Source organism: Streptomyces sp. NPDC045846, assembly GCF_056431605.1.
In genome coordinates this window covers 533,990-591,184 of the sequence record NZ_JBWKKJ010000003.1, presented here as the reverse complement: position 1 = coordinate 591,184, position 57,195 = coordinate 533,990, and the positions used below count along the sequence as shown (strand labels likewise).

General features: G+C 71.9%; 48 protein-coding genes and 1 pseudogene (1 of these 49 running past the window's edge). 19 read left to right on the top strand and 30 right to left on the bottom strand.

Annotated features, from left to right (window positions below; all coding sequences use genetic code 11):
• The 5 genes from AC07F3_RS11685 to AC07F3_RS11665 form a co-directional block, all read right to left on the bottom strand.
• A protein-coding gene (locus AC07F3_RS11685; protein WP_479112862.1) for an APC family permease crosses the window boundary here: on the bottom strand, positions 1-349 show its 5' portion. Its footprint begins 1,016 nt before the window's first position; only the first 349 of its 1,365 coding nucleotides appear in the window; it begins with the start codon at positions 347-349; the stop codon falls past the left edge of the window.
• Positions 289-1,281 (bottom strand): HalD/BesD family halogenase, encoded by a 993-nt coding sequence (locus AC07F3_RS11680; RefSeq protein ID WP_479112860.1) that lies wholly within the window; start codon positions 1,279-1,281, stop codon positions 289-291. Before AC07F3_RS11680 ends, AC07F3_RS11685 begins: the two co-directional genes overlap by 61 nt.
• Positions 1,282-1,765: 484 nt before the next feature.
• Entirely contained in the window at positions 1,766-2,422 is a 657-nt protein-coding gene (locus tag AC07F3_RS11675; RefSeq protein WP_479112858.1) for a maleylpyruvate isomerase N-terminal domain-containing protein, read from the bottom strand.
• A gap of 137 nt (positions 2,423-2,559) precedes the next feature.
• The gene (locus AC07F3_RS11670) at positions 2,560-3,039 is read right to left on the bottom strand and encodes a diadenosine tetraphosphate hydrolase (protein ID WP_479112856.1); all 480 of its coding nucleotides are present in this window, start codon (positions 3,037-3,039) and stop codon (positions 2,560-2,562) included.
• Positions 3,040-3,052: 13 nt separating this feature from the next.
• A complete protein-coding gene (locus AC07F3_RS11665) occupies positions 3,053-3,445 on the bottom strand; it encodes an N-acetyltransferase family protein (protein ID WP_479113105.1) in 393 nt (130 codons plus the stop codon).
• Between the two features lie 291 nt (positions 3,446-3,736).
• Here AC07F3_RS11665 and AC07F3_RS11660 point away from each other — a divergent pair.
• Positions 3,737-4,212 (top strand): annotated as a pseudogene (locus tag AC07F3_RS11660) (MFS transporter); the annotation flags it as partial.
• A 127-nt stretch (positions 4,213-4,339) separates the two neighbouring features.
• Here the strand turns inward: AC07F3_RS11660 and AC07F3_RS11655 are convergent.
• Entirely contained in the window at positions 4,340-4,846 is a 507-nt protein-coding gene (locus AC07F3_RS11655; protein WP_479112854.1) for a carboxymuconolactone decarboxylase family protein, read from the bottom strand.
• Between the two features lie 203 nt (positions 4,847-5,049).
• Between AC07F3_RS11655 and AC07F3_RS11650 the strand changes: the two genes are divergently transcribed.
• From AC07F3_RS11650 to AC07F3_RS11625, 6 genes are all read left to right on the top strand, one after another.
• On the top strand, positions 5,050-5,289 hold the full coding sequence (locus AC07F3_RS11650; protein ID WP_114034649.1) for a hypothetical protein: 240 nt from the start codon (positions 5,050-5,052) through the stop codon (positions 5,287-5,289).
• Positions 5,289-5,663, top strand: a complete 375-nt coding sequence (locus AC07F3_RS11645) for a toxin Doc (RefSeq protein WP_114034648.1) — start codon at positions 5,289-5,291, stop codon at positions 5,661-5,663. Before AC07F3_RS11650 ends, AC07F3_RS11645 begins: the two co-directional genes overlap by 1 nt.
• A 371-nt stretch (positions 5,664-6,034) precedes the next feature.
• Positions 6,035-7,603 (top strand): oleate hydratase, encoded by a 1,569-nt coding sequence (locus AC07F3_RS11640; RefSeq protein WP_479112853.1) that lies wholly within the window; start codon positions 6,035-6,037, stop codon positions 7,601-7,603.
• A gap of 113 nt (positions 7,604-7,716) precedes the next feature.
• Positions 7,717-8,577: an aldo/keto reductase gene (locus tag AC07F3_RS11635; RefSeq protein WP_479112852.1), complete on the top strand. Its 861-nt coding sequence runs from the start codon at positions 7,717-7,719 to the stop codon at positions 8,575-8,577.
• 159 nt (positions 8,578-8,736) lie between these two features.
• On the top strand, positions 8,737-9,372 hold the full coding sequence (locus AC07F3_RS11630) for a TetR family transcriptional regulator (RefSeq protein WP_479112851.1): 636 nt from the start codon (positions 8,737-8,739) through the stop codon (positions 9,370-9,372).
• Positions 9,373-9,466: 94 nt separating this feature from the next.
• Positions 9,467-11,515: a HelD family protein gene (locus AC07F3_RS11625; RefSeq protein ID WP_479112849.1), complete on the top strand. Its 2,049-nt coding sequence runs from the start codon at positions 9,467-9,469 to the stop codon at positions 11,513-11,515.
• Positions 11,516-11,572: 57 nt separating this feature from the next.
• Here AC07F3_RS11625 and AC07F3_RS11620 read toward each other — a convergent pair whose 3' ends face one another.
• Both AC07F3_RS11620 and AC07F3_RS11615 read right to left on the bottom strand, forming a co-directional pair.
• On the bottom strand, positions 11,573-12,313 hold the full coding sequence (locus AC07F3_RS11620) for a response regulator (protein WP_479112847.1): 741 nt from the start codon (positions 12,311-12,313) through the stop codon (positions 11,573-11,575).
• Positions 12,310-13,506 (bottom strand): sensor histidine kinase, encoded by a 1,197-nt coding sequence (locus tag AC07F3_RS11615; RefSeq protein ID WP_479112845.1) that lies wholly within the window; start codon positions 13,504-13,506, stop codon positions 12,310-12,312. The genes AC07F3_RS11620 and AC07F3_RS11615 overlap by 4 nt, the downstream gene beginning before the upstream one ends.
• Before the next feature lie 181 nt (positions 13,507-13,687).
• Here AC07F3_RS11615 and AC07F3_RS11610 point away from each other — a divergent pair, with 181 nt between their 5' ends.
• Entirely contained in the window at positions 13,688-15,304 is a 1,617-nt protein-coding gene (locus AC07F3_RS11610; RefSeq protein ID WP_479112843.1) for an apolipoprotein N-acyltransferase, read from the top strand.
• Here AC07F3_RS11610 and AC07F3_RS11605 read toward each other — a convergent pair.
• Positions 15,225-16,436, bottom strand: a complete 1,212-nt coding sequence (locus AC07F3_RS11605; protein WP_479113103.1) for an MFS transporter — start codon at positions 16,434-16,436, stop codon at positions 15,225-15,227. The genes AC07F3_RS11610 and AC07F3_RS11605 overlap by 80 nt on opposite strands.
• 225 nt (positions 16,437-16,661) lie before the next feature.
• Here AC07F3_RS11605 and AC07F3_RS11600 point away from each other — a divergent pair, with 225 nt between their 5' ends.
• Positions 16,662-17,339 carry a hypothetical protein gene (locus tag AC07F3_RS11600; RefSeq protein ID WP_479112841.1) on the top strand — a complete coding sequence of 226 codons (678 nt, stop codon included), beginning with the start codon at positions 16,662-16,664 and terminating at the stop codon, positions 17,337-17,339.
• An 85-nt stretch (positions 17,340-17,424) separates the two neighbouring features.
• Here AC07F3_RS11600 and AC07F3_RS11595 read toward each other — a convergent pair whose 3' ends face one another.
• The 8 genes from AC07F3_RS11595 to AC07F3_RS11560 form a co-directional block, all read right to left on the bottom strand.
• The gene (locus AC07F3_RS11595; RefSeq protein ID WP_479112839.1) at positions 17,425-18,312 is read right to left on the bottom strand and encodes a geranyl diphosphate 2-C-methyltransferase; all 888 of its coding nucleotides are present in this window, start codon (positions 18,310-18,312) and stop codon (positions 17,425-17,427) included.
• Positions 18,313-18,329: 17 nt separating this feature from the next.
• Positions 18,330-19,613, bottom strand: coding sequence for a family 2 encapsulin nanocompartment cargo protein terpene cyclase (locus tag AC07F3_RS11590; RefSeq protein ID WP_479112837.1), 1,284 nt, complete (start codon positions 19,611-19,613; stop codon positions 18,330-18,332).
• A 107-nt stretch (positions 19,614-19,720) separates the two neighbouring features.
• Complete coding sequence (locus AC07F3_RS11585; protein WP_479112835.1) at positions 19,721-21,133, bottom strand: family 2B encapsulin nanocompartment shell protein; 1,413 nt, start codon at positions 21,131-21,133, stop codon at positions 19,721-19,723.
• 563 nt (positions 21,134-21,696) lie between these two features.
• Complete coding sequence (locus AC07F3_RS11580) at positions 21,697-22,404, bottom strand: DUF899 domain-containing protein (protein ID WP_479112833.1); 708 nt, start codon at positions 22,402-22,404, stop codon at positions 21,697-21,699.
• Between the two features lie 97 nt (positions 22,405-22,501).
• Complete coding sequence (locus AC07F3_RS11575) at positions 22,502-23,056, bottom strand: CGNR zinc finger domain-containing protein (RefSeq protein ID WP_479112831.1); 555 nt, start codon at positions 23,054-23,056, stop codon at positions 22,502-22,504.
• A 161-nt stretch (positions 23,057-23,217) separates the two neighbouring features.
• Complete coding sequence (gene abc-f / locus AC07F3_RS11570; protein ID WP_479112829.1) at positions 23,218-24,852, bottom strand: ribosomal protection-like ABC-F family protein; 1,635 nt, start codon at positions 24,850-24,852, stop codon at positions 23,218-23,220.
• A 545-nt stretch (positions 24,853-25,397) separates the two neighbouring features.
• Positions 25,398-25,886 carry a TetR/AcrR family transcriptional regulator gene (locus tag AC07F3_RS11565; protein WP_479113101.1) on the bottom strand — a complete coding sequence of 163 codons (489 nt, stop codon included), beginning with the start codon at positions 25,884-25,886 and terminating at the stop codon, positions 25,398-25,400.
• Positions 25,887-26,142: 256 nt separating this feature from the next.
• Positions 26,143-27,210: an alpha/beta fold hydrolase gene (locus tag AC07F3_RS11560; RefSeq protein ID WP_479112827.1), complete on the bottom strand. Its 1,068-nt coding sequence runs from the start codon at positions 27,208-27,210 to the stop codon at positions 26,143-26,145.
• 345 nt (positions 27,211-27,555) lie between these two features.
• Here AC07F3_RS11560 and AC07F3_RS11555 point away from each other — a divergent pair, with 345 nt between their 5' ends.
• The 3 genes from AC07F3_RS11555 (at position 27,556) to AC07F3_RS11545 (ending at position 30,437) form a co-directional block, all read left to right on the top strand.
• Positions 27,556-28,998 (top strand): aldehyde dehydrogenase, encoded by a 1,443-nt coding sequence (locus tag AC07F3_RS11555; RefSeq protein WP_479112825.1) that lies wholly within the window; start codon positions 27,556-27,558, stop codon positions 28,996-28,998.
• Positions 28,999-29,267: 269 nt separating this feature from the next.
• Positions 29,268-29,462 (top strand): hypothetical protein, encoded by a 195-nt coding sequence (locus AC07F3_RS11550; protein WP_479112823.1) that lies wholly within the window; start codon positions 29,268-29,270, stop codon positions 29,460-29,462.
• A 417-nt stretch (positions 29,463-29,879) separates the two neighbouring features.
• On the top strand, positions 29,880-30,437 hold the full coding sequence (locus AC07F3_RS11545; RefSeq protein WP_479112821.1) for a GNAT family N-acetyltransferase: 558 nt from the start codon (positions 29,880-29,882) through the stop codon (positions 30,435-30,437).
• Here the strand turns inward: AC07F3_RS11545 and AC07F3_RS11540 are convergent.
• Genes AC07F3_RS11540 through AC07F3_RS11525 form a run of 4 tightly spaced genes read right to left on the bottom strand, consistent with a single transcriptional unit; the run spans position 30,413 to position 34,407 of the window.
• Positions 30,413-31,162, bottom strand: coding sequence for a nucleoside 2-deoxyribosyltransferase domain-containing protein (locus AC07F3_RS11540; protein WP_479112819.1), 750 nt, complete (start codon positions 31,160-31,162; stop codon positions 30,413-30,415). The genes AC07F3_RS11545 and AC07F3_RS11540 overlap by 25 nt on opposite strands.
• Entirely contained in the window at positions 31,152-31,964 is an 813-nt protein-coding gene (locus tag AC07F3_RS11535; protein ID WP_479112818.1) for an alpha/beta fold hydrolase, read from the bottom strand. The genes AC07F3_RS11540 and AC07F3_RS11535 overlap by 11 nt, the downstream gene beginning before the upstream one ends.
• Complete coding sequence (locus tag AC07F3_RS11530) at positions 31,961-32,899, bottom strand: macrolide 2'-phosphotransferase (protein WP_479112816.1); 939 nt, start codon at positions 32,897-32,899, stop codon at positions 31,961-31,963. Before AC07F3_RS11530 ends, AC07F3_RS11535 begins: the two co-directional genes overlap by 4 nt.
• The gene (locus AC07F3_RS11525; RefSeq protein WP_479112814.1) at positions 32,896-34,407 is read right to left on the bottom strand and encodes an AMP-binding protein; all 1,512 of its coding nucleotides are present in this window, start codon (positions 34,405-34,407) and stop codon (positions 32,896-32,898) included. The genes AC07F3_RS11530 and AC07F3_RS11525 overlap by 4 nt, the downstream gene beginning before the upstream one ends.
• Positions 34,408-34,441: 34 nt before the next feature.
• Here AC07F3_RS11525 and AC07F3_RS11520 point away from each other — a divergent pair, with 34 nt between their 5' ends.
• Positions 34,442-36,115 carry a CocE/NonD family hydrolase gene (locus AC07F3_RS11520; protein WP_479112812.1) on the top strand — a complete coding sequence of 558 codons (1,674 nt, stop codon included), beginning with the start codon at positions 34,442-34,444 and terminating at the stop codon, positions 36,113-36,115.
• On the opposite strand, the gene AC07F3_RS11515 is transcribed toward AC07F3_RS11520, so the two are convergent.
• From AC07F3_RS11515 to AC07F3_RS11475, 9 genes are all read right to left on the bottom strand, one after another.
• Positions 36,080-37,198: a glycosyltransferase family 2 protein gene (locus tag AC07F3_RS11515; RefSeq protein WP_479112810.1), complete on the bottom strand. Its 1,119-nt coding sequence runs from the start codon at positions 37,196-37,198 to the stop codon at positions 36,080-36,082. The genes AC07F3_RS11520 and AC07F3_RS11515 overlap by 36 nt on opposite strands.
• Positions 37,195-38,427, bottom strand: a complete 1,233-nt coding sequence (locus AC07F3_RS11510; RefSeq protein WP_479112808.1) for an ATP-grasp domain-containing protein — start codon at positions 38,425-38,427, stop codon at positions 37,195-37,197. The genes AC07F3_RS11515 and AC07F3_RS11510 overlap by 4 nt, the downstream gene beginning before the upstream one ends.
• Positions 38,424-39,176, bottom strand: a complete 753-nt coding sequence (locus AC07F3_RS11505; RefSeq protein WP_479112806.1) for a PIG-L deacetylase family protein — start codon at positions 39,174-39,176, stop codon at positions 38,424-38,426. Before AC07F3_RS11505 ends, AC07F3_RS11510 begins: the two co-directional genes overlap by 4 nt.
• A complete protein-coding gene (locus AC07F3_RS11500) occupies positions 39,173-41,206 on the bottom strand; it encodes an NAD-dependent epimerase/dehydratase family protein (RefSeq protein WP_479112804.1) in 2,034 nt (677 codons plus the stop codon). Before AC07F3_RS11500 ends, AC07F3_RS11505 begins: the two co-directional genes overlap by 4 nt.
• A gap of 71 nt (positions 41,207-41,277) precedes the next feature.
• Entirely contained in the window at positions 41,278-42,012 is a 735-nt protein-coding gene (locus tag AC07F3_RS11495) for a GNAT family N-acetyltransferase (protein ID WP_479112802.1), read from the bottom strand.
• A gap of 6 nt (positions 42,013-42,018) precedes the next feature.
• Positions 42,019-43,041 carry an arginine beta-hydroxylase, Fe(II)/alpha-ketoglutarate-dependent gene (vioC, locus tag AC07F3_RS11490; protein ID WP_479112800.1) on the bottom strand — a complete coding sequence of 341 codons (1,023 nt, stop codon included), beginning with the start codon at positions 43,039-43,041 and terminating at the stop codon, positions 42,019-42,021.
• A gap of 83 nt (positions 43,042-43,124) precedes the next feature.
• On the bottom strand, positions 43,125-44,960 hold the full coding sequence (locus AC07F3_RS11485) for a non-ribosomal peptide synthetase (RefSeq protein ID WP_479112799.1): 1,836 nt from the start codon (positions 44,958-44,960) through the stop codon (positions 43,125-43,127).
• A complete protein-coding gene (vioD, locus tag AC07F3_RS11480; RefSeq protein WP_479112797.1) occupies positions 44,957-46,117 on the bottom strand; it encodes a capreomycidine synthase in 1,161 nt (386 codons plus the stop codon). Before vioD ends, AC07F3_RS11485 begins: the two co-directional genes overlap by 4 nt.
• 19 nt (positions 46,118-46,136) lie before the next feature.
• Positions 46,137-47,486 (bottom strand): KamA family radical SAM protein, encoded by a 1,350-nt coding sequence (locus AC07F3_RS11475; RefSeq protein WP_479112795.1) that lies wholly within the window; start codon positions 47,484-47,486, stop codon positions 46,137-46,139.
• 475 nt (positions 47,487-47,961) lie between these two features.
• Between AC07F3_RS11475 and AC07F3_RS11470 the strand changes: the two genes are divergently transcribed.
• From AC07F3_RS11470 to AC07F3_RS11445, 6 genes are all read left to right on the top strand, one after another.
• On the top strand, positions 47,962-48,528 hold the full coding sequence (locus AC07F3_RS11470) for a helix-turn-helix domain-containing protein (protein ID WP_479112793.1): 567 nt from the start codon (positions 47,962-47,964) through the stop codon (positions 48,526-48,528).
• 89 nt (positions 48,529-48,617) lie between these two features.
• Positions 48,618-50,351 carry a carbamoyltransferase family protein gene (locus tag AC07F3_RS11465; RefSeq protein WP_479112791.1) on the top strand — a complete coding sequence of 578 codons (1,734 nt, stop codon included), beginning with the start codon at positions 48,618-48,620 and terminating at the stop codon, positions 50,349-50,351.
• Positions 50,348-52,000, top strand: coding sequence for a condensation domain-containing protein (locus AC07F3_RS11460; RefSeq protein WP_479112790.1), 1,653 nt, complete (start codon positions 50,348-50,350; stop codon positions 51,998-52,000). Before AC07F3_RS11465 ends, AC07F3_RS11460 begins: the two co-directional genes overlap by 4 nt.
• A 31-nt stretch (positions 52,001-52,031) precedes the next feature.
• Positions 52,032-53,549: an AMP-binding protein gene (locus AC07F3_RS11455; RefSeq protein WP_479112788.1), complete on the top strand. Its 1,518-nt coding sequence runs from the start codon at positions 52,032-52,034 to the stop codon at positions 53,547-53,549.
• Positions 53,550-53,604: 55 nt separating this feature from the next.
• On the top strand, positions 53,605-55,287 hold the full coding sequence (locus tag AC07F3_RS11450) for an ABC transporter transmembrane domain-containing protein (RefSeq protein WP_479112787.1): 1,683 nt from the start codon (positions 53,605-53,607) through the stop codon (positions 55,285-55,287).
• Positions 55,284-57,080 (top strand): ABC transporter ATP-binding protein, encoded by a 1,797-nt coding sequence (locus AC07F3_RS11445; protein WP_479112785.1) that lies wholly within the window; start codon positions 55,284-55,286, stop codon positions 57,078-57,080. The genes AC07F3_RS11450 and AC07F3_RS11445 overlap by 4 nt, the downstream gene beginning before the upstream one ends.
• The last annotated feature ends 115 nt before the right edge of the window (positions 57,081-57,195 follow it).

Sequence of the window (57,195 nt, the reverse complement as noted above, 5' to 3'; positions counted from 1 at the left end):
GCGCGGCCAGCAGATAGCGCCCGGCGATCAGACCCAGTACGGGATTGGCCGCGAGCAGGGTCATCAGCAGGTAGAGCGCGGCGACCCGGCCCGCACGTCGGCCGAACGCCACCTCGACGAACTGTGCGACGCCCTTGCTCGTGGGATGCAGGGTGGAGAGCTTCGCGAAGACCAGTGCGAAGGGGTAGCTGTACAGGATCAGGAGCCCCCAGGCCACCAGCGACAGCGGCCCCGCCGTCGTCCAGGCGAGCACCGGAATGACGAGGAGACCTACGCCGAGAACCGAGGTCAGGTAGTGGACGACGAGCCCGGGGACTCCGATGTGCCGCCGCAGGACGTTGGCCGCCACGGGGAACTCTCCTGTTCCGTGTCGCGGGAGGCTGTGTCCCGAGCCGTCAGGTCGCAAGGCATGGGGGCGGACCTTGTGGTGCCGGAGCCTGTGGTGTCGGAAGCCATGGTGCTGGAACCTGTGGTGCTGGAACCCGTGGGGTCGGACCACAGGGCATCCATGGTTTCGTGGGACAGGGACTTGGCCAGGTCGCGGCGTGCGGCGTACCCCATGTTCACGATGAGGCGCCTGCCGCCGGTCACCGGATACACCCGGTGCAGCGTGGTGTCGGACCGCAGGAAATAGAGGTCGCCGGGCCGGAGTTCGACGGAGTGGATCGGCCGCGACACGAAGTGGCGGTGCAGCTGGGGATTTTCCTTGTCCCATTCCGTACGGGGCACGCACTGGACGAAGCCGCCCCGCTCCAGCGGCGGACAGTCGATCACCCAGACGAGGGCGAAACTGTAATCGTCCCAATGCCAGCCGTGGGTGTCGCCGCTCTGCGTGAGCTCGGTAATGACGAATTGCTCAGGCGGGTAGGGGCATTGCAGAACTTCCTCTCCCGCAACGACGCCCAGGGCTTCCCTGAGGACGGAGGAGGAATACAGATGAGGCAGGATCCGGCCGTGCTCGGCGATCTCGGCACGGCGTACGTTGTGCATCCGGCGCGGTGTGCCGCCGGTCTCGGCGAACGCGCCGTCACGCCGGACGGCATGACGGCTGATCAGTGCTTCCGTCTCCTCCGCGACGAGCTTCTTGACGTCGTACGGAGCGAGGAACCCGGTCTTCACGAAACCCTGGGTCAGGAATTCGCGCCGGGCCCGTTGCAGCCGGAGCGGAGGCACGTCGTGGACAAGATGGTGTTCCAGCGCGTCGACGACGCTGTCGGCGCGTGCCGCACTTTCTTCGATCATGACAATTCCGTTCCCCGATCTTCCCGGCGCCGCCGCCATCAGGTTCCGGCCCGAAGGCTCGCATGCTTCCGGGGCCAGTGGTCATTGACCAGTGAACATGGCCTTAACCGTGACATGAGGGAGGCAGGCGGTATTCACGCCAGGCGGGGATGGCTCGGATTCTTCCCGGCCCGGCCGTGAACACAGAGATCGGCCCCGCTCCCCATGGACAATCGCATCATTTCTGTCGGGAAATCCCGGGCGGATAAGGTGAATTGGGCTCCAAGGCGTCGGCCATCCACCTACCATGAGCAACCCGAACGGGACCGGGGCCCGGCCAGGCGATCACCCTCATGGAGGGGGAACATCCCGGCCGCGACCGCCGCCGCGTACTTGGCGCAGTGTGGTCACCTCGCGGCCCTGGCGGAGCAGAGCGGCCCCCATGCGCGCTCAGACAACCCCGGGCCCCGACGCGGCGGACCCGGGCCCACGGACCTGACAACGCCAACGCCGATGTACAGGGGGCACACCACCCGAGGTTGCGTCAGCCGACGACGAACGGCAACTCGGCGGCCAGTGAGCCGAGTTCGGCCCGCTCCGCGTCGCTCGGTGCCCGGCGTCCGGTGCCGATGAGCAGAACGTCGGTGTCGGTGAAGGAGGCCGGGAAGGCGGCGCCTGCGATGGATTCCAGCGTCGCGCGGGACCGGGCCAGGCCTTCGGCGGGCGGACCGGGAACCTCGGGGAGACAGGCGACCAGGTCGAGGTGGTGCAGCGTCCATTCCAGGACGTACGCGGTGAGGAAGTCGCCGACCGTGAGCACCTGGTCCTGGGTGCTGACCCGGGCCGCGGGGTCGGCGAGTTCGGCGGCCCGCCCGGCGGCGGAACCGACGTCGTCCAAGTGGAACTTCAGCAGCCGCGGTTCCTCGTACGCGGCGGCCAGCCGGACGATCAGCGCGTCGAGCGGGTCGTCGCCGGACGGCGGTTGGTGCGAGACGTTCCAGTAGGTCACCGCGTCCACGGTGGGTTCCGCATGGGTGGGCGTGACCAGGGTGATCAGTACGTCCTGCGCGTCGATGACGAGATGGCACACGAGGTCCCGCACGAGCCAGCCCGCACACCCGGAGGGCTGCTGGAAGTCCTGGTCCGGCAGCTCGGCGACCGCGGTGCGCAACGCGGCCCAGGCACGTGAGAAGAGTTCCACCTCGGCACGGTAGTGCGGCCCGGGACCGGCGGACAAACTGGTTCCGGCGGCGGGGGCGCGGGCGGCCCCGCTCGTTCACACGCCCGCGGATGCCGGGGCACGCCGCGGGCGTGCCGGCGCCCGGGGGCCGGATGCCGTCAGGCCTGTGCGGTCAGCTGGTCCAGTTCCGCGGCGATCTCCCGCCGGAGCGGGTCGTGGCGTGGTGCCAGGGCATGACGCTCGTCCGTCCAGTGGTCGCGGGGGTAGAGCCAGACCGGCAGGCGCACCAGGTCGTCCGGCTCCCATGCGAAGCGCGGCCACACATGCGCGTGCAGGAACCCGTCGGTGTTGCCCAGGATCTCCAGGTTCACCCGGCGGAACGCCGGATCGAGCCGACGGCAGGCCCGCTCGACGGCCTCGCCGAGCACGTCCATGTCGGACAGGAAGGCCAGCCGTTTGGTGCGGGGGAGGTCGGACAGCCGCTCCACCCGGGGATCGTCCACCAGCAGAACGGAGTAGCCGGGCAGGAACTGCACGTCCCCGATCGCGGCGAACCCCGCCGCCAACCGCCGCAATACGGTGGGGTTCTCCCCGCGCAGGGCACTTCCGATCCGGTCCGTCCGCCAATCACTGATCATGACGGAGACCCACTCACGTTCCGAGGGTGCTCGCGCCCGGCTGTCGCACCATGAAGACGTCGACGGGGTCCTCGCCCTCGACGGTGAAGCCGTGCCGCGCGTAAAGCCGTTGGGCGGCGCTGCCCTGGAGGACGTTCAGGCGGACGACCGCGCCGTCGGCATCGGTCCGGGCCAGGACCGTACGCAGCACGGCCGAGCCGAGTCCGCGCCCGTGCAGGCCGGGAGCGAGGTAGAAGTGCTCCAGCCACCGTCCGTCCTCGGCCGGGCGTACGGCGATGGAGCCCGCGAAGGCACCCTCGGCCTCGACGATCCACGTGTGCTGCGGGACGAAGGCGTCCCGCAGCCGCTGGCGGACCCGGTCCTCGTCGAACCGCCCCAGCCGCTCCAGATCCGGGCGCATCACCATGGCCCGCAGCTCCACGAGCGGCTCGACGTCCGCCGGCTCCGCGGGACGCAGCGACCAGGCCAAGGAACGGCCGCCCCCAGACACCGCCGGGTCGACCCGTATGCCGCCGCCCGCGCTCGTACTCGTATGCATGCGCCGGAGTATCTCAAGGGCCCCTCGCGCCTCTGTGAGCAGGTGGTTCACCGTGGAGCCGCGAGGCCGACGAGCACCGGAGGATCCTGGGCCGCGCCCTGATGGACGCGGGGCCGGAGCCTCCCTCGGGCAGGCGCTCGGCGGCGTACTCACCGCGCTCTCCGGCTGCTCGCCCGCGTCCCCGTATACGCCGACTACGTCAGGGACCTCCTGCCGGTGACGCTGCTCGCGGCCGGCTTCGGTCTCGCCCCGCCCGCGCTGACCACGCTCAGCATGTCCGGCGAGGACTCGGGCTCGCCTCGGGCGTCTTCAACACGACCCGGCAGATCGGCATGGCCCTGGGGGTGGCGATGCTGTCCACGCCGGCCGCGTCCCGCACCAACACCCCGCTCGTTCATGGAAGGAGCCGGGCCGAGGCGCTGACCGGCGGCTGCCACCTCGCCTTCGCCGTCGGCGCCGGGCTCCTCACGGTGGCCTTCGCCGTGGCGGCCGTCCTGTTGCGCAAGCCCGACCGGCGGTCCGGCACGACCACGGCGCAGGCACGCGACACCGCCCCGGACGCCACCACCCTCACGGCCGTCCGACCGTCTCGCGCCCGCACGCGCCCCTGGCCCCCTCATGGCAGCACGCCATGAGGGGGCCAGGGCCATCCGCTCGGGCTAGGCCCGGCGCGGTCACCGCTTCTGTCTCGGGCAGACCGTCCCCCGGGAGCGCCGATGTGCCGACGAGCGCTCCCGGGCGACAACGTCGGCCTGCCAGGCGTCAGTTCCAGGGATCGGTGAAGGACCGGCCGGGCACCGGCTTGGCGATGAGGGCCACGGCGATGAAGAAGTTGACCTGTCCGATCGCGAACATCAAGGTGGCCAGCGCCTTGGGCTCGTAGTGCTCGGCCGCCTGGGCGTAGAGCTCGTCCGGGACCCGCTCGCCCTGGTCGGCGGGCTTGAGCACCGCCTCCACGAGTGCCAGCGCCGCGCGTTCGGCCGCGGTGAAGTAGGGCGAGTCCTGCCAGGACGCCACCGAGGTGATCCGCTCCTGCGACTCCCCGGCCTTGCGCAGGAATCCCGTGTGGAGAACCGTCAGATAGGTGCTGCCCACCATCTGTCCCGCACGCAGCTGGACCAGACTGATGGTGGAACGGGGCACCGAGCCGTTGCCGGTGACCTTGAACAGGGCCGCCGACACCTGGGCCAGCTCGGGGACGAGCTGTGCGGGGTCCTCGGACATGCGCGGCTCCATCGGTACCTCCGCGGTGATCGAGCGAGTTTCCATGACCATCTCCTCAGTGGTTCGCATCGTGCTTCCACCGCCTTGACGGATCGCGCCGCGCGGATGTGACAGACCGGCGAGGACCAGGCACGCCCCGCTGGGTCATCCGGGCCTGCCAGGGCCGCCGCGTACGCCTCTGACCTGCGAGAACAGGCACTTCATCCGGGCCCGTAGCCGAGCAGGTACCAACTAGGTACCATCGAGTCATGCCGTCCTTGAACATCACCTTCACCGACGAGGAGCTGGAAGCGGTCCGGGCCGCCGCGGCCGCCGACGGAAAATCCCTCAAGCAGTACGTCCACGACCTGCCCCTGCGCGAGCAACAGCGCCTGCAGTTCGTCCGCTACGCGCTCTCCTGGGGAGAACAGCAGCGCGCCGAGTTCGACGAGGCCTTCCCCGACGAGGCGCCGCCAAGTGCGCGCAGTGAGGGGGTGGACGCGGCCTGATGGTCCTCTACATCGACGTCCCGTGGCTCCTGGACGTCCAGGAGCAGGCTGTCCCGGAAGACGTGAGCGTCGCCGACTACTCGGCCCTGGTCGCCGCCGTCGCCCGCCACAAGACCCGCATCCCCCGCCCCGCCACCGCCGACCCGGAACCCTCCTGGCGCGCGGCGGCCCTGCTGCACACCCTGGTGCGCCTGCAACCGCTGCCGCACCGCAACAGCCTTTACGCGTGCCAGGTGACGGCTGCCTACATGTACGCGTCCGGCGAAGGCATCGACCCGCCGTACGGCGCGATGGTGGACCTCGTACGCGACATTCAGGCGGGGAAGGTGAGCGTCTATCAGGCCGCCGACCGTATCCGTGCCTGGCGCATCTGACGGGGCAGGCCGACCGCGCGGGGCCGTGACGGTGGGGGCGGCGCTGACATCGCCGGGACATCCCCGTGCTCCCGCGCGGCGGCGGAGGCGGCAGCAGGCCCGACGGATGATCGTCGGGCAGCGCGCCGGTGCGTGGGTCCGACCCGGCATGGCTCTCCGACGCACCGGCCGACGGGCTCGGACCCGCGGGCGGCGGCCCACGCCCCGACACCAAAGGGCGCATTACGCGCATACCACTTATCGTCGGGAGCCGGGAGCGGTCTCGGGAGCCGGGGTCGACACCGCGCCTCCCCGGCCGGTCGGGGTCGGAACCGGCGCCCTGGGGCCGGAGCGGAGACCAGGGTTCGAAGCCCTGACGAAGGAGAGCGATCGTGGCGAAGGCGTACCTGGTGGGGAGTGGCATCGCGGCGCTGTCGGCTGCGGCGTTCCTGATGCGGGACGGCGGGTTCGCCGGATCGGACATCGTCCTCCTGGAAGAGCAGGACCGGGAGGGCGGAAGCCTGGATGCGGCCGGTTCGCCGGAGACCGGCTACACCATGCGCGGGGGCCGCATGTTCGAGATCCACTTCGACTGCACCTACGACCTGCTGAGCTCGATCCCCTCCCTGGACGATCCGTCGAAGTCCGTCACGGAGGACACCTTCGCCTTCCACGACGACTTCGCGTGGGACGACCATGCCCGGCTCGTCGACGCGACGGGCAAGGTGGTCGCCTCGCACTCCATGGGCTTCTCCGAGCGGGACCGCCTGGAACTGGTGAAGTGCGTGGCCACGCCGGAGCGCCAACTGGACGGCAAGCGCATCACGGACTGCTTCAGCCCGGAGTTCTTCACCACCAACTTCTGGTGGATGTGGTGCACCACGTTCGCCTTCGAGCCCTGGCACAGCGCGATCGAGTTCCGCCGCTATCTGAACCGCTTCGTGCATCTCTTCAAGACGTTCGACAGCATGTCGGGGATCTACCGCACCCGGTTCAACCAGTTCGACTCGATCGTGCGCCCGCTGCTGGAGTGGCTGACCGACCAGGGCGTGACGCTCCAGCTCGGCACCCGGGTCACCGATGTGCGGCTGGCCGACGGGGACGGACTCACCGCAACCTCCCTCACCTGGACCAGGGACGGCCGGAGTGAGGACGTCGCGGTGGGCCCGGACGACCTGGTCATGGTCACCAACGGATCGATGACGGCGAACTCCACCCTGGGGTCCACCGACACCGCCCCCGTCCTGGACACCTCCCGCTCCTCCGGCTCCTGGAAGCTGTGGGAGACCCTCGCCGCCAAGCGGCCCGGCCGGCTGGGCAACCCGGCGGTGTTCGACACCTTCGTCAAGGACTCCACCTGGGAGTCGTTCACCGTCACCACCAAGGACCCCACCTTCTTCAAGCTGATGCAGGAGTTCAGCGGCAGCGAGGCGGGCAAGGGCGGCCTGATCACGTTCAAGGACTCCAGCTGGCTCCTGACGATCGTCCTCAACCACCAGCCGCACTTCCGCGACCAGCCCGAGGACACCTTCGTCTGGTGGGGCTACGCCCTGTTCCCCGACAAGGAGGGCGACTTCGTCAAGAAGACCATGGCGCAGTGCACCGGCGCGGAGATCCTGGACGAGGTGCTCCAGCACCTGCGCTTCGAGCAGGGCCCGCAGATCCTGGAGAACTCGATCGTCATCCCGGCGTTGATGCCGTACATCACCAGCCAGTTCCTCGTACGCGGCCATGGCGACCGGCCCCCGGTCGTGCCCGCGGGGTCGACCAACCTCGCCTTCATCGGCCAGTACGCGGAGGTCCCCGACGACGTGGTGTTCACGGTCGAGTACTCGGTACGCACCGCCTGGACCGCCGTGGCCGGACTCTTGAACCTGGACAAGCAGCCGCCGCCCGTCTACAAGGGGCAGCACAACCCCCGGGTCCTCGTGGAAGCACTCGAAACCCTTCATCGGCGCTGAGCGGGACGCGCTACTGCCGCGGTAAGTGCCTCAAGTCCCGTCAACAGCAGTCGAATTGAGCCCGACGGCGTAGAGTCGCGGGCGTCGCACCGAGCCACCCCAGGGGGTAGGACATGCACAGTCGCCGCATCGGAACCGTGAGCGTCGGTGCCATCGGACTGGGCGGGATGCCGTTGTCCATCGAGGGGCGACCGGACGAGGAGCGTGCCGTCGCGACGGTGCATGCCGCCCTCGACGCCGGGATCTCGTTCCTCGACACGGCGATGGCGTACTGCCTGAACGCCTCCGAGACCGGACACAACGAGTCCCTGATCGCCCGCGCGCTCGCCTCGTACGGGGGTGACACCTCCGGGGTGCTGGTCGGCACGAAGGGCGGGGCGGCGCGTGCGGCGGACGGAGCGTGGTTCTACAAGGGCGATCCCGCGACGTTGCGCCAGGCCTGCGAGGGCTCGCTCCAGCGGCTGGGCGGCGACTCCATCGGCCTGTACCAACTGCACACCCCGGACCCGGCCGTGCCGTACGCCGAGTCGGTGGGCGCGCTGCGCGACCTTTACGACGAGGGCAGGATCCGTGCGGTCGGCATCTCGAACGTGAGCGTCGACCAGTTGCGCGAGGCACATGCGGTCCTGGGCGAGCGGCTGGTGTCCGTGCAGAACAACTTCTCCCCGGCCGTACGCGACAGTGAGCCGCAGCTGCGGCTGTGCACGGAACTGGGCATCGCCTTCCTGGCGTACAGCCCCCTGGGCGGAATCTCCCGTGCGGGCGCCCTGGGTTCCTCCCACCCGGCCTTCGCCCGTGTCGCGACCGAGCGCAAAGCGAGCCCCCAACAGGTCGCCCTCGCCTGGGAGTTGGCCCAGTCGCCGCAGGTCATCCCGATCCCGGGTTCGACCCGCCCGGAGACCGCCCGCGACTCGGCGGCGGCGGCCGACCTGGAGCTGACGAAGGAGGAGCTCGCGGAACTCGACGCGGCCTGAGCCGAACGACCGAGGCCCGGCCGGTGCCGGACCCACCGGGGGCGGTCCTGGGCCCGTCGCCGAAGGGGTCGGCGGTGAGGAGTGCTCGGCGCGACGCCGCGGGCCGGGCGGCCTTGGCGGTGGGGGTGCCGTGCGGGAAGGGCCACGTAGGCTCGTGCCATGGGTAGCGAGATGGGTTTGCGGGAGCGCAAGAGGCAGCAGACGTACCAGGCGGTGTCGGAGACGGCGATCGCGCTGTTCCTGGAGCGCGGTTTCGACAAGGTCTCCGTCGCGGAGGTCGCGGCGGCCGCCGGGATCTCCAAGCCGACCCTGTTCCGGTACTTCCCCGCCAAGGAGGACCTCGTCCTGCACAGGTTCGCCGACCACGAGGACGAGGCCGCCCGCGTCGTCGCCGAGGGCCGGGCCGAGGGGGTGGCGCCGCTGCCCGCCCTGCACGCGCACTTCCGGGCGGGCCTGGAGCGCCGCGACCCGGTGACCGGGCTCTGCGACAACCCCCACGTGCGCGCCTACTACGGCCTCCTCTACGGCACGCCCAGCCTGGTGGCGCGGCTGTACGGGTACCAGGAGCGCTCCGAGGAGGCGCTGGCCGCCGAGCTCGGTGGCGGCCTCGGCGCGCGGATCGCGGCGGGGCAGATCATCGCGGTCCGCCGGATCCTGGCGGAGGAGAACTGGCGCCGGATCGAGGCGGGGGAGAGCGAGCGGGCGCTGTACGGGGAGTCGGTGGAGGCGGCGGACCAGGCGTTCGCGCAGCTGGCGGAGGGCCTCGGCGCCATATATGGGGGAGGGCGGCGCTGAGCCGTCTCCGCGGTCGATGAGGAGCGGGTGCGGCACAGCCACGCCAATCGTTACCGAGTTAAAAATGTAACCGAGTTGCGTTATCCTGGTCGTCATGAAGTCACTCGACCGCGCGCTGGATCAGGAGCGGACCTATCACGACGCCTGCCGGGCGGCCCTGGCCGCGATGACGGAAGGCGCCGGGCACCGCGTCGTCATCGGCGAGAACGCCTTCGCCTCCGGCGCCGACGCCGAGGTGCTCGGTTATCAACTCCGCAGCTGGGCCAAGGAGTTGCGGGAGATGCCGGAGGGCCCGCTGTTCTTCGGTCGGCTGGACTTCGACGCGTTGGCCGACGGCGACCACGCCGGCCAGAGCTATCACATCGGCCGCCGCCGCATCTCCGAACACCCCTCCGCCCCGCCGCTCGTGGTCGACTGGCGGGCCCCGGTCTCGCGCCGCTTCTACCAGGCAAGTGCCCGCGACCCGCAGGGCGTCGAGGTCCGGCGCCGGTTCGGCTGGGCACAGGGCAGCGCGGGAGCCGCCGAGGACCTGACCGGCCTGGAGGACGAGCGCCTGACGGCGGGGGAGGCGAGCGGCGTCGGCGCGATTCTCACCGGCGAGATCGAGCGGCCCCGCGTCGGGCCCATGCGCGACATCGCGGCCACCATCCAGCCCGACCAGGACGACCTCGTACGGTCCGAACTGGCCGAGTCCCTGTGCGTCCAGGGCGCCCCCGGCACCGGCAAGACCGCCATCGGCCTGCACCGTGCGGCGTACCTCCTCTACACCTATCCGCAGCGCGTCCAGCGCCGCGGCCTGCTGGTGCTCGGCCCCAACCGCACCTTCCTCTCCTACGTCTGCGAAGTCCTCCCCGCGCTCGGCGAGAGCGACATCCGCCAGACGACCGTCGACGAGGAGATCGTGCGAGGCACCCGCGGCCGCGAGGTGCGGGCCGTCGACGAACCGGCGGCGGCGGCCGTCAAGCACGACGTGCGGATGGCGCAGGTGCTGCGCCGGGCCCTGTACGGCCGCGTCGCACCACCCGTCAACTCGATCGCCCTGCGCGAGGGTTCGTACACCTGGCGCGTCTCCCGCGCGGAGCTAGCGTCGATCGTCGCGGCGGTGCGGGCCGAGGCGCCGCCGTACGCCATCGGGAGGGAGCGGGTGCGCAGCCGGGCGGTCCGGGCGATCCAGCTCCAGGCAGAACGGCGGGCCGGCCCGATGAACAACACCTGGCTCCAGAAGATCACCCGGACGCGGCCGGTGACGGAGTTCGTCGACGCGGTCTGGCCGAAGGTGAAGCCGGAAGAGGTGCTGGCCGAGCTGTTCACCGACCCCGCCGCGCTGGCCGCCGCGGCCGAGGGCCGTCTCGACGCTGATGAGCAGAAGGCGCTCGTGTGGGCCAAGCCTCCGCGCTCGTGGAAGTCCTCGAAGTGGTCGTCGGCCGACCTGGTGCTGCTGGACGAGGTGGCGGGCCTGATCGAGCACCCCGAGGGATACGGGCACATCGTCGTCGACGAGGCGCAGGACCTGTCCCCGATGCAGTGCCGGGCGATCGCCCGGCGCGCGGCGTTCGGCTCCCTGACGGTGCTCGGTGATCTGGCCCAGGGCACGACGCCGTGGGCGGCCCGGGAATGGCCCGCGCAACTCGCCCATCTGGGCAAGCCGCACGCCGAGGTCGTCCCGCTCACGACGGGGTTCCGGGTGCCCGCCGCGATCGTGGAACTCGCCAACCGGCTGCTCCCCGCCCTCGACGTGGACGTGCCGTCGGGTCAATCCCTGCGCCGGGACGGGCAGTTGACCTACCGCCGGGCGCCCGGACCGCAGGAGCTCGCCGGTGCGGCGATCGACGCGGTGCGGTCGGCGCTGGACCGGGAGGGATCGGTCGGCGTGATCGCCGCCGACCGCGACGTGCCCGCACTGAGCGCCGCCCTCGCCGCGGCGGACCTCGGCCCCGCCGCCGGGGCGCGGCTCACGGTGCTGCCCGCCACGCTCGCCAAGGGCCTCGAATACGACCACGTGGTGGCCGTCGAACCGGCCGCGATCGCGGCAGCCGAGGAGCGCGGCCTGCACCGGCTGTACGTGGTGCTGACCCGGGCGGTGTCCGGCCTGGACATCGTCCACAGCCGACCGCTGCCGCCCGAGCTGGAGGCGACCGGCTGAACCGCCGCGGCGCGCCCATGTCCTCGGGCGGCCCCGCGAGAGGCGGCCCGTGTCCCGTCAGGACCGGCCGGGCCCGTGCCGCTCGGCATCGGTGAGGCGCGGCATCCGCACGGTCGTGGCCAGCCCCTCCTGGTGGGCGAGCAGCGCCGCCTGCACCCGGTTCTCCAGGCCGAGGCGGGTGAGGATGCGGTTGACGCGGCTCTTCACGTTCCCCTCGGTGAGGGCGAGGGCCGCGGCGATCTGCCCGTTGGACAGCCCCCGCGCGACCAGCACCAGCACCTGGAGTTCGCGCTCCGTCAGCACCTGCGCGAGCTCGCCCTCGCGCAGGACGGGGGCCGGCGCGTGGGGCAGGAGCGCGGGCGGCAGCGCGGTGACCGTGTCGATGAGGCGGCGCGTCACGCTCGGAGCGAGCATCGCCTCCCCCTCGGCCGTCGCGCGGATGGCCCGGGCGAGCTGGTCGGGCGGGCTGTTCTTGAGGAGGAACCCCACGGCCCCGGCCCGCAGCGCGGCATGGACGTACTCGTCCAGGTCGAACGTGGTGAGCACGAGGACCCGCGGCGCGGGACCCTGGCCGGGCCAGCAGTGGGTGATGCGGCGGGTGGCCTCCACCCCCGTCACGCCGGGCATGCGGACGTCCATGAGCACGACGTCGGGCCGGAGTTCGACGGCGTGGGCCACGGCCTGCTCCCCGTCGGCGGCCTCCCCGACGACCGACAGACCGTCGCGGCGGTCGATGATCAGGCGGAGCCCGGTGCGCACCATCTCCTGGTCGTCGACGACCAGTACCCGAACGTTCACGCGCCCGCCTCCACCGGTCGACGGGCCCTCGCGTGGAGGACGGCCCGCAGCCGCCAGCCGCCGTCCTCGCGCGGCCCGGCCTCCAGCTCACCGTCGAAGGCCGCCACGCGCTCGCGCATGCCGACGAGCCCGCGCCCCGACCCGGGAACGCGCACGTGGCCCGGCGGCGCCGGGTCGTTCTCCACCACGATCGTGAGGCGGGACGCGTCGCCGTCCACCGTGACCCGCACGGCCACGGGCCCGGCGTGCTTGATCACATTGGTCAGCGCTTCCTGGACGAGCCGGTAGGCCGAGATCCGCATCCCGGCGGGCGGCGCGGTCCGTGCCCCGGCCTCCGACACATAGGTGACCCGGCATCCGGCCGTCGTCGCGGCGCCGATGAGGGGTTCCAGGTGGTCGAGGGACGGCTCGGGCGCCAGCTCCCCGTCCGGGAAGGAGAGCAGTCCGAGGACGCGGCGCATCTCGACGAGCGCGGTGTCGGCGGTCCGCGCGATGAGCCCGACGCACTCCTTGGCCCGCACGGCGCAGAAGGATCCGGTCCCGGCCCTGGCGTCCGCCATCAGGTCCTCGGCGGCCCGTGCCTGCACGGCGATGGCGCTCACGTGGTGGGCCACCACATCGTGCAGATCACGGGCGATGCGGGCGCGCTCGGTGACCACCGCCTGCCGGGCGTTGAGTTCCTGCTCGGCCCAAAGACTCCGGTTGAGGTCCCGCAGCCGTTCGGCGTCGGCGCCGATCCTGCGCCTGCCGCATCCCAGCAGCCAGGCGAGTGCGAAGAAGAAAACGAAGGTCGTGGTGCTGATCGGCTCCAGCGACCCGAGGTGCGGAGGCTCCCAGTGCCCGGTGAGGGCATCGGTCACGGTGACCGACACGAGGCACAGCAGGGTCGCCGCCACGCCGGTGCGCACCGGCGCGTAGCGGGCCACCGCGTACACGCCGATCATGAGCAGGAACGGGCCCGGTATGCGGCCCTGGATCGGACTGAGCAGCTGGAAGGCCCCATAGAGACAGGTCATCGCCGCGAGCACGGCGCGTGGACGCGTCCGCCGCCACAGCAGCGGAACCGTCTGCGCTCCCCACAGGGCCACCCCCGGCGCGCCCGGCTGAGGAGTGCGGCCCACCACGGTGATCACGTCGAACAGCGTGAGACCACCGCCCAGCGCGACATCCGTCAGACGCGGCCGGTCGGTCATCCATCGCCGCGCGGCTCTTGGCACGGCTTTCCTGTCGTCGACCATCTCGATCGTCAGGCTAGACGAACGGCGGAGACCGCCGGATCGTCCGCGGGGCGCGCATCGATAGTTGCGCGGCCCGGCGCGGGATCACCGCGCGGACGGACGTGCCCCGTTGATGCACCCGCCTAGCGTCCTTCCCATGACGAAAATCCCCCTGCCACCACCGCCCACCGAGCGGCCCGGCCCGTTGGAGCAACCCTCCGGCGCCGAGCATGCGGAGGAGACCTCCCCTGCGCATCACGGAAGTTCAAGGCCGGCGGCCCGCTGGGTGTTCCTCGCGCTCGGCACGGTCACCATGCTGTTCGCGGTGGGCGGCCGGTGGGACATCGCGGCAGCCGCCTGGATCTTCCCGGTCCTCCTGCTGCGCTTCTCCCGCCTCAGCCGGGTGTGGCCCGGCACGCTGTGGATCTGGCTGGCGCACATCGTCGCGGCCGTCTTCTGGGTCCAGGAGTCGGCGCTCGGCTTCAACCCCGTCGCCGTCGGGGGCGCCATCGGTCTCGCGGCCCTGCAGACCCTGCCGTTCCTGGCCGACCGGCTGCTCGTCACCCGGCTGCGCCCCGCGTGGGCGGCCCTCGGCTTCCCCGCCGCTCTCGCCGCGAGCGAGTTCCTGATCGCGACGGTGACCCCGCTCGGCACGGCGTACGGGTGTCTGGCCGTGACCCAGTACGGCGACCTCCCGCTGCTCCAGCTCGTCTCGGTCACGGGCCCCTGGGGGATCGGCTTCCTGATCGCCTACTGCGCCGGCACCGTCAACCGGATCTGGGAGCGGCCCTCGTGGCGCGGCGTGCTGGTCCCCGGCGCGGTCCTGCTGAGCGTCCTGCTGGCCGGCGGAGCCCGGCTCGCCCTCGGCCCCGCCGGAGGCGAGACCGTGCGGATCGCCGGAGTGAGCCCCAGCCGGGCCGTGACCGCCTCCCTCCAGTCCGCGCTCGGGCGTATCGACGGCGGCCCGGCGGACATCGCCGCTGCACCGGCCTCGGCGGTGGAGCCCGCGATGACCGCCGTGGAGAACGACCTGCTGGCCGCCACCGAGCGCGAGGCCGCGGCCGGAGCGAAGATCGTGGTCTGGCCCGAAGAGGCCGTCAGGGTCCAGGAGTCCCACGCGCCCCAAGCCCTCGCGGCCGCCCAGGACCGGGCCCGCCGGTCGGGCGTCTACCTGGAGATCGGAGTCCGCGTCTACAGCACCACGGCGCCCGCCTACGGCCGGGACGAGGCGATCCTCATCGACCCGCGGGGCAAGGTGCTGTGGACCTACCAGAAGGCCCACCCCATCCCCGGCTCGGAGAAGTACAGCCCCGGCGACGGCCGGGTGCCCGTCGCCGACACCCCGTACGGCCGGATCGCCAACGTCATCTGCTACGACGCCGACTTCCCCGCCCTGATGCGGACCCGGGCCGACATCATGCTCGTGCCGTCGGCCGACTGGAAGGAGTACGGCGGCGCGCACACCGCGAAGGCGAGCCTGCGCGCCATCGAGGGCGGCTACTCACTGGTGCGCCAGGACGCGCGGGGTGTCTCGACCGCGTACGACCACCAGGGCCGTGTCCTCGCCACCGCCGACTACTTCACCACCCCCCGCCAGACCATGGTGGCCTTCGTGCCCACGCACGGGGTGACCACCGTCTACGACCGCGTGGGCGACACGTTCGCCTGGCTGTGCGCGGCGGGACTGGTCGCGCTCAGCGCAGTGGCCGTGGCCCGGTCGCGGCGTCCCCGCGCGCGGCCGGAGAAGTCCCTGAGGCGAGGAGCTCCTCAGTGACGGGGCGGCTGGTCCGCATCCGGGTGTACGCGTACACGCACCCGGCGAGCGCGAGGTCGGACAGGAGCATGAAGCCGATCGAGTACGAGTCCTTCGCGCTGTAGATGGCGCCCATGACCAGCGGCGGTACGAAGCCGCCGAGGCCGCCCATCGCTCCCACGATGCCGGTCACGCTGCCCACTTGGGGCTGCGGCGTCACCTGGGAGACGAGGGCGAAGACGCTGCCGCTGGCCGTTCCCAGACCGGCGCCCATGCACAGCAGGGCGATGGTGCCGCCGGGATACAGCGCGGGGTCGAAGGCCTGCACAATGGCGAGCAGCGCGACCAGGCCGAGTGCGCCGGCCGTGACCAGCGCCGGGTGGATCCGGTCCGAGAGCCAGCCGCCGATCGGCCGGAAGACCACGGTGGCCAGGGCGAAACCCGCCGCTTTGGAACCCGCGTCGGTGGGAGACAGCTGGTACCAGGTCTTGAGGTATGTGGGCAGGTACACGCCGAACGCGACGATCCCGCCGAACCCGATCGCGTACAGCGCGGACAGTTCCCAGGTCACCCGCAGGCGGCCCGCCTGCCCCAGCCGTGAACCCAGCGACGCGGTCGGGACGGGCCGGTCCGGCCGGTCCGTGATCAGCAGCACGGCCAGCACCGCGTACACGGCGAGGGCCACCGCCACGACCAGGAAGGGGAGGTGGTAGCCGTGTTTGGCGATCCGCGGGGTGAGATACCCGGACAGCGCCACCCCGCCCATGCCCATCCCGAACACGCCGAGCGCGAAGCCCCGTTTGCTGGGCGGGAACCAGGAGTTGACCAGCGGAATGCCGATCGCGAAGGTGGTGCCGCCCAGGCCCAGGAAGAAGCCGACCACGAGCATCAGGCCGTAGCTGTCGCGCGCGGGGATCAGCAGGAGCACCGGCACGATGGTGAGGGCGGACATCAGCGGGAACATCAGCTTCGCGCCGTACCGGTCGGTGAGGGCGCCCACCGGGATCCGGCCGACCGACCCGACGAGCACCGGGACCGCCACGAGCAGGGACTGCTGGAACGAACTGAGATGCAGCCGGTCCTTGTAGTCACCGGCCAGGGGCGCGATCAGGTCCCACGCCCAGAACGTGAGCGTGAACCCGACCGTGGCCATGACCAGGTTGCGGTACGCGGCCGCGGAGGGCTTCGCGGGGGTGTCCCCAGGTGTCGTATGGGTGTCCACGCCCCCAGTCAAGGTGTCCGGATCTGCCGGGGCGCGCCGGGCTGAGCCGTACGGGGGACCTTCGCGGGCCCCGGCCGGCGGGCCGAACCGGGGCGCGGCCCCACTAGGCTCGGCCGGGTACATGGCGACACCTTCCCACGGGGGTATGGAATGACGATGCACCGTCCGGGTCTGCCCGGCGATCTGCCGAGGCCGGAGATCCTCTGGGCGCGGTGGGGCCTGCTGGCGGTCCTGGAGGCGACGGCGGAGGGCGAGGAGACGCCCTCGGTGCACCGCACGGGGTGCTGGATCGACGAGGGCGGCCTCCATCTCGACGACTGCGGCTGTACGTGGTGGACGCTGTCCCGCATGGGAGAGGGCCGGTTCGTGCTCTACGGCGAGGACGAGTCGAGCGCCGTCAAGTGGCACAAGCCGCCCATCGACATGCTGGCCGGAGCCCCCGACTGGCTGCCGTACGCCAAGCTCCGCGATCTGCTCGCAGGGTATGAACTCGGCTGCGTGTACTGGTACGAGGACGGCGCCTGGTCGCGCGCCCCCTACCCGGAGGGCCTCGACGACGACGGTCTGGACTGCGGCATGAGCCGCTTCGTCGACCGGGACGACGTCGTGCGGTCCCTGGGGCTGGGCCAGGGCGACTGGGGCGGAGACGCCGTCCTGGCCCGGGCGGAACGCCGTGAGCTGACCCCGCGGGCGCTGGAGTCGCTGGTCGCCGCCTCCGAGGACGACCTGTGGGAACTGCCGCCCATGCTGCGTGCTCTTGACCTCACGGGCTTGGCGGGGGACGGCGATGCACCTGACGCGGCGTCAAACAATCTGGAAAGCCAGGTCAGTTGAGCTGATGCAGCGGCTGAAAGCCGTCTCCGTGCCCGTGGTTCCAGGCGCCGAGGCGGCTTTCAGGGACGGGCCGAGGGCCGTGCGGTCAGACTCGGTCGGCCGCGATGAGGACGTACTGGAACGAACCGTCGCGGTAGGAGTTGATGAACGCCTCCTCGATGCCCGTGACGAGCGACGATGTGGCCCGCAACTCCCAGTACGGCAGGGTGTCGGGAGTGAGGTCGATGACGGCCTGCGGCACCAGGCGGTTGTCGGCCATGGCCCGCAGGTACTCGCGACGCGAGTGGATGTTGCACTCGAAGTGCGCGTTGATCTGCGAGACCCACTTCGAGGGCTGCCCGTACCGGGGGTTCCAGCAGCCGGTGATGGTCACGTAGCGGCCACCCACCCTGAGGATGCGGGAGTGTTCGGCGAACAGGTCGTGCAGGTCGACGTACATGCTCGACTCGTTGTTCCAGGAGGCCGCGGCCTGCCCGGTGTCGAAGGGCGTCGAGAGCATGTTGCAGACGCGGGCGCGGACGTGGTCCTGGATGCGGAGTTCGGTGGCGCGCCGGTTGGCGAAGTCGGCCTGCTTGGCCGACAGGGTGACACCTTCCACCTTGCACCCGAAGCGCTGGTGCGCCATCACCATCGAGCCGCCGCGGCCGCAGCCCGCGTCCACCAGGGTGTCGTCCGGCGCGATGTCACCGAGGTGCCCCAGAAGGAGCTCGGCCTGTGCCGACTCCAGCCGGTGCAGCTCGCTGATCAGCTTCTTCTCGCTCTCGCTGTCATCGGCGTCGCCGAGCGCGGCGTGGTCGACCTCACCGATGCCGTAGTGGTGGTGGTAGAGACCGTCGACATCGCCGAGACGCAGGTTCACGGGCCTGGCCTCCCCGTCCCAGTAGCGCGCGATGTCTCCCTGGTAGGGCGTCGCCGGGTTGGGGATGAAGAGGGAGGTGCCGTTGGGCGTGGCGGTGAGTTCGGTGCTGGTCACAGATGAGTCCATTCTTCCTACCAGAAGTCCGGCAGGCTGTAGCGATAGGTGTTGGTGCGGTGCCAGTGGTGGTTGCCGTCGACCCACGCGGCCACGCCGCGCAGGAAACGCTGCACACTGGGGACGGGACACTCGGCGGCCAGGGCGGCCGCCTCGGTCTCGAAGTCGTGCATGAGGTCGTTGTGGACCTCGACCGCCTTCAGGTAGGCCTCCCGGTCGGAGAGGCCCTCCCGTTCGGCGATCACCACGGGCAGGTTCAAGTGCCGCCCGGGAGCGTCGAGTTCCTTGGTGTACGAGTAGAGGTCGTTCACGATGGTCGTCGCGTTGCCCGCGAGGGCGATGACCCGCTGCATGGCGGGTTGCGCGTGCAGGTCCGCGGGCAGTTCGTAGCCGCCCACGGTGTCGGTGATGGTGGGGCAGGGACGGAAGTTGTTGAACTGGCGCATCGCCAGGTACTCCCACACCTCCGGCACGCGGTCCAGCTGGGCCCAGGCGGCTTCGGCGAGGTACCCCATGTGGAGCCGGGCCATGTCGTGCCGGAACCGGTCGGTCTGCGAGGCGGTCGCCGCCTGGGTGAAGTACTCCATGGCGGAGCGGTACGCCCGCCGGGGGGCGTCCGAGTGGAGCGACTCGGCCCACTGCGGCTGGTACTCCCGCGTCGTGTGCAGGGGATCGAGGGCGGTGTGGGCGAGCAGCAGTCGTTCGCCGAGGCCGACGGGCGAGCCGCCGTGGTCCTCGCAGTAGCAGTCGTCCACCGCGTTCTCGGCCACCATCAGCCGGGTGGCGAGCATCAGATGGTCGACGGTGGGGGCGTCCGGATGGCAGCCGACCATGTACCGCCCCACCGAGAACCCGTCGAACTGCTCCTCCCAGTCCTCGGGGTAGAGGGAGACCTCGTCCAGCGCCCAGGCCTTGATCCTGCGGCTGACCTCCTCGACCCGCACCGGGTCGGGCTCGGGCACCGGGTGGTGGTAGAGGCCCGGGATCGGTACGCCTTCCGGGGGCGACGGCTCGGGAGGCGCGGGCGGCTCCTCCTCCCTCAGGACCAGGCGCAGGCCCGCCGTGCCCAGTCCGCTGGGTCCCCGCAGAACGCGGTCGAGGCCCGGACGAGGGGCCGGCACATCCACCGCGGGGGCCTCGGGACGGGGCGGTGCGGGCAGGGTCGCAGTACTCGGCGGGCCGCCGGTGGCGGCCGTGATGTCACGGGCGCGGGCCACGGCGTCGGCGAGGACGTGCGCCCCGAAGTGGGACGCGGCCTCGGGCAGGCTCGACTGCGGAGGCGTCAGCTCAGGGGCGGGCATCCAGAACTCCTTGGTGGGGTGGGCGGGTGGCCCAGGGTGGTTCGGGCACGCGCGAGGAACCCCGGAGGCCACGGGGCGTCACGCGATGCGGCGGCGGGGCGGGCGAACTACCGCGGCCAGCGGGCGATCTGCACGTTCTCCAGCACACCGCAGGCGTCCGGCACGAGGATGGCGGCGGAGTAGTAGGTGCTGACGAGGTAGGAGGTCATCGCCTGCTCGTTGATGCCCATGAAGCGCACCGACAGGCCCGGTTCGTACTCGTCCGGCAGCCCGGTCTGGCGCAGTCCGATGACGCCCTGGTCGTCCTCGCCGGTGCGCATGATGAGGATCGAGCTGGTCTTCTCCGGGGTGATCGGAATCTTGTCGCAGGGCAGGATCGGGACCCCGCGCCACGCCTGGACCAGCTCGCCGCAGCGCTCGACCTGGGCGGGACGCAGACCGCGCGCGTTGAACTCCCGCCCGATCGCCGCGATCGTCCGGGGGTGCGCCAGGTAGAACTTGGCCCCGCGCCGACGGCAGAGGAGCTCGTCCATGTCGTCCGGGGTCGGCGGGCCGGAGCGCGGCTGGATGCGCTGCTTGAAGTCGGCGTTGTGGAGCAGGCCGAACTCGCGGTTGTTGATGAGCTCGTACTCCTGGCGCTCGCGCAACGCCTCGATGGTGAGCCTGAGTTGCTCCTTGGTCTGGTTCATCGGCCCGTTGTAGAGGTCGGCCACCCTCGTGTGGACCCGCAGAATGGTCTGCGCGGCGGAGAGTTCGTACTCGCGCGGCTTGAGCTCGTAGTCGACGAACGCGCCGGGCAGTGCGTGCTCGCCGGTGTGGCCGGCCGACATCGCGATCTCGGCCTCGCCCCGGTGGTTCTGCCGCTGCCGGGGGAGCGACCTGAACGTTTCGACATGGTCGCGCAGGCTCGGCGCCGTGGCGGCCACGGCCGCGAAGTCGGCGCGGGACAGGGTGAGCAGCGTGCCCGAGGTCTCGGCGGTGGCGGTGTGCTCCCACCGGGCGTCCTCGTCCAGGAGGGCCTGCTCCCCGAACCTGTCGCCGTCGGCGAGCACGTCCAGGGCGAGCTCGTCACCGTAGGCGCCGACGGTGGTCTGGCCGACGCGGCCGTGGGCGATCAGGTGGAGCCGGTCCGCGGGGGCGCCGCGCTCGACCAGCGTCTCACCGCTGCGGAAGTCTCGCTGGACACACCGACTTGCGAGGGCGGTCAGCACCTCGACGTCGTCGAAGCCGCGCAGCAGGGCCAGTTCACCGAAGGCGCGCGGGATCACGCGCACATCGGCGCCGTCCTGCACGAAGTCCACCTTCCCGTCGCCGACGGTGTAGGTGAGGCGGCGGTTCACCCGGTAGACGCCGCCCGTGGTCTCCACCCAGGGGAGCATCCGCAGCAGCCAGCGAGAGGTGATCTCCTGCATCTGCGGTGCGGACTTGGCCGTGGTGGCGAGGTTGCGCGCGGCCGCCGTGCTCAGGCTGGATTGTCGTGGTGGTTCGAGTCGAGCTTCGGGGCTCGAGTCAACAGTCATCGGGCGAGCGCTCCTTGGTCGGTGCGGTGGCCGGCGTGGGTGGACGCCACCGGCAGGAGGAGGAATGGGGTATACGAAGCGGAATCCGTCCAGAGCCAGAAGGACACTAACGGCCGGTTCGCCCCCCGGACCAAGAAAAGCCGGAGACATTAGCTCGATACGATGATCGCGCCCGTGCGATGTTTGCGGGGGAACCGAACGAATCCAGTCATGACCGACACCGGCCCCGGGCGTGCGGGCGGGCCCGCTTCGGCCGCTGTGGCGACCCTCCCTGGGAGCGTCGACATCCGCTGAGACCCAGGCCGCGGCGGTCGAGCGCGCCGAGCGGAGCTCGCCCGCCGCCGTCACCGGCCACTGGCGCGGGTCCCGACGCGGAAGCGCGGGCGTCAACATTGCGACACAACTCGGCCGGGGCGCCTACCAGTTCGGGCGTAGGGCTGGGCGACGGCTGTTCGAGACCGCGTCGGAGCGCGCCACCGGCCGGTCGTGCGGAAGTCGGCGAGCGTTGAAGGCGCCCGACGGGACACCGCACCGTCGGGCGCCTTCCCTTCTGCCGGGAAAACTCAGTTCTCGCGCGCGTCCGGTTCCCCGTCCGGCCCGTAGAGCGCGGCGATCTCTTCGGAGCCGGTCCACCGGCTGTAGGTGGGCGACTGCGGCCAGCCCTCGGGGGAGTCCTGCCATGCCTCCTGGCGACCGTAGGGCAGCAGGTCGATCAGGGGGAAGGTGTGGCTGAGCTGCTCGGTGCCCCGGCCGGTGGTGTGCCAGGTGCGGTAGACGGTGTCGCTGTCACGCAGGAACACGTTGACCGCGAATCCTTCGCCGGGCCCCGCGCCCACGTCGGCGCCGAACGGGCTGTTCGCGGTGGAGTACCAGGTCATCTTGTTGCCGACCCGCCGCTTGTACGCGAGGGCCTCGTCGATCGGGCCCTGGGTGACGATGACGAACCGGGCGTCGTAGGCGGCCAGGAACTCCAGGCGCGTGAACTGGGAGGTATACCCCGTACAGCCCGGGCACTGCCACTTCTCGCCCGGGAACCACATGTGGTTGTAGACGATCAGCTGGGTCTTGTCGCCGAAGACCTCGGCCAGCCGGACCGGTCCGTCCTCGCCTTCGAGCGTGTAGTCCGGCATCTCGACCATCGGCAGCCTGCGGCGCTCGGCGGCGACGGCGTCGAGCTGCCGGGTGACGGCCTTCTCCTTCGCGCGCAGCTCATCGAGCTCCCGCTGCCAGGTCTTGGCGTCGACGACGGGCGGCAGTGCCTGGGGGGTCATGGGTTCCTCCGAGGTTCACGACGGACGGCTCGTAGGAGGTAGACCGTGCCCGGCCGCCGAACTCATCGCTCGCCCGTGCCTGACAACCGGGCGCCGGTCACGCGGTGGCCGCGGTCTTCTTCCGTGCGCGGTAGGCCGCCGCCTTGATCTTGTTGCCGCAGGACTCCATGCCGCACCACTGGCGGCGCATGCCGCGCGAACGATCGATGTAGATCCGGGTGCACTCCGGGTTGTCGCACTCCTTCAGGAGCGGGGCGTCCGCGCCGCTGAGCAGGTCGACGGCCTGTCGCGCGACGGTGGCCAGGGCCTGTCCCGGCGTCGCCTCGTTGTGCCGCCCGGCCACGGTGAGCTGCGGCGTCACCGGTGTCTTGCGGGCGGCGGCGTTGACCACGGCGAGTGCCTCGCGGTCGAATTCCTCACCGAGACGCCGGTTGGTGATCAGCCGGTAGAGGGCCTCGCGCAGGGTTTGCGCCTCCCGTACGTCCTGTTCGTCGGCGGGTGTGATCGCGTCCACGAGCCCCGACTTGAGGTACCAGGCGTTGAGCCGTTCCGGCGTCACGAACATCTCGAACCGTGTCGAGCGGCGCGCCCGGAGGGTGGCCGCGAAGTCGAGGGCCGGGTGCCCGCACACGAAGACATGGTCGAGGTTCACATCACCATCCTGGCAGGTGACTCTCACGCAATGCAAGAATTGCCCCGCCCCCCGGACCAGGCGACCCGTGGGGCGGGGTGCGGGCCTCGGAGGGCGGGGCGGATCACGCTCCGCACGGCATGCGCGACCCGACGGCCGAGACCACGGCCGTCACCCGCCGCTCATACCTCCGGCGCCCCTGTCTCCGTGAGCGTTCCGTCGGCCAGCCGCAGCCACCGGTTCACTTCGATCTCGGCGAGGAACCGTTCGTCGTGACTGACCACCATGAACGCGCCCTGGTAGGAGTTGAGGGCACTCTCCAGCTGACCCGCGCTGACCAGGTCCAGGTTGTTGGTCGGCTCGTCGAGCAGCAGCAGGTGCGGTGCCGGTTCGGCGCACAGCACGCAGGCCAGGGTGGCGCGCAGCCGTTCGCCGCCGGAGAGCACCCCGACCGGCAGATGTGCCCGCGCGCCGCGGAACAGGAAGCGGGCGAGCAGGTTCATCCGTTCCGCCTCGGGGCGCTCCGGGGCGAACGAGGCGAAGTTCTCGGCCACCGTGCGGTTCAGGTCCAGCAGGTCGAGGCGCTGGGACAGGTAGGCGATGCGTCCGTCGCTCCGCTTGATCTCCCCGCTGTCCGGGGCGAGTTCGCCGGTGACGAGACGCATCAGGGTGGACTTGCCCGCGCCGTTGGGCCCGGTGAGCGCGATGCGCTCGGGGCCCCGCACGCTCAGGTCGACGCCGCCCGGCGCGAACACGCTCCGGCCGCCGAGGCGGGCCTGCATTCCCGCGCCGAGGAAGAGGTTGCGCCCGGCGGGCACCTGGGTTTCGGGCAGGTCCAGGGTGATGCGCTGGTCGTCGCGCAGGGCCCGACCGGCCTCGTCGAGGCGGGCCTTGGCCTCGGTGAGGCGGGACGCGTGCATCTGTCCGGCCCGGCCCGCGGACTCCTGCGCGCCGCGCTTCATGTTCCCGGCGAAGATGCGGGGCAGACCGGCGCTCTTGAGGTTGCGGGCGGCGTTGCTCGCGCGCCGGTCGGCCCGCTCCCGGGCCTGCTGCAATTCCCGCTTCTCCCGCTTCAGCTCCTGTTCGGCGTTGCGGATGTTCTTCTCGGCGACCTCCTGCTCGGCGCGTACGGATTCTTCGTACGCGGTGAAGTTGCCTCCGTACAGCCGCAGTTCGCCGCCGTTCAGCTCGGCAATGCGTTCCATGTGGTCGAGCAGCGCCCGGTCGTGGCTGACCAGGAGCAGGCAGCCGGTGTAGTCCGTCAGCACGTCGTAGAGCTTGCGCCGGGCCGGGAGGTCGAGGTTGTTGGTCGGCTCGTCGAGCAGGAGCACGTCGGGACGCCGGAGCAGCTGGGCGGCCAGGCCCAGCGAGACGATCTGTCCGCCGCTGAGCGTGCTCAGGCTGCGGTCCAGGGCGAGATCGGTGAGGCCCAGTCGTTCGAGCTGGGCGCGGGTGCGCTCCTCGACGTCCCAGTCGTCACCGATGGTGGTGAAGTGCTCCTCACTCACGTCGCCGGACTCGACGGCGTCGAGGGCGCGGATCACGTCGGCGACGCCGAGCACCTCGCCGACCGTGAGGTCGCCGGTCAGGGGCAGGCTCTGCGGAAGGTAGCCGACGGTCCCGTCGACCTGCACGGAGCCGGTGGCGGGCTTGAGCTCACCCGCGATCAGCTTGAGCAGTGTGCTCTTGCCCGAGCCGTTGGGGGCGACGAGTCCGGTGCGGCCGGCGGCCACGGTGAAGGACAGATCGGTGAAGACGGGGGTGTCGTCGGGCCAGGCGAAGGAGAGGCTGGAGCAGACGATGGCGGCGTCGGACATGGCGGAGACCTCGAAGAGTTGAGGGCGGACAGACGTCTGCCCTGGGCAGAGTGGGGAATGAGGGGTACGACGAACTGGCCACTCCGGCAGGGCACTTGAGCGCTGTCCGGTGGCCGGTCAGATCCGGGTCTCACCCGGAGATGTCGTCTTCACCCACCACGTCTGTGACTCCTCGATCACACGGCTTCAGATCGCAAGCAGCGTAGCAGCCGTGTTCACGCTGCACAGATGCGTAGGCCGGGCGCTGTGTGACGCGACGACCAGGGGGATGCGCACCCGGTGCTCCGTGAAGCGCCACTGCGCGTCCATCCCGAGCCATGGAGGGGATCATGCCCCCAGCCTTCCGCTGGCCCACGCGGGTCGCTGCCACGATCGGTTCGAGCGCCGGTCTGCGGGGCACGCGCCGCGCGCCTGCCGCACAGGAAGGTATGTGAACCCGGTTGCGGGGCAGGCGAGTTGTCCTCGCCAGCAAGGTGCCCGCACCGGGGTCCGGTGAGTCCGCGGCATGGTGAGACCGAGCGTGTGCACCGTGGGTGGGCGACGAGTCAGGACGCCCCGAGACCGTGCAGGAACGTGTCCACCACCATGTCCGCCGCCTGCCCGGCACTCAGGTCGGGCATCTGCCGTGACACCAGATGCATCAACTGGGGCAGCAGGGCGCCTGCCCACCCGTGCGGCAGCCCGGGCCGCAGGAGTCCTTCCTCCGTGGCACGCTCAAGGAAAGCGTCGACCTCGCGAACGGACGCGTCCCTGCGGTGGCGGACGGCCTCGTCGGCGAGTATCTGGGCAAGGTCGACGGGCCACGTCCGGTTGACCGTGATGATGTTCTCGGCGTACCGGTGCAGAGCGACGGCCACGGGCGCTTCCCGCAGGCGGGCGTCTGCGATGGCCTCCTCGATGGCCGTGAGGCGCGCTTCGTAGATGGCGGCCAGGAGGTCCTCCCGAGAGGCGAAGCGCCGGTAGACAGTACGCCGGTCCACACCTGCCTCGGTGGCGATGCTGGCCACGCTGGCGCCGGGGTCGGCGGCGAGCATGCGGGCTCCGGTGGTCAGGACTGCTTCCAGATTGCGTGCTGCGTCGGCTCTCACCACGCCGAGTCTAGCCAGGGACTGGGGCGCCTGGGACACGTAAGGCCGCCCTGGCGTAGACCTAGCTGCTCCAACTGCCACGGCATGGGGGCAGATGGAGAGAGATGCGGCCGTCTCGGCGGTCGGGGGGTTCGGCCCCCGGCGACAAGGGGGACGAGCGAAGGTTCATCACCGGTCAATGCGGTGATGGGCCCTTCTGGGCTCAGAGATGATCGGCGTCGACGACGGCCTGGGCGAAGGCGCTCGGCGCCTCCTGCGGAAGGTTGTGGCCGACGTCCGCGATGGTGCGGTGCTCGTAGGGCCCGGTGAAGTGGTGGCGATAGCCGGAACCGTCGCCGGGAGCCGTGAAGGGGTCGAGGGCGGCGTCGAGCGTGAGTGTGGGTACGTGGACGGGAGGCTGCGCCGCCAGCAGCCGCTCGTAGCGGTCGTAGCGGGGCTCGCCCTCGATGAGGCCGATGCGCCAGCGGTAGTTGTACAGGACGATCGCGGCGTAGTCGGGGTTGTCGAAGGCCTGCGCGGTGCGCGCGAAGGTGGCGTCGTCGAAGTGCCAGTTGGGGGAGACGAGGGTCCAGACGTACCGGCACAGGGCGACGCGCGACTCGCGGTTCTCCATGGCCTTCTTGCCGCGCTCGCCGGCGAAGTACCACTGGTACCACCAGGTGTGCTCCGTGGCCGCGGCGGCGGGCTCCAGCTGCGCCTTGACGTTGGTGATGAGGTAACCGCCCGTGGAGACAAGGGCCTTGACGCGCTCGGGCCACAGGGCGGCGATGATGTCGGCGGTGCGAGAACCCCAGTCGAAGCCCGCGAGGACCGCCTTGTGGATCTTCAGGGCGTCCATCAGGGCGATGATGTCGAGGGCGACGGCGGACTGCTCCGCCGTGCGGCGCGTACGGGGTGAGAGGAAGCGGGTCCCGCCGTGCCCCCGCAGGTAGGGGACGATGACGCGGTACCCCAGGTCGGCGAGGAGCGGGGCCACGTCCACGAAGCTGTGGATGTCGTACGGCCAGCCGTGCAGACAGAGGACCACCGGGCCGTGGGCCGGGCCGAGTTCGGCGTAGGCGATGTCCAGGACGCCCGCGCGGACGTGCTTCAGCTCCGGGAACCCGGTGTGGGTGCCGGGGGTGATCTCGGACGCGGTGGGCGCGGTGTCGCCGCCCGGCCGGGGTGCGGCGGACGCGGCGGTGGCCTGGGCCTGAAGGCCGGTCACGGAGACGGCCGCCGCCCCGGCGCCCATGCCCATGACCTTGCTGAAAGTGCGCCTGTTGATCATCTGAGCCCTCCGTCGTGCGTCGTGCGGTGACCGGTCCGTCGCCGATCTCATGCCGGTGACGGGTGGTCCTCCGGCTTGGCGACGTGACCCTCGCACAACCGGCATCACCGGTCAAGCAGGTGACTTGAATACGTCTCATGCCTAGTGGCGGGAGGTTCGGCCCCTGGGGGACGGATGAGCCCGACGTTCGGGCTCGCTCGCGTGCCAGTCGGTCCGTCAAAGTCACGCATGAGAGGAGCGTGTAAATATAACTGCTACATTGCTGAGGCAGTTAGTCGTCCCGTGCGGGCGCCGCACGCTCGGCATGTCGCCACGAGGCAAACACCAGGGAAAAGGGGAAAGCGCATGATCATCTACGATCGGCTCTTCGTCGGAGGCTCTTGGGTCGCGCCCAGCGACGAGCAGTTGCTCGACATCGCCTCGCCCCACGACCAGTCGGTGATCGGGCGGGCCGCGCAGGCGCGGCCCGCGGACATCGACCGGGCGGTGGCCGCGGCTCGGGCGTCCTTCGAGGCGGGCGTGTGGAGTCGCACCCCACCGGCCCAACGCATCGCCGTGCTGCGGCAGTTCAACGCGCTGCGCGAGGCGAACGCCGAGGAGATCGCGCGCCTGATCTCCCTGGAGAACGGCTCGGCCCGATGGTTCACGCGCGCCGGACAGCCCGGCCTGACCCGGCAGGCGAACGCCTACCTGAAGGCCGCGGCCGACTTCGGCTGGGAGGAGACGCTCGTCCCTTCCGACCCCGCGTCCCCGGTGCGCAGCGTGGTGCGCCGTGAAGCGGTCGGGGTCGTGGCCGCCGTGATCCCATGGAACTCGCCGTTCTCCTCGGCCACTTCGAAGATCATCCCGGCGCTTCTCGCGGGCAACTCGGTGGTCCTGAAGGTGTCCCCGGAGAACTCATTGAGCATGGGGTTCCTGGCCGAACTCCTGGAGCGGGTGGGGCTGCCCGAGGGCGTGGTCAGCGTCCTGCCCGCGGACCGTGAGACCAGTGAGTACCTCGTGTCGCACGAGGGTGTCGACAAGATCGCCTTCACGGGCTCCACCCGGGCCGGCCGCCGGATCGCCGCGATCGCCGGAGAGCGGCTCAAGCGGGTCAGCCTGGAGCTGGGCGGCAAGTCGGCCGCCGTCATCCTCCCCGACGCCGACCTGGAAAAGGCCGTGGCGGGCGTGAAGTTCGGCTCCCTCCTCAACAACGGGGAGTCGTGCATCGCCCAGACCAGGATCCTGGCGCCGCGCAGCCGGTACGAAGAAGTGGTGGCCGCGCTGAAGGAACTGGTCGAGTCGTTGAAGGTCGGCGATCCGAACGACCCCGACACCTTCATCGGACCCATGATCCGACCGGACCAGCAGCAGAAGGTGCGTGACTACATCCAACTCGGCATCGAGGAGGGTGCCCGTCTCGTCACCGGCGGCCCGGAGATTCCGGAGGGCCTGGAAAAGGGCAACTACGTCACCCCGACCCTGTTCGCCGACGTGGAGAACTCCATGCGGATCGCGCAGGAGGAGATCTTCGGGCCCGTCCTGGTCGTCATCGGCTATGACGACGAGGACGACGCCGTACGCATCGCGAACGACAGCGAGTACGGCCTGTCCGGCGGTGTCTGGTCCGCCGACGAGGAGCACGCCCTGACGGTCGCCCGCCGCCTGCGCACCGGAACCGTCACCGTCAACGGCGCCTCCATCGGGTTCGACGGGCCGTTCGGCGGGTTCAAGGCGAGCGGGATCGGCCGCGAATACGGCGCGGTCGGGCTCGGCACGTACACGGAATACAAGACGATCACTGTGTAGGGCGAGGCGGGGGAGTGGACCGAAACCGGCGCACGCGGTCGTCGCGAGGCTCCCTGCGCCCGGGCACAGCAGGGTCAAGGGGCCCGACTCCTTGGCTGGGGCGCCCCGAAGCGTTCGCCGCCGGGTAGAGGTCGCTTCCCTGGGGTGACCCGGGGCCGCCTCACGATGATGGCGTCACCGTCTTGACCGGTGACGCGCAAAGGGGCAGGCTGTCATCGTCGCCGCTTGCAGTGGTGCGCCGGGCTAGGCGTACGGAGGGGAGAGCGATCATGAACGAGGAACTCGCGACCGATGGCGCGGAATCCGCGCGGCACGCACGCTACGGCAGGCTGCCCGAGCGCATCCGCTTCGAGGACATGACCGAGGAGGCGGAAGCGACGCGGAGCGGGGGGCGGATCGCCGCGTACAACGCCGAAGACTCTTGGACGTTCTACTCGTGCCTGGCGCTCGACCTGGGGTTGTAGGCGCCTCGGGCACCCCCGGCTGTGGGCCGTGAGGAAGCGGTGTGGCGCCCCGGGGTGGCGGCGTCCGCCGTGGCCGGGCCTGTCCACCACCCTCGGCCGCTCGCGTGACGCCTGCGTGGCGACCCCGGACGCAGTGGTGCCGGGCACACGGCCTCGTGGCAGTGAGAGCTGGTTCTGGCCGGGGGCACCACGGGGGTGGGAGCGGTGGCCACGGATTCCTGGGCGGTCGTGCAGGGCGGCATCGCGAGGCTGTTCCGCCGTCGCGGGGAGGACCGGCAGGCGGACATCGAGGCCCAACTGGCCCCGGGGCAACCGCTTGACGGTTGATGCACCGTATGCCGAGGTGACCTTGCGCGCTCCGCCCCCGACTCGGCCGAAACTCGCCAATGCCGATCAGACCGGTCGTACGGTCGTGTCATGACTGTTGACGACGCGCCCCTTGTGTACCGGTTGGCCCGCCCCGAGGACGCCAAGGCCATGGAGACCCTCGACGGTTCCTTCACGACGCACTCCGTGTTCCAGGTGACCGTGACCGAGGACGGGTTCGGCATTCGCGAGGTTCCGGTCGACCCACCGATCCACAAGGTCTTCCCCGAGGAGGAGTCCTCGGATGACGGGGACGACGCGGAAGACGCGAACGCCCGGACCTGGGTCGCGCTGGACGGCGGCGAGCTGGTCGGCTTCGCCGCCGTCTCCTACGACCCGTGGAACCGGCGGCTGACCATCGAGGACATCGAGGTCTCGCCCACCCACCGCGGCCAGGGTGTCGGCCGCACCCTGATGGAGCACGCCGTCGGCTTCGCGCAGGAACGCGGCGCCGGGCACGTCTGGCTGGAGGTCACCAACATCAACGCCCCCGCCGTTCGCGCCTACCGGCGGATGGGCTTCGCCTTCTGCGGGCTGGACACGGCCCTGTACGAGGGCACGCCCTCGGCCGGTGAGCAGGCCCTCTACATGAGCATGCCCTGCGCCTGAGTCGCCAGCAGCCGGGTTACGACGGGGGCCGACCCGTCGGCGGGAGCGACCGTCACGGTCAGCAGCCAGTCGGCCGGGTGCGCCCCCGTCGCCGGGCCGTACCACTCGACATGTGCGTCCAGCAGCCGCTCCCCGGCTGCCGTGCGGACGGCGTACCACCGCTGGAACGGTTCGGTCCGCCATACCGGCAGCGGTATGGCCCGCTCCCCGGCCAGGCGCGGGGCGCCCGGCCCCACCTGGTCCAGGGAAGTCCGTACGGTGTCTTCGACAGTCCGTGCCACCGGCACCGCCAGGTGCTTGGCGAAGTGCAGCAGGTACTCCATCCGTTCGGCCTGCGGCGGTGCGCCGAGGACCGCCCGGCCCGACCGGCACCAGGCCCCCCACTTGATGTTCGAGACGAGTCCGGGCAGGCGGGCCATGTCGCGGGGGATCCAGAAGAGGATCACGTCGGAGAGCCGCATCGCCTCCTCCTCCCAGGCGACCTGGTCCGCGTATGCCGGGTAGTCGCCCCCTGGCGACGGCTCGGGGACGAACACCACGAGGGTGCCCTCGCCCGACCATTCGGCGCGCAGAGCGGCGACCGCGGTCGGCCGCCAGGAGGGGAGGCCGCCCTCATTGGGCGTAGGCCCGCAGAGATAGACGGCGGCGGACCATGAGGCGGGCGGTTCCTCGTCGACGTGGACGACGCGCACCCGGTCGAGGGGAGCGGCGGGGTCAGCGGGCACGGGGGCCTCCAGGGGTGGTGTCGGTGAGGAAGTCCAGGACGGCTCGGTTGAAGGCGGCGGGCCGCTCCAGGAAGCCGAGATGGCCACAGTCGGGCAGCTCCAGATAGCGGCCGCCGGGAACCGCCTCGGCGACCTCCCGGCCCAGCCGGGCGGGCGCCAGCAGATCGTCGGCAAACCCCACCACCAGCACCGGTGTGGTGATCGCCGCGTAATCCGCCAGCCGGTTGCGGGTCAGTGCCCGCGCGTGGTGGACGGCGCCGCCGCCCGAGAGCGCGGAGAGTTCGAACAGGTCCAGCCATTCCGTGGTCGTGCCCTCGTCGGCCAGGGTCCTGGGGGAGAGGTTCTGGGTGAGCCTGACGAACGCCTCGTACGCGGCGGGCAACCGCAACTCCGGGGTGGCCAGCTCCTGTTCGGCCCGGGCCAGCGCTTCGCCCACCGGGTCGGGTCGGCCCCGTGTCGCGGCCAGGACCGCCCGGGTGACCATGGCCGGATCAGCGACCAGCAGTTCCTGCACGGCGAGGGCGCCGAGCGAGTGTCCGACGAGCGGCACGGGTGACAGGTCGAGTGAGGTCGCCAACTCCCGTACTTCCGCGGCGAGTTCCTCAGCGGCCGGCCCGGCCGCCGGGATCCGGTGGTCGAAGGTGATCACTTGGTGGCCGGCGGCGGTGAGCGCCGGCACCTGGTGGTGCTCCCAGATCGCGCCGGATCCGCCGCTGCCCGCGACCAGCACCACCGGCGCTCCCACGCCGTGCACCGCGTACCGGATACCGCTGGGCGTCCGGCCGGTGGTCGCCGCCTTCATGCGGCGAGCCGGGTCATGGCGGTGCGCACCCACGCCGGGCGGCCGGTGTCCAGGCCGCGCAGCGCCACGTGCACCCACAGGAACGAGGCGCGGGCGAGGATGTGGGCGCGCAGGTTGGGCCCGGCCTCGCCGCCCGCCGCCCGGTATTCCTCCAGCAGCCGGTCGAGTACCGGCGGCCCGCCCGCGTACAGCAGGTCGACGAAGTCGGCTGCCGGGTCTCCGAGGCCCGCGTTGGCCCAGTCGAGCAGCCCGGACAGGCGGGGCGGTCCGGCCGCCGGACGGGTGACGAGGGTGTGCCCGGGGTGGACGTCACCGTGGACCAGGACCAGCCGGTCGGGCCACAGGGCGTCGTCGTCCAGCCATGCCTGCCAGCGCCGGATCCGCGCCCGGGGCAGCCGCAGTTCGGCGCAAGCCCGTGCCAGTCTGGCCGCCACCGCCGCGCGTATGCCGTCGGGGGTCGTGGCCGCCGTGTCCTCAAGCCGGTCCAGCGCTCCGGTCGGCGTGGCGTGCACGGCGACCAGCGTCTCGGCCAGCGGCGCGAGGTACTTCTCCGGGTGCGCCAGCGGGTCGATGGCCCACTCGTAGACCAGGGTGTTCTGGTCCTCGGTGCCGGCGGGCGCCCCGGGCAGCCGCGGGTAGGCGACGAGCCGGGGCGTGCTCAGCCGCCAGTCGGGCACCGGCACCGGCACCCGGCCCCGTACGGCCGTCAGCACCTCGCCTTCCACGGCCAGTTGCCGTACGGCCTCCGGGCGGCGGGGGCGCCGCAGGATCCAGGGGGCGCCCCGCGTGTCGAGGATGTGCGTCACCTGGAAGTCCCAGCCGGACTCGTCCAGGCGGGCGGAAGTGGGGTCCAGCCGGACGCCCAGCAGCTCCGAGGCGTACGCGGCCAGCTCGGCCGGATCGGCTCCCGGATCGGCGGTCGGGTCCGCGGTCACGGTGCCGTCACCCCCGTGCCGAGGTGGCGGTCCCGGGTGGCGTTCCGGTCGACCTTGCCGGTGTGGGTCTGCTCAAGGGCGCTGACCGCGACGATCCGGCTCGGCACCATGTGGCTTGGTGCGGTCCGCGTCAGCTGTCCCCGGATCCGGGCCGCCACCTCGTCCGGTAGCTGTTGCGGCGCCGGCACGAAGAAGGCCGCGAGGGAGCTGTGCGTGCGGCCCTCGACCCGGGCCGCCGCGACGGCGGCGACCCCCTCGCAGCGCCCGATCAGCGCCTCCACGTCCAGCAGGTCCACCCGGTGGCCGCGGATCTTCACCTGGTGGTCGGAGCGTCCACGGAAGACCAGTTCCCCACCGGGCGCGGTGCTCACCAGGTCCCCGGTCCGGTACCAGCGAGTGCCGTCGCCGCTGTCCGTGAACCGGGCGGCCGTCGCCTCGGGACGGTCGTGGTAGCCGAGCGCCAGGCTCGGGCCGGACACGTGCAACTCGCCCGTGTCGTCGACGCGCTGCCCCACATGCGGCAGCGGGAACCCGATCGGCAGATCCTCGCCGGTCGGCGCCGGCGGGGCAGCGCCCGGCCCGGCCAGCACGATCGCGTGCGTGACCAGCGCGGTCTCCGTGGAGCCGTACGTGTTCAGCAGCCGGATGCCGCCGGTGTCCAGGAGGTGCCAGCGCTCCAGCATGTCCGCGCGGACCGCCTCGCCGCCGATCACCAGGGTCCTCAAGCAGCCGGGGAGTTGGGCGCCCTGGTGCAGCAGGTCTCCCACCAGGCTGTTCCAGAAGCCCGTCGGGAGCACCGCGACCGAGACCTCCTGATCCGCGACCACGTGAGTGAACCGCTCCCGCGCGGCGTCGTCGATGACCAGGGTGGCCCCGGCCGTCAGGGTCGGCAGGATCTCCTCCAGGCTGGTGTCGCCGCCCGCCCCGTGGAAGTGCAGGGTCACCGAGTCCGCGTCGATGCCGTACAGCGCGCGCAGCTCCGGCACGACGGCAGCCAGCGCCCGGTGAGGCACCACGACCCCCTTGGGATCCCCCGTCGAGCCCGAGGTGAAGAGCACATACGCCGGATCCGCGGCCCTGGCCGACGGGAGCCGGTCCGGTCCGGTGCCGTCCGGACCGGCTGTCGTCCAGCGCGGCCGGATCACCCGCTCCACCGGCGGCTGGTAGCCGCCCTCGGCGGTGGCCACCGCCTCCCGGCAGCCCACCCGCTCCAGGGTGGCGGTCAAGTGCGCCGCCGGATACTCCGCCTCCAGCGGCACGTACGACCGCCCCGCGGCCAGCACACCGAGCACAGCCGCGACATCGCGGGCGCAGTGGTGCACAACGATCCCCACGGGCGGCTGCGGGCCGTCCGTGCGGGGCTCGACGGCTTGGGCGACGGACCGCGCCCAGCGGGCCAGCGTGCCGTAGCCGACCGCCAGTCCGTTGTCGACCACGGCAGGCCGACCGGGATCGGCGCGGGCGAGCGCGAAGAAGGGTTCCAGAAAATCGATTTCGGCGGAGCGCATTGTCAAATTCCTTGTTCTATTGGAATATTGGCGGGTGCGTATCATTGTTGAACACGACCTGGAAATACCCATGCGGGACGGCGTCTTATTGGGTGCGGACCTCTACCGTCCGGACACTTCCGTACCCGTTCCCGTACTCATCCGGCGAACTCCCTACGGAAAATCAGGAAATCCCGGCGGGGCCTCCGTCGACGGCCTGCGGCTGGTGCGCGCCGGATATGCCCTGCTGGTGCAGGACGTGCGCGGGCGGTTCGGCTCCGGCGGCCGCTTCGAGCCGTACTGGAACGAGGCCGAGGACGGCGCGGACACCGTGGCCTGGGCGGCCGGACAGCCCTGGTGCGACGGGTCGGCGGGCCTGTTCGGCAGGTCCTACGAAGGCATGGCGGCGCTGCTCGCGGCCGCCGAGAGTCCGCCCGGCCTGGGAGCGGTGGCACCTCAGGTGGCCGGTTCCGGCTTCGACGAGGGCTGGACATACCAGGGCGGCGCCTTCCAACTCGGCTTCATCCTCTACTGGGTGCTCTACGATCTGCTGCTCACCGGCGCCGGCCTCGACCCCGCGGTGGAACGCGAAGTGGCCGAGGCCGTCGACCGGATCGACGAGCTCTACCGTGACCCCGCCCGCGCCACCGGCCTCCTGGACCGGCTCGCACCCTATTACCGTGAATGGCTCGGCAAGGCGACCGGTGACGCGTATTGGCGGCGGTCCGCGCCCCGCGGGTCCTATCCCGCGATCAAGGCACCGGCGCTCAACATCACCGGCTGGTACGACATTTTCCTGTCGGGCGCTCTGGAGAATTTCCGCGGAATCCGGGCCGAGGGCGGCGCGGCGCACCTGGTGGTCGGTCCCTGGTCCCATTGCGTTACGGACGGGATTTTCCCGCAGCGCCGTTACGGAATTGCCGCCGACGAACAGCACTTGGACGTGACCGGACTCCACCTGGCCCATTTCGACCGGCACCTGCGCCACGGCTCGGCCGCCTCCGACGAACCCCCGGTGCGGCTCTTCCTCACCGGCGCCGACCAGTGGTGCGGCTTTCCGGACTGGCCCGTCCCCGGCACCGAGCCCTACGTCCTGCACCTGGCCGGTCGCACGCTCACCGAAGCCGCCCCCGGAGCTCCGGGCTGCGACGTGCTCCGGCACGACCCGGCCGATCCCGTTCCCACCACCGGCGGGGCCACCGCCCTGCCCGGGCAGTACGTCGGGGGCGACTGCGGCCCGCTGGACCAGCGCGAGGTGGAACAGCGCCCGGATGTGCGCTGCTTCACGACCCCGCGGCTCGCCGACCCGCTCACCGTGATCGGAGAGGTCGAGCTGACGGCGTTCGTCACACCCGACGCCGCGGGTGCCGATGTGACCGCCAAACTGGTGGACGTGGCCCCGGACGGCCGGGCGGAGATCCTCTGCGACGGCATCCGGCGGATGGAGCCCCGAGCCGTGCGGACAGAGGCGGGTGCGGACGAGACGGCCGCGGCCGTCGCCGCCCCGGGAGCGGGCAAGGAGCCCGCCCACGGGCCGGTCGTCGAGGTCACCGTCCGGCTCGGTGCGGTCGGCCATGTCTTCCGCCGGGGCCACCGCGTCCGGCTGGAGATCGCCGGCAGCAACACGCCTCGCTTCGACGTGCACCCGCGGGTGGTGGCGCACCACACCCTCCACCATGGCGGCGACCACCCCTCACGCCTGCTGCTGCCGCGGCTCACCGACGGCTGAGGGGCGGCCCGGGCCCGCGGCGTCCGGGTGGAAGACCGAAAGGTCCGCGACCTTCTCGATCTTCCGCCCGGCCTCCCAGTGCGCGCGGCGCAGCCGCCGCAGCTGGGCCTTCGAAAGCCGGGTGCTGTGCTGCGGGATCGAGCGCACCATCCGCGCCCGCTTGGCCGCGACCGGGTAGCGGTCCCGCACCTGGTACGGGTCGTTGAGCAGATGATGCAAGGTACCCGTGTGGAAGGCGGCCTTCAGCAGCGCGTAGTACGCCGCCGCACCCACGCCCTTGGCCCGCGCGCAGTGCACCAGGGTCCGGGAAGCCTCGAACAATCGCCACACCACCGGCACGGCAGGCGTGGTGAAGACCCCGGTCTCCTGCGCGATGCCCTCGCCGACCCCGTAGCGGAAGTAGCTGCGCATGTTCGCGAAGCCATGCTGGGCATCGTGGAAGATCCGCGCCTGCGGGAGGTAGAACACGGGGATCCCGGCCAACTGGAGCCGGAAGTCGAACTCCCGGTCCTCGCACCAGTGGATCAGCTCGTCGAAGTGGTAGCCGCCGATGTGGTCGGTGATCGCCCGGTTGTAGATGAGTGGCGGCGACAGCGCGCTGATGTAGTCGCCCTCGTCGAACTCCCTCACCCGTGCGGTCAGTTTGCTCAGCAGGCCGTCCGAATCCCCGTACACCACCTGGCCCTTGACCACCGGCTCGGTGAGCACCGCGCGGACCATCATGCGCACCACACCCGGGGCGAAGGTGCAGTCGGAGTCCATCAGCAGCAGGTACTGGTTGCCGGTGGCCGCGGCCCCGGCGTTGTAGGCCGCGCCCAGATTGCCGACGTCCTCGATCTCGGTGACCGTCAGCGGCCTCGGATGCTCCGCGATCAGCTTCTTGACGGCTTCGCTGGGCCCGTTGAGCGCCAGCACGATCTCGACGTCCTCGTCGATCGAGTCGATGCAGTCGGCGATCCGCAGATCGTCGCGCAGCGCGATGACCACGCTGGTCCGTGCGATGCCCTTCTCGACCGCGGCCTCGTCCACCAGGTCGGTGGCCATGTCGGGGTCCCTCCTCGTATCGGCGGTATCGGTGTTCACGTGGTCGCGTCCTTGAACCGGACCGGCAGGGCGGCCAGGGTGCGCCGCGCGATCGACTCGGCCTCGGCCAGGCTGCGGGCGTGCGTGATCGTCCCCGCCAGTACCTCGGCCCCGCCGGTGTACGGCGGCAGCACCGTCCCGGGCCGCAGCGCGGTCCCCCAGAAGACGTCGTGCACGCCGGCCCGGCGGGCCACGTCCCGGGGGTTGCCGACCCACTCCACGACGCCGCCGTCGGCCGGCAGGAACCGCTGGACGGCCGCCGCCCGGCGGGTCGGCACCAGCTCGGCCGGTTCCAGCGGGCGGCCCAGCGCGAGCCGGACCACATTGGGCAGCGGGTCCACTCCGGTGGCCAGCCGCATCACCTCGGTGGCGATCCGGGCGCCGGTCAGCCGGCAGGTGATCTCAAGGAGCACCACCCGGCCGTCCCGGGTCCGCAGGATGTCCGTGTTGATCACCGCCGGGTCCAGCCGCAGCGCCTCGGCGCCGCGGCGTACCGTCTCGGTGACCTCCTCGGCCTGCTCCGGGGTGAGTCGGCTGGGCAGCGTGTCGCCGCCCTCGAAGAAGTACGGGGCGAACTCCTCCTTGCGCCCGTACTCGCGGTCCGCGAGGCCGATCAGATGGAACTCACCGTCGACCAGGAAGGCCGCCAGCGTGTGCTCGGTGCCCTCCAGGAACTCCTCGACGACGATGCGGCCGCCGGGACTCAGCCGCAGCGCCTCGGCAGCGATCTCCCTGACCTGGTCGGCCGATTCCACCTTCATCACGCCCAGTGAGCCGGTCTGGTCGCAGGGTTTGACCACGGCCGGCAGCCCGATCGCGGCGACCGCCTCCGCTGCTTCGTCCACCCCCTCGGCGACCGCGTGCCGGGGCATCGGCAGCCCCGCCTCGCGCAGGATCGCCAGCCGACGGTCCTTCAGCGTGCAGTTGAGCGCCGTCTCCAAGGGCAGCCCGGGGCAGCCGTAGCGCCGTGCGACAGCGCTGATCACCGGCGGGTTGTCCGCGCCGAGCGAGAACACCCCGTCCAGCCGGTCGATGCCCGCCGCCGCCAGTTCGGCGAGTACCGCCACCGTGTCGTGCGGGTCGCACACCAGCAGGGTGTCCGCGGCCGCGCGGACCCGGTCGGTGGGGCGGTCGGTGGCAACCACGAGCTCAAGACGCATCCGGCGCAGTTCGGCCAGCGAGTGGTCCATGCCGCTGCCGAGGCCGCAGGCCAGAACCCGGTCGATCACGACCCGCCTCCCGCAGCCGCACCGGAGCCCGTCCCCGAGGAGCCCGTCCCCGAGCCCGGTCCCGAAACACCGGCATGCACGCGGGAGTTGAGGCCGATCACCTGGAACACCTCCGCGTACCCAGAGCCCGCGGTCACCGCACCCCGGTAGAGGGCCAGTCCCCTGATCCCCTCGTCCCAGGCCGCGTGCCGCAGCTGCGAGACGTAGGCCCGCATCGCCTCGACCTTCGCCTCGATCTGCCCGCCGATGTCCTCGGCGTACTGGAAGCGGGCCATCGGCGCCCACACCTCGTACCCGAGCACCAGCCGCGGCGCGGGCATCGGCTCCGGCCCGGCCTCGTGGAAGAAGGCGGACTGGGCCATCCACAGCGCCTCGGTGGCCAGTTGGTGCACCATCCGGTGTTCGACGTCGTCGTCGTTGTCGTGCGGCAGGTACACCACTTGCGGGCGGACCTCGCGCAGTACCCGGACGAGGTCCAGGTGGACCCGCCGGGTGAGCGCGAAGTCCCGTGACGGCTCCTCCAGTTGGACCACACGGTGCACCCCGAGAGCCTTGCCGGCGGCCTCGGTCTCGGCGGCGAAATCGGCGTCGCTCACCTCATCGTCGAGCGCGCTGCGCTCCCGGCCGATGACGATCACCACGGTGACCCGGGCACCGTCGCGCACGTGCTTGGCGATGGACCCGCCGCAGCCGATGACATCGTCGTCCGGGTGGGGCGCGACCACCAGGACATCCGTGATCCCGGTCATCCCCGGGCCTTCGCGGTGCCCGCCGTCGGGAGCAGCCCGGCCCAGTTGGCCCACCGGGCGGTGAGCGCGACCCCCTCGGTGAAGTCCACCGACGCCTCGAAGCCGAGCCGCTCGCGCGCCTTGTCGAACCGGGCCCGCGCCTCGGAGCGGTACAGCTCCAGCTCCCACTCCGGTACGGCGCCCGTACCGGCGTCCGGTGACGGGTCGCCGAGTTGCCGCAGCGCCCGGATCGCGTCGAAGAAGGCGCCCCAGCTCACCGGTTCGCCGTTGCCGACGAGGAAGCGCTCCCCGGCGACACCCTCGGCCGTGATGGCCAGCAGCGCGGCGTCGACCAGGTCGTCCACGTACACCGCGTTGCACACGCCGCTGTCGCCCGTGGGGAGGGCCGCGAAGTCCTCGGCCGGGCGCTGGAGCTGCGCGGTGGTCCACTGGCCGGCCCACGGCCCGTAGACCACGCCGGGTTGCAGGACCACTGTTTCCAGGCCCGTGCCACCGGTCGCCAGCACCGCCTGCTCGGCCGCCAGCTTCTGCTGCTCGTACTCCCGGTCCGCCGGGTCGGCGGCCAGCGCCGCCGAGTCCTCGGTCAGCGGGCCGGTGCCCGTGGCGTCGTACACGTCGATCGTGCTGATGTGCACCACCCGCCGTACGCCGGCCTCCTTGGCGGCGGTCAGCACGTTCGCGGTGCCCTCGACGGTCGTGGCCCAGCGGGCGGACTCGTCGCCTTCGCTGCCGAAGGCGCAGTGCACCACGGTGTCGCAGCCGGCGAATGCCTCGCGCAGGCTCGCCACGCTCAGCAGGTCGCCGCGCCGGAACTCGATGCGCTCCTGCGGGAGTATGGAGAGCCGGGCGGCACGGCCGAATCCGCGCACCACCGGGTGGATCCGGGCGTCCGTGGTGAGCGCGAGCTGCTCGACGAGCCGCCCGCCGATGAACCCGCTCGCGCCGGTGACGGCCACGCTGCGGCCGGCCAGGGCGCGCGGTGCGCCGGTGGGCCGGGTGACCCACGGCTGCGGCTCGGGCCGGCGCTGCGACCCGCCGTAGCACCGCTGAATCAGCTCCACCACGCGGACGCCGTCCTCGGGGCCGGAGTGCGCGGCTGCCGTCCCCCGGCAAGCGGCCGCGAAGTTCGCCAGCTGCTCGGTGAACAGCAGCTCCCACTCGTCCTGGGCCGGGGCCACCGCCTCGACGTCGCCGCGGTGCAGCTCCTTGCCGTCCGCGGTGACCAGGGTGCACTCACCGGCGGGGAAGTCGGTGCCGATGGTCACGGTGGCCTTGGTGCCGACCACCTTGCAGGCGATGCCGAGGTCGCGCAGTCGGCTGAAGTCGGCGAACACGTCGACCGTGCCGAAGCGCAGATGTGCGCAGGCGTCGGTCTCCACGCCGCCCAGTGAGTTGTCCTCGTAGGAGACGACCTCCACGTCCGGGCCGAGCCACCACAGCAGGGTGTCGAAGACGTGCGAGGCGGTGTCGGTGAGCACCCCGCCGCCTGCCAGCCGGCGGTCGAACATCGACCAGGAGACCGGCTCCCAGGCGTAGGGGTGGCCCTCGGCCCACTCGACCCGGAGCACCTTGCCCAGGTCGCCGTCCTTGATGAGGCGGTGCACCCAGGCGTAGGCGGGGAAGAGGCGGCGCGGGTGTGCCATGGCCAGCACGGTGTGCTGGTCGCCGGCGGCGGTCTCGGCCAGTCGGCGCGCGTCCTCGACCGAGGTGGTCATCGGCTTCTCCAGCAGCACGTGCTTGCCGGAGGCGAGCAGCGGCGCCACCGTCTCGGCGTGCTTGGTGTGCGGGACGACGACCACGGCCGCGTCGAAGGCGTCCGCGACCTCGGACGGGTCGGTGGCGAGCACGACCTGGTCCGCGCCCTCGCCGCCGAGTTCGCGGTAGAGCGCGAGTGCGGCCTCGGCCTGCCGCGGGTCGTGGTCGATCAGCGCGGTCAGTTGCACCTCGCCCTTGAGCGGGGGCAGGGCGGGCAGATGGCAGCCGCGCGCTGCTGCGCCGCATCCGACGATGGCAAGACGTACGGGAGGCATGGCTTCTCCAGTGGCTCGTGAGGTCAGGGTGAGAGATGAAGCGGGCGGGGACGTGAGGGGCTGGGCGCGGGTCAAGGCGCGTGATGGACCCAGACGTTCGGCTCGGCGTACGTGCCGTACCCGTCGTCCGCCACCCGCAGGGGGACAAGACCGCCGGCGAGCGGGTAGTCGCCGGGTCCCGGCAGCGGATGCCCGAGGGCCGCTTCCCAGCGGGCCACCGGCTGCCGGATGACCAGCGACTGACGGGCGAACCCGAGCTGTTGGGCGCCCAGTTGAAGGTGGGTGCGCAGCCAGGGGTCGAAGCAGCCGCCGTCGGGGCGGCGCCAGGCGGCGTACTGTTCGATCGGGATGAGCGGGTAGCGGGGCTTTCGGGTCGGACGGACGGGGATGATCACGCCGCGCGGGCAGTCGGCCGCGGCGATCTGCCGGACGGCGGCCAGCAACCGCTCGGCATGGCCCGCGGCCCGGTGTTCGGGGTCCACCGAGACGGACAGCATGCAGATCGCGTCCGGTCGCTCCGGCCGCCCGTGGTCCACGGCCTCGACCAGCACCTCGTCGGTGCCGGAAGGCAAGCCCTGGGGCGTGCCGTCCCAGCGGACCGGGAGCCCGTTGGCCGCCGCCACCAGCCGGCCCTCCTCGTCCACCAGACAGAGCTGGTGGGACGGGTACTGCTCGTACATGCCGTGCCAGCGCCAGTTGCCGGGGGACTCCCAGCCCATGAACTCCGGCATGTTCGCCCCGATGAGGCGGTCCACCTCGGTCCGCAGCCAGGGGTCTCGCGAGAGGTCGGTGAGCGTGAGGGACACGTCGGCTCAGCCCAGCAGCCGGGAGTCGGCCGTCGCCCGCATCTCTCGGGAGCGGCGCAGATCGGCGGTGACGCAGACCCGCTTGAGCCAGCGGTCGGTGCCGTTGTAGCGCGCCGTGAAGGGCAGCCGGCCGTGCACCGCGCGGTGGTTGTCGATGAAGAGCACGTCGCCCTGGTCGGCGACGACCTCCCGCATCCCCGCGTCGATCACCTTGAACAGGGCGTCGTAGGCGCGCCGCGCCTCCGGGTCCTCCTCCGGCACCGAGGTGAAGTAGGGGTCCAGGCGCATGTACGGGTCGACGCGCGAGCCGTACAGCAGCGCGCCCAGCGGACGCTCGTCGATCATCCGCTGGATGGTGGAGAACCGCGCCGCCTCCTCGGGCGAGGTGATGGTGTTGTTCTTGGGCAGGTGCGATTCGTCGGGGGCGATGTGGAAGCGGGGCTCGAAGAGGATGTCGATGTCCTCCGCCGAGAGCGACGACAGGTCCAACTCGCCGATCGTGGTGGGTACATGGTCGGGATTGCGCAGTGCGCCAAGGATCAGGTAGTCGCTGCGGTATGGGTGGAAGGCGTCCTCGGTGTGCCAGGTGAGCAACTCCTTGCTGCCCATCCCGAGCTGGTCGTTCTCGTGCTGACGGATCGGGAAGATGTCGTGCACCAGGTGCCCGTCCTGCTGGGTGGCCCAGCCGAACGGCTCGCCCAACAGCGCCGAGTAGAGCATCAGCAGCAGCTCCTCGGAGAACTCCGGGCCGGGCCGGGCGCGGCCGCGCCAGTGGGCGGGCGTGGGGCCGATCCGGTCCTGGTCGAAGTGGTGACCGCGAATGACCGTGTGGCCCGTTCGGTCGGCGAGCTTGAACTCGCGCAGGAAGTGTTGGACCCCGAGCGGCAGCCGGGCCGCGAGGTGCGGCAGGTCGCGCAGCAGGACCGGGTCGTTGAAGGAGGGGTAGGCGCGCGCCAGTTCGGCGCCCAGGGCGGCGGTGGCGGACGCCTCGTCGGGGGAGAGGGTGTAGCTGGTGGTGTGGTTCGACATGCCAACTCTCGTTACGTGGGAAGAGTGACCTGATGGGGTGCCCTGGCGGACAGGGCGTCGCCGGAGAGGGGCGCTGGTTCAGCTCAGCGCCCCGGCGCGGTGGCGGCGGTGAGCACGTCGCTCAGCAGCCGCGAGGTCGGGGAGGTGAAGAGGGCGCTCGCGCGCATCCCGGCCGCGGCCGGGAAGGACGTACGGAGCCGCGTGAGCAGACGCATGGCGAGCAGGGACTGGCCGCCGTGGTCGAAGAAGTTGTCGTCGGGGCCGAGGTCCGGGGCCCGCAGCACCTCGCGGAAGTGGCCGAGCACGGTCCGCAGGGGTTCCTCGACGAGCCCTTCGACCGGCGCCGCGGGCGCCGCCGCGATGTGGGCCCATGCGGCGAGCAGCCGCTTGTCGACCTTGCCATGCGGATTCTTGGGCAGGACGGAGACCTGGTGGATCACCCGCGGCACCGCCCAGTCGGGCAGCACCGCGGCCAGGTGCGCCACCAGGCTGTCCCGGTCCGTCCCGGTGAGCCGTACGGCCTCCCCGGGCGGCGGGGCCTGCCGAGGGGCGGCGGGCACGACGAACGCCCAGAGCGCCGTGCCGGTGTCCGGGTCGGCGAACACCACGGCCTGGTCCACCTCCGGGCTCTCGCACAGCAGGCGCTCCACCCGGGCGGGCTCCAGCCGATGCCCGCGGATCTTGATCTGGTCGTCCACCCGCCCGAGGAAGACCAGCTGTCCGTGGTCGTCGATGCGGCCGAGATCCCCGGTCACATACATCCGGGCCGCCGGCCCGGCGGAGAGCGGGTCCGGCACGAACCGGCGGGCGGTGGCGGCCTCGTCGTCCAGGAAGCCCCGGGCGACCAGGGGGCCGCCGATGCAGATCTCCCCGGTCTCGCCGTCGGGCACCGGTCGCCCGTCCCGCCGTACGCTGATCTCCACGTCCCGCAGCGCGGTGCCGAGCGGCACCTCGGTGGCGTCCTGCGGCAACAGGCCGGTGTACAGCGTGGAACTGACGGTGCATTCGGTGAGGCCGTAGACATGGGCCAGGGCGGCCGACTGCGTGCGCTGCCACTCCCGGTACGGCGCCGGGTCCATCCGCTCGCCACCCACCACCACCGTGCGCAGCCCAGGCGGCGTGCCGAGGTCCCGCTCGGTGAGCCAGCGGGCGTACTCCAGCCAGTACTGGGTGGAGAGTTCCACCACCGTGGTGCCGGTGGCCGTCAGCAGGGCGTGTAGTTCCTCGGCGTCCAGGGCGCGGGTGTCGCTCCTGCAGACCACCGCCGCGCCGGCCGCGAGGGTGGGGAAGACCTCCTCGATGACCACGTCGAACCCGAGCGAGGCCACTTGGAGCCAGCGGTCCTCGGCGGTCAGCGCCAGCCGTTCGGCGACCGCCGACGCGAACCGCCCGAGCGAACCGCGCTCGACGACCGTGCCCTTGGGCTGTCCGGTGGAGCCCGAGGTGAAGAGCACGTACGCGAGGTCGTCGCTCCTGGCCTGTCGCTGCTCCCGACCGTGGTCGGGGTGGCCCGACGAGTCCGGTACGTAGGCTCCTTCGGGCGCGTGGTCCCCGTCCCCGGCCCAGACGGCGGCACCGGTACGGCGGACCAGCGCCGACCGCGCCGCCGTCGGCAGCCGGTCGTCGAGCACGGTGAACCCGGCCCCGCTCTTGAGCGCCGCGACCATGCCCAGCACAGTCTGGGCCGGGTCGGCGAAGGCCAGGCCGACGAGCTGCCCCGGTCCCGCCCCGCGTCCGGCGAAGGAGGCCGCCCACGCGTCGGTGAGCCGGTCCATCGCCCCGTACGTCAGCACGCGCGTCGGGGTCACCAGTGCGGGGGCATCCCGGTGGTCGCGTACCGAACGTGCCCATTGCGCCGTGAAGTCGGGCTCCGAAAGGCTCGGCCGGCTCTCCGCGGCCCCGGCCGCCGCCACGCTCATCGCCCAGCCCCGCGTTCGCGCAGGAATCCGGACAGCTCCGCGAGCCCGGCCCGGAAGGCCGCTTCGCCGCCGCCGAAGCCGATCCGCACCCCGTGCGGAGCCCCGAAGGCGGTCCCGGGCACCAGCAACGTCCGGTGCCGTGCCAGCAGTTCGCGGCAGAGCCGATCCACCGCCCCCGGCGCCGTACCGGGCCGTTCCAGTTCCCGGAGCACCGGCAGCGCGCACACCCCGCCCTCGGGCGGGGTCCACCGCACCAGGTCCTCGTGCTCCGCCATCCACGCTGTCAGGTGGCCGAGGTTGCGCCCGGCCTCTTCTGCCCGCGGTCCGATCAGCCGGTCGGCGTGGCGCATCGCCCGCTCGGCGATCAGCTCCACCAGCGGCGAGAGGAACAGCGTGGTCCGGTCGCGCAGAGGGAAGGCGGCGTGCAGCAGTTCCGGCGGCGCGATGGCCCAGCCCACCCGCAGGCCGGGCAGCCCGAAGGTCTTGGAGTACGTGCCGTAGGAGACCGTGTCCGGGTACAGGGTGCCCGGGTCCGGCAACACCTCCCAGCGGTGCGCGATCTCGGCGGTCGCCGCGTCCCAGACCAGCAGCGCCTCCGCCTCCGCGACCTGGGTGAGCAGGGCCTTCAGCCCGTCCGGCGAGAGAGAGGATCCGCTCGGGTTGTGCGGGAAGTTGACGATGACCGCGGCGGTGCCCGGGGTCACCCGTGCGGCCAGTGCCTCAGGGTCGATCTCCCCGTCCCGCACGGCGCCGGCGGGCAGTACCGCCACCTCGCACCCCGCCGCCCGCGGGTAGTGGCCGAGGGAGTGGTAGATGCCCTCCTGGACCACCACCCGGTCGCCCGGCCGCAGCAGGGTGCCCAGAGTGAGGGCGATGGCCTCGCTGGAGCCGTGGGTGACCAGCACCCGGTCGGCGTCCCCGGCGGCGTAGCGGTCGGCGATCGCCTGCCGGATGCCCGCTCCGCCCTGGGAGACGCTGTCGTCCATGACGACGGCGTCGAGGTCCTCCGTGCGGATCCCGCACAGGTCGCGTATCTCGGCGAAGGTGTAGGGATGGACGCCGCTGGAACTGATGTCGAAGACGTCGGGGCTCAGATGCCGGCGGTACCACTCCTCCAGGACCGGAGGCTCTTCCCGCTGCGGACGCAGACTGCTCATGGCTGTGCGACTGTCCCTTCTACCCTTGACGGGTGGTCTCCTGCCACCACCGCTGCCCGGACAGCGGCAGCGTGTCGATGGGGTCGTAGTAGTGGTACGAGCCGCTGTGGGCGTCCGGGTCCGCCGCCTCCAGCGGCGTCAGATAGCTCTTGCTCCAGTGGGAGATGCCGAGGTCCCGGTCGTAGGCGTCGGTCTGGTCCACCCACCTCTTGCCGGCCAGCGGCACGTCGCACACGATGCGCGGGGTGGCGAACCCGGGGAGGAAGCCCATGATCTGACGTTGCATCAGCTGTGCCCGGTGCAACGGCACCCGCCAGTGCTCGGCGTTCGGGATCATGTCGCACATGTAGAAGTAGTACGGCGTGACACCCGCGTGATCGGCGAGCGCGAAGCACAGGTCCAGCAGCTCGTGCGCGGTGTCGTTGACCCCGCGCATCAGCACGCCCTGGTTGCGTACGTCGCGCAGTCCGGCGGCGAGCAGCGCCCGGGCCGCCTCCGCGACCAGCGGGGTCACCTGCTGGGCCGCGTTGGCGTGGGTGTGCAGCGCGATCTGCACCCCGCGCGCCCGGGCCACCTCGCTGACCCGGGCGATCCCGGCCAGCACTGGCGCGGAGTTCCAGTACTGCGGCAGCCCGATCAACGCCTTGCTGGCCAGCCGGATGTCCCGAATCGAGTCGATCTCCAGCAGCTCGGATATGAAACTCTCCAGGCGCGGCCAGGGAAGATTGGCCAGGTCCCCGCCGGACACCACCACATCGCGGATGCCGGGGGAGGCGCGCAGGTGGGCGAGGATCCGCTCGGCCCGGTCGACCGGCTTGAGTTGGAGCTTGCTCTTGGCCACCTGGGGCGTGGAGTTGCCGACCAGGTCCATCCGCGTGCAGTGCCCGCAGTACTGGGGGCAGGTCGACAACAGCTCGGCGAGGACCTTGGTGGGGTAGCGGTGGGTCAGCCCCTCCACTACCCACATGTCCTGCTCATGCAGGGAGTCCCGGCTCGCCATCGGGTGCGAGGGCCATTGCGGGTGGCGGTCGGAGAACACGGGCAGCATGTACCGGCGCACCGGGTCGTCGTAGAACGCCTTGGTGAGCTCGCCGGGCCGGGCCCCGGCCACGTGGGGGGCGATGGTGTTCAGCATGTGCGGGGGGAGCAGCACCGACATGGTCGCCCGATGCAGCCGGTCCTGCTCCCAGTCGGCGTAGAACTCCACGTCCAGCAGGTCCCCGACGACCGCGCGCAGGCCCTTGGCGTCCTTGACGCAGTGGGCGCGCTGCCACTGCGGGTCCGCCCATTCGGCGTCGGTGACGGCGCGCCAGCCGGGGAAGCGCCGCCAGTCCGGCTCGACCAGGTCACCGCGCCGGTACTCGTACATGCCCTCGGGCGGTACTGAATCCGCTTGGCCACGTGCTGTGTCCAGGTCCACCGAGTCGCCACCCATTTCCCGTCCGTTTCGGCCGTACCGCCTGACGTGGACCGATCTTGCAGAGCCGCGAGGTTGTACACGAGGGAGGACCGTTGTACAGGGGCGTAGGCAGGGTGCGCCCCGTACAACTCGCCGAGGTGTGGCCGGAAGCGGAACGCCGTGGCCGGGAGGGTGTCAGTGGCTGGGCGGGGTCGCCGGAAATCAGCCGACAGTGCCGCTGTATGGCTCGAATTGCCGGATGTTCACTTGATCGGCATGTCACTGGCATGTACCAATGCCCAGAGTGGCCCCTGCCGGAGGTTGTACGCCGACCACGTCAACCACCGGGGCCGCACCGCTGTGCCCACAGGTGGCCGAACAGCCCACCCCACGGGCCCCCGATCGTGCGCTCCGCATCGAGATGATCGACTTCCCAGGGGGTAAAATGCCCAGGCCAGAGCGGTTACTGGACCCCACGGCCGGACCGCTGGAAGAATTCGCCCACGGCCTGCGCACCCTCAGGCGCCAGGCCGGCAACCCCTCCTACCGCGCCATGGCGAAACGCGCGCACTACTCCGTCGCCACCCTCTCCGAGGCCGCCCGGGGTTTGCACAAGCCATCGCTCAAAGTCACCCGCGCCTATGTCGCGGCCTGCGAGGGCGACATCGCCACCTGGACGCGCCACTGGCACCGGGTGACCAAGGAACTGGAAGCCCGCGCCGCCCTCCACGACCACCGAGAACCCCACAGCGGCGTGCCGTCGCACGCGGCCGCCGGACGCGGCAGAGCCGCACCGCCGGGCCCTGCCTCCCGTGACCGCCGCGCACCGAGCGAGGACGGCGCGCTGTCCGGCCGCGAACGTGAGGAACTGCACCGGCTGCGCCGCGAGGTGGAGGAATTGCGGCATGCCAACGAGGTACTGAAAGCCGCGTCCGCCATCTTCGCGGCGGACCTCCGCACAACGTCCAAGGTCGTGTACAACTCCCGCGATCGACAAGATCGGTTGGCGTAATCGGAGGACCCGGCTCGACTCGTTCCCGACCGGAACCGAGTCGAGCCGGCCCGGACCGGATGATCCCGACCGACCTTTGGGGACTGACCATGCGTGTGCTCGGAGTCAACGGCTGGCCCGGTGCCAGCCACGACGGTGCTGCCTGCCTCGTCGTGGACGGCGAAGTGATCGCCATGGCGGAGGAGGAGCGCTTCACCCGCAACAAGCACGCCTACGGCGAAGCGCCCCTGAACGCGGTGGCCTACTGCCTCGCGGAGGGCGGCCTCACCCTCGGCGACATCGACATCGTCGCCCACGGCTGGAACCTCCCCACCCTCTTCGGCGACCGCGGCCTCGACTGGTTCCGCAGCGACGCCGACGCCCTCGAACACCTGCTGCCCAAGGCCCTGTTCCCGCGTACCCGGGACCCCCGGCTGACCTTCGTCAACCATCACATCGCCCATGCGGCCAGCGCCTACCACCTCTCAGGCCGTGACCGGGGCGCGATCCTGGTCCTGGACGGCCAGGGCGAGAACGAGAGCACCACCCTCGCCGTCGGCATCGACGGCGAGATCAAAACACTCCGCGCCCACACCCCCGGGTGGTCGCTCGGGTACTTCTACGCCGCGGTCTGCGAGTACGTCGGCCTCGGCGCCGACGCCGCCGGCAAGATGATGGGCCTCGCCTCGTACGGCCGCCCCCAGGACCTCACCTTCGGCGGGGCGTTCAGCTTCGCCGACGAGGACTTCACCATCGGCGTCGTCCCGCCCGACCTGCGCTCCACCGGCACCACCGACGAGGAGACCGCGACGATCCGGCACTGGTCGGCCCACCTGGAGAAGGCACTCTCCGGGGGTGCCAACCGCTCCGTCCGCCACTTCGACCCACACCTGGGCCGCTTCACCCGCGTCACCGACCGCGACCCCTTCGAGTACCGCGACATCGCCGCCACCGCCCAGGCCGCCCTGGAACGGGCAGTCGTCGCCCTGGTCCGCGGCCTGCTCCGGGAGACGGGCGAGTCCACGTTGCTCATCGCGGGCGGGGTCGGCTTCAACGCCACCCTCAACGGCAAGCTCATGCGGCTTCCCGAGGTCGGGGACCTGTTCGTTCAGCCGCTCGCCGGCGACCAGGGGGTCTCCCTCGGCGCTGCCGTCTGGGTCGCCGCCCAGGAGGGTGACCGCATCAAGCCGATGGAGGGGTCGGTGGCCTGGGGACCGCAGTGGTCCCCGGACTCCATCCGCCAGGTGCTGGACGCTTCCGGCACCGCCTACACCGAGCACGACGACATCGCCTCCGCCACCGCCGACGTCCTCGTCCGCGGCGGCGTCGCCGGCTGGTTCCAGGGCCGGGCGGAAGGCGGGCCCCGCGCGCTGGGCCACCGCAGCATGCTGGCCGTGCCCTCGCCCGAGAGCACCCGGGACCACGTCAACGTCCGCATCAAGCACCGCGAGGCATGGCGGCCGTTCGCCCCGAGCATGCACGAGGAGGCCGCCCCCGCCCTCATCGGCACCGCCACCCCGCTCCCGTACATGATCGTCACCACTCCGGTCACCGAAGCGGGCGCGGCCGCCATGCCCGCCGTCGTGCACAGCGACCGCACCACCCGTCCCCAGACCGTCTCGCACTCCGTCGACCCGCTCTACCACCGCCTGATCGGCGAGGTCGGCCGGCACACCGGCACCGCCGTGGTGCTCAACACCTCGTTCAACGGCCGCGACGAACCGGTGGTGTGCAGTCCGCGCGACGCCCTCGCCACCTTCCACCGGCTGCCCATGGACGCCCTCGCGCTCGGCCCCTTCCTGGTGCGCCGCCCCGAGGGCGCCGTCGGCGGGGAGCACGCGTGAGCGCACCGACGCGTCCGGCCGCCCTCTCCGACCCCGCCCGGCCGGCCGATGTCCACGCGCACCTCGCCGGATGGCTCGCCGAGGCCGTGCTGGATCCGGACCCGGACCTCTCCGCCCCGCTGCGCGACCTCGGCGTGGACTCGCTCGACCTGATCCGCGCCGCCCGCCGGATCGAGGCCGCCTTCGGCGTGCGCGTGCCATTGCGCGAACTGTTCGCCGAAGAGCTGACCCTCGACCAGCTGATCCTGCTGGTCGCCGACCAGGCCGGCCGACGCCGCACCGTGGGCGGCGCCGAACCCGGCGCCGCCCACGAGCCCGTCGTCCTGACCCCCTCCCAGGAGCAGGCCTGGGAGGAGCAGACCGGCAGCCGCGCCCACTGGAACCAGGCGCTGCTCTTCACCACGCGCCCCGACCTCGACCCCGTCGTGTTCGCCCAAGCCGTACGGCACCTGGTCGCCGGACACGCCTCGCTGCGGCTCGCCATCGAGGCCCCGCCCGCCCGGCGCCCCCGCCAACTGACCGCGGCACTCGCCCCGGACGACGCGCTCGACGGCATCCTCGACGTGGTGGACATGTCTGAGCTCGCGGACGCCGACCTGCCGGCGGCGGTCGCGCTGCGCTGCGCGGTGGAACAGCGCTCCCTCGACCCGCTGGCCGGCCGGATGGTCCGCTTCGTCCGGTTCGACGCGGGCCCGGCCCGCCCGGGCCGGCTGCTGATCGCCGTCCACCAACTGGCCTTCGACATGGTCTCCTGGTCCATCCTGCTCGCGGACCTGGAAGAGCTCTACGAGGGCGTCGCCGCGGGGCATACGGACATGCGGTGCACCGAGGGCACCTCCTACCCCCAGTGGGCCCAGGCCCTCGCCGACCACGCCCGCACGCCCGAGACCGAGGCGGAGAGCGAGTGGTGGACCGAGGTGGCTCGTACCCCGGGCCACATCCCGCTCGACCGCACGCCGCCCGACCCAAGGGCCGCTAACACCGCCGCCACCGCCGCCACCCACATTGAGGAATTCGCCCCGGACTTCACCGGCCGGCTGCTGGAGACGGCCCGGGCTCACCGCTGCCACCCCGGCGAACTGTTGCTGCACGCCCTCGGCGAGGTGCTCGGCGACTGGCAAGGGGAACCCGCGGTCCGGGTGGACGTCCTGCGGCACGGCCGCGAGGAGGCGGTCGGCGACGTCGATCTGGCTCGCACCACGGGGTGGTTCACCACCACCGTCCCGGTCCGCCTCGACCTTGCGCCCGGCACCCCGGCGGAGCGGCTGGCCCGCACCGTGGGCCACCTCGCGGCCCTGCCCGGTGGGGGAGTGGGGTACGGAGCGCTGAGCCGGCACGGCCGACCGCGGCTCGCCGCCGCTCTGCGCGGCGCGCTGCCCAGCGATGTCTCCTTCGACTTCGAGGGCGACGAGTCCGACGAACTGCCGCTCGGAACCCTGCTGCCGGCCATCGCCGAGGAACCGGTGGGCGAGATCACCGGTCCGGACTGGGTGCGACCCCACCTCCTCGAGGTGATCGCCACCACCGACGACGGGGTGCTGCGCGTCGAATGGTGGTACTCCACCGCGCTGCACGACCGGGGCACCGTACGACGCCTCGCCGACCGCCACCGCGCGGCCCTCGCCGCCCTCTGCGCATCCGCCACCTGACCCGGACCCACCACATGGGAAGCCGCATGCCATGACCCTGCCCAGCGTGCTCGATCCCTTCTTCGCCGTCGCCCGGACGGACCCCGAACGGCCCGCCGTCCTCGACAACGGAGTGACCGTCGGCTACGGCCAACTGGCCCGCTGGGCCGGGGCGGTGGCCGACCTCGTGGCCGTCCGCGGCCCGGCCCCCCACCCGCCGGTGGGCATCGTCGCCCACCACAGCGCCCGGGACATCGCCGCCATCCTCGGCGTGCTCGCGGCCGGCCGGGGCTATGTTCCGGTCGTCGACGAGCCCGCCGGCCACATGGACCAGGCGCTGCGGGCGCTCGGTTGCCGCGAGGTGGTCACCACCGCCGAAACCGGCCGGCTCCCCGCCGTGGACCGGCTGCTGCGGCCCAACTGGGGCCCCTCCCGGGCCCCGTTGCGGGAGGCCGGCGAGCCGGTCGGGGCCGAGGACCCGGCGTACGTCCTGTTCACCTCGGGCTCCACCGGCGCGCCCAAGGCGGCCGCCGTCCCGCATGGCGCGCTGCACGCGGTGATCCCGCAACTGCGGGAACGCTACGGCGTCGGACCGGACACGGTGGCGCTCAACTTCCACCGCGCCGACGGCGACACCAGCCTGGAGGAGATCCTGCCCACGCTCTGCGCGGGCGGGCTCGTGGTCATCGACGAGAACAGCGAGACCGACCTCGGGGGCGTGCTCGCCGAGGCCGAGATCACCGTCGTCAACCTGCCCGTCGACTACTGGCACGTGTTCACCGGCCACCTGCTGGAGCACGGGCTGAAACTCCCCGGCACGCTCGACACGGTCGTCATCGGCGGCGAGGCCGTCCGCCCGGACATGCTGGAACGCTGGCACCGGCTCGGCGCCGACCGGGTCCGGCTGCTCAACACGTACGGCTCCACGGAGACCGCGCTGGTCACCCACACCGCGGAGCTCGCGGGCCCGGCCGCTGAGGGTCCGTTCCCCGAGGGGATTCCGATCGGGCGCCCGCTGCCGTCCGTACGCCAGGCCATCGTCCCCCGCGCGGACGCGCCCGGCGGCACCGCTGCCCCCGGGGAGCTCTACCTGGCGGGCCCGCATCTCGCGACCGGCTACCTCGACGATCCCGAGCGCACTGCCGCCCGGTTCGTCCGCGCCGACAGCGTCGGCCTCGGTGACCCGGGCGACCGCACCCGCTGGTATCGGACCGGCGACCTCGTCCACGAAGCCGCCGACGGCAACCTCGTCTTCCACGGCCGGATCGACCACCAGGTCAAGATCCGCGGCCACCGGGTGGACCTGCTGGACGTCGAGCACCACCTCGGGCGACAACCCGGAGTCATCGCCGTGGCCGCCGCCGAGCACGCCAAGGGCGACCACAACTCCCTGGTCGCCTTCGTGGTCCTGGCCCCGGACACCCCGAACGACGTACGGGGGCTGCGCGAGGTACTGCGCGCCACCCTGCCCGCGTTCCTGGTGCCCGACCGGATCGTCGCGGTGCCCGCCCTCGCGCACACCCGCACCGGCAAGGTCGACCGCGCCGCCACCCGGGACCGCTACCTCTGAACCCGCCGCGGGACCAAGCCCTGTCGCCAAGGTCCCCCCTGCCTGGAGCCCTCCCTTGGCCAACAGACTGTTCGACGCCTCCGTGTCCCCGGCGGCCGTACCGGAAGCCGATGCCCGGGGCCCCTGGGCCTACCTGTGGTGGCTCGTGCGCATCCGGCCCTGGCCGCTGGTGCTCAGCGCCTTGCTCGGCATGGCCTGGATGGTCCCGCTGGCCCTGCTGCCCCTGGTCATCGGCCGGGCCATCGACGAGGCCGGCCGGGACGGCGACCCGGCCGGCCTCTACCTGTGGGCCCTGATCGCCCTCGGCCTCGGCCTCGTCCAGGCGCTGGCCGGTGCCGGCCTGATCCAAGCCGCTGTCGGTGCCGAGGCGCACGCCCTCTCGTACACCCACCGGGTGCTGATGCGGCAGGTCACGCGGCTGGGCGGGACCCTGCGCGCCAAGGCCCGCTCCGGTGACGTGGCGGCCTCGGCCGCAGCCGACGTCGAGAGCATCGGCAACTCCTTCGAAGTCGTCGGCCGGTCGGTCGGCGCGGTGGTCGCCGCCGTGCTCGTGGCCATCGCGCTCACCGTCACCTCACCGGTCCTCGGCCTCGCCGTGCTCATCGGCGTACCCGCCGCCGTCGTCGGCATCGGGCCCCTGCTGCGTCCCCTCCAGGAACGCGACGAGGAGCAGCGCGAACAGATGGGCATCGCCACCTCCCAGGCCGGGGACATCGTCGCCGGACTGCGCATCCTGCGCGGCATCGGCGGCGAGGCGGGCTTCGCCGAGCGCTTCCGCGTCACCAGCCAGCAGGTGCGCCGGGCCGGCGAGTCGGCCGGCCGGATGGAGGCCTGGCTGGAGGCGGCCGGGGTGTTCCTGCCCGGTCTGGTCACCGTCGGCATCGCGTGGCTCGGAGCCCGCCTCGCGCTCAACGGCACCATCACCCCCGGCGAACTGGTCGCCTTCTACGGTGCTTCGGCCTTCCTCACCCTCCCCGTCAGTACCGCCACGGAGGCCGCGGAGACGCTCAGCCTCGCCAAGGTCGCGGCCGGCCGGATCTGCACCCTGCTGCGCATCACCCCCGTACCGGAGCAGCCCGTCCACCCCGAGCCGCTGCCCGCCGGCCCCCTGTCGCTGACTGACGAGGACACCGGACTCACTGCCGAGGCCGGACTGCTGACCGTCGTCGCGGCCCCGGCCGACCGGGCGGGCGCCCTCGCTGACCGATTGACCCGGTACGGCGAGCACGCCGCGCCGTCGGCCGTACTTCTCGGCGGGGTCCCGCTGGACCGCGTCGACCTGGTCGAGCTGCGCGCCCGGGTGCTCCGCTCCGGCCCCGCCGACACCCTCTTCAGCGGCACCGTGGGGGAGGAACTCTCCGCCGGTCTCGCCCGTTCGCGCGGCGCCCTGACCGACGCGCTCTTCGCGGCCGACGCCACCGATGTGGTGGAGGGTCTGCCCGGCGGCCTGGACGAGTATCTCGGCGAGGGCGGGCGGGCCCTGTCGGGCGGCCAGCGCCAGCGCCTGGTGCTGGCCCGCGCCCTGCTCGCGGCCCCCGACGTCCTGGTCCTGGAAGACCCGACGGCCTCGGTGGACGCGCAGACCGAGGCCCGGGTGGTCGAGCGGGTGGCGGCCCTGCGCGCCGGCCGTACCACCGTGGTGTTCAGCGACAGCCCGCTGTGGCTGGGCGTCGCCGACCGGGTCCACCTCCTGGACGCCGACGGCAGCCCCGCCCGCGCCGAAGGAGTCCGCTCATGACGACCGCCACCGACACCGCGGACACCGGTCTTTCGACCACGCTCGGCCAGCGCCGTCTGCCACTGGCCGGCCGAGCCGAGGTGCGTACCTGGGTCGGCGCCTTCGTCCGCGCCAACGCGGGCCGGCTCACCCTCACCCTCGTGCTCTTCGGTACCGCGCTGGTCGCCGGGCTGAGCGGCCCCCGGCTGCTCGGTGGGCTCGTCGAGTCGGTCAAGGCCGGCACCACCACCGCCCACGTCGACACCCTCGCCCTCGCCTTCGTCGCCCTCCTCGTGGTCCACGCGCTGCTGGCGCGCGCGGCCAAGGTGCAGGCCACCCTGCTCGGCGAACGTGTTCTCGCCCGCACCCGCGAGGACTTCGTCCGCCGCGTCCTCGGGCTCCCGCTGTCCGAGGTGGAGAGCGTCGCCGCCGGGGACCTGCTCAGCCGGGCGACCACCGACGCCGACCGGCTGAACGAGAGCATCCGCCAGGCCGCCCCGCGCATCGTGCTGGCCGCGGTCACCCTGGTGTTCACCGTCGGGGCCATCCTGCTCACCTCTCCGGTGCTGGCCCTCGGACTGATCGCCGGGGTGCCCTTCGCAGCCGTCTCCACCTGGTGGTACCGCCCCCGCGCCACCCGCGCCTACGAGCAGCTGCTGGCGCAGGAGGCCGATGTCCTGGCGGTCACGCACGAGACCACCCGGGGCTGCTCCACCGTCGAGGCGCTGGGCCTCGGTCCCCGCCAGCGGGCTCGCCACGGCGTGGCCGTCGACCGCGTGGTCCGCACCCGGCAGCGCACCACCTGGCTGCAGACCGTCTGGTTCCCCAGCCTGGACCTGGCCACGATGGTTCCGATGGCACTCACCCTGCTCATCGGCGGACTCGCCTACCAGCGCGGCGCCGTGGGCCTGGGTGAACTCACGGCCGTCGTCCTCTATGTCCAGGCCCTCGGCGAGCCCCTCAACGATCTGCTCACCTGGACCGATGAGCTCCAGATCGGCAGTGCGGCACTGCGCCGCATCCTCGGCGTCGAGCGGCTGCCGTGCGAGGAGCCCAAGCCCACCGCCCCCACCCGGGGCCACGGCATCAGCCTCACCGGGGTGGGATTCGGCTACGGCCCGGCCCGCGAGGTGCTCAGCGGCATCGACCTCGAACTCGCCCCGGCCGAACGGCTCGCCGTGGTGGGTGCCTCCGGCGCGGGCAAGTCCACCCTCGGCAAACTCCTGGCGGGCGTTCACCATCCCACTCGGGGCACGGTCCGGATCGGCGGCGCCGACCTCACCTCACTGCCGGTGGGCCAACTGCGCCGGGAAGTCGTCCTGGTCACCCAGGAACAGCACGTCTTCAGCGGCACCCTCCGCGAGAACCTCACTCTGGCCGACGAGGAGGGCTGGCCGGACACGGAGCTGTGGGACGCGCTGGAGACCGTACTCCTCGCGGACTGGGCGCGGTCGCTGCCGGACGGCCTGGACGCTGAGATCGGCCCCGGAGCGGCCCCGGTCTCGCCGTCCGCCGCACAGCAACTGGCCCTCGCCCGGGTGCTGTTGTCCGACCCGCACACCCTGGTGCTGGACGAGGCCACCGCGTTGCTCGACTCCTCGGCCTCCCGGCGGGTCGAACGCTCCCTGGCCGCGCTCATCGAAGGGCGTACGGTGGTCTCCATCGTCCACCGGCTGGACTCGGTGCGCGACGCCGACCGGATCGCGGTCATGGACCGCGGCCGGATCGTGGAACTCGGCAGCCATGACGAACTCCTCGCGGCCGGGGGAGCTTACGCCTCCCTGTGGCGCACGTGGCGTTCGGTCCGCCGATGACGGACGGAGCCGCCACGACCCCGGGCGCTGGGCGGGGGGGGGGGGGGGGGGGGGGGGGGGGGGGGGGGGGGGGGGAGAGGGAGGGGGGGGGGGAGGGGGGGGGGGGGTGGGAGGA

Bases quoted from the DNA above. Each gene is read 5' to 3' on its own strand.
- AC07F3_RS11470 (WP_479112793.1), top strand. From the start codon at position 47,962: ATGCCCAGGCCAGAGCGGTTACTGGACCCCACGGCCGGACCGCTGGAA.
- abc-f (WP_479112829.1), bottom strand. From the start codon at position 24,852: ATGTCCGACGCCGCCATCGTCTGCTCCAGCCTCTCCTTCGCCTGGCCC.
- AC07F3_RS11505 (WP_479112806.1), bottom strand. From the start codon at position 39,176: ATGACCGGGATCACGGATGTCCTGGTGGTCGCGCCCCACCCGGACGAC.
- AC07F3_RS11545 (WP_479112821.1), top strand. From the start codon at position 29,880: ATGACTGTTGACGACGCGCCCCTTGTGTACCGGTTGGCCCGCCCCGAG.
- AC07F3_RS11615 (WP_479112845.1), bottom strand. From the start codon at position 13,506: ATGACCGACCGGCCGCGTCTGACGGATGTCGCGCTGGGCGGTGGTCTC.
- AC07F3_RS11475 (WP_479112795.1), bottom strand. From the start codon at position 47,486: ATGTACGAGTACCGGCGCGGTGACCTGGTCGAGCCGGACTGGCGGCGC.
- AC07F3_RS11560 (WP_479112827.1), bottom strand. From the start codon at position 27,210: ATGATCAACAGGCGCACTTTCAGCAAGGTCATGGGCATGGGCGCCGGG.
- AC07F3_RS11445 (WP_479112785.1), top strand. From the start codon at position 55,284: ATGACGACCGCCACCGACACCGCGGACACCGGTCTTTCGACCACGCTC.
- AC07F3_RS11525 (WP_479112814.1), bottom strand. From the start codon at position 34,407: ATGCGCTCCGCCGAAATCGATTTTCTGGAACCCTTCTTCGCGCTCGCC.
- AC07F3_RS11550 (WP_479112823.1), top strand. From the start codon at position 29,268: ATGAACGAGGAACTCGCGACCGATGGCGCGGAATCCGCGCGGCACGCA.
- AC07F3_RS11600 (WP_479112841.1), top strand. From the start codon at position 16,662: ATGCACCGTCCGGGTCTGCCCGGCGATCTGCCGAGGCCGGAGATCCTC.
- AC07F3_RS11625 (WP_479112849.1), top strand. From the start codon at position 9,467: ATGAAGTCACTCGACCGCGCGCTGGATCAGGAGCGGACCTATCACGAC.
- vioC (WP_479112800.1), bottom strand. From the start codon at position 43,041: ATGTCGAACCACACCACCAGCTACACCCTCTCCCCCGACGAGGCGTCC.
- AC07F3_RS11630 (WP_479112851.1), top strand. From the start codon at position 8,737: ATGGGTAGCGAGATGGGTTTGCGGGAGCGCAAGAGGCAGCAGACGTAC.
- AC07F3_RS11465 (WP_479112791.1), top strand. From the start codon at position 48,618: ATGCGTGTGCTCGGAGTCAACGGCTGGCCCGGTGCCAGCCACGACGGT.
- AC07F3_RS11555 (WP_479112825.1), top strand. From the start codon at position 27,556: ATGATCATCTACGATCGGCTCTTCGTCGGAGGCTCTTGGGTCGCGCCC.
- AC07F3_RS11605 (WP_479113103.1), bottom strand. From the start codon at position 16,436: ATGGCCACGGTCGGGTTCACGCTCACGTTCTGGGCGTGGGACCTGATC.
- AC07F3_RS11590 (WP_479112837.1), bottom strand. From the start codon at position 19,613: ATGCCCGCCCCTGAGCTGACGCCTCCGCAGTCGAGCCTGCCCGAGGCC.
- AC07F3_RS11580 (WP_479112833.1), bottom strand. From the start codon at position 22,404: ATGACCCCCCAGGCACTGCCGCCCGTCGTCGACGCCAAGACCTGGCAG.
- AC07F3_RS11680 (WP_479112860.1), bottom strand. From the start codon at position 1,281: ATGGCGGCGGCGCCGGGAAGATCGGGGAACGGAATTGTCATGATCGAA.
- AC07F3_RS11665 (WP_479113105.1), bottom strand. From the start codon at position 3,445: ATGGTGATGCGCCCGGATCTGGAGCGGCTGGGGCGGTTCGACGAGGAC.
- AC07F3_RS11645 (WP_114034648.1), top strand. From the start codon at position 5,289: ATGGTCCTCTACATCGACGTCCCGTGGCTCCTGGACGTCCAGGAGCAG.
- AC07F3_RS11455 (WP_479112788.1), top strand. From the start codon at position 52,032: ATGACCCTGCCCAGCGTGCTCGATCCCTTCTTCGCCGTCGCCCGGACG.
- AC07F3_RS11535 (WP_479112818.1), bottom strand. From the start codon at position 31,964: ATGAAGGCGGCGACCACCGGCCGGACGCCCAGCGGTATCCGGTACGCG.
- AC07F3_RS11585 (WP_479112835.1), bottom strand. From the start codon at position 21,133: ATGACTGTTGACTCGAGCCCCGAAGCTCGACTCGAACCACCACGACAA.
- AC07F3_RS11565 (WP_479113101.1), bottom strand. From the start codon at position 25,886: ATGCTCGCCGCCGACCCCGGCGCCAGCGTGGCCAGCATCGCCACCGAG.
- AC07F3_RS11485 (WP_479112799.1), bottom strand. From the start codon at position 44,960: ATGAGCGTGGCGGCGGCCGGGGCCGCGGAGAGCCGGCCGAGCCTTTCG.
- AC07F3_RS11670 (WP_479112856.1), bottom strand. From the start codon at position 3,039: ATGATCAGTGATTGGCGGACGGACCGGATCGGAAGTGCCCTGCGCGGG.
- AC07F3_RS11635 (WP_479112852.1), top strand. From the start codon at position 7,717: ATGCACAGTCGCCGCATCGGAACCGTGAGCGTCGGTGCCATCGGACTG.
- AC07F3_RS11650 (WP_114034649.1), top strand. From the start codon at position 5,050: ATGCCGTCCTTGAACATCACCTTCACCGACGAGGAGCTGGAAGCGGTC.
- vioD (WP_479112797.1), bottom strand. From the start codon at position 46,117: ATGAGCAGTCTGCGTCCGCAGCGGGAAGAGCCTCCGGTCCTGGAGGAG.
- AC07F3_RS11655 (WP_479112854.1), bottom strand. From the start codon at position 4,846: ATGGAAACTCGCTCGATCACCGCGGAGGTACCGATGGAGCCGCGCATG.
- AC07F3_RS11610 (WP_479112843.1), top strand. From the start codon at position 13,688: ATGACGAAAATCCCCCTGCCACCACCGCCCACCGAGCGGCCCGGCCCG.
- AC07F3_RS11500 (WP_479112804.1), bottom strand. From the start codon at position 41,206: ATGCCTCCCGTACGTCTTGCCATCGTCGGATGCGGCGCAGCAGCGCGC.